The sequence below is a fragment of the Trichocoleus sp. AS-A1 genome (assembly GCF_039962015.1).
Lineage (GTDB): Bacteria > Cyanobacteriota > Cyanobacteriia > Cyanobacteriales > FACHB-T130 > FACHB-T130.
Genome location: NZ_JAMPKG010000009.1, coordinates 115343 through 173013, shown reverse-complemented (window position 1 = coordinate 173013; position 57671 = coordinate 115343). Strand labels below are relative to the sequence as shown.

Here is a 57671-nt window from a genome sequence, read left to right as displayed (position 1 = left end):
AGAACTTGAGTCCAAATCCCTGCAACAACTTCCTCAATGGCGGTGCGGGGGGCGATATAGGCGCTTTCTAACTCTGGTCTAGCGGTGTCGGGTTCTGGCAATGCGCGACGGTCAATTTTTCCGTTGGGTGTTAGAGGAATTGCCTCTAGCAGTACAAAGCTAGAAGGCACCATGTAATTAGGTAGCTTCTCCTTAAGGAAGGAACGCAGTTGTACGGGTGTCGTTGCAGCTTCTTGCTTCGGTACGACATAAGCAACCAAATACTTGTCGTTAGAATTATCCTCTCTGGCAATCACTACGGCTTGCTGCACGCCTGGATGTTGGTTCAGTACCGCTTCAATTTCGCCCAACTCAATCCGGAAGCCACGCACTTTAACTTGGTGGTCGATGCGTCCCAGATATTCCAATTCACCATTCGGCAGATATCTGGCTAAATCTCCAGTTTTGTACAATAATTCCGACGTTTCTGACTTCTCTAAAAATGGATTGGGAATGAACTTCTCGGCTGTCAGTTCAGGTCGATTTAGGTAGCCTCTGGATAAACCTTTCCCGCTGATATACAGTTCACCCGTAACACCCACTGGGACCGGCTGTAGATGGGTATCGAGTATGTAAACTTGCGTGTTGGCAATGGGACGCCCGATGGAAACGCAAGCGTCGCTATTTTCAACTGGATGAATAGTAGACCAAATCGTGGTTTCGGTAGGGCCGTACAAGTTCCACAAGCGATCACCTCGTACGAGCAATTGAGCGGCGAGTTGTCGCGGTAAGGCTTCGCCACCACAGAGGATTTTCAAGCCCTTACTACCCTGCCATCCCCCTGCCAAAAGCAGTCGCCAAGTAGCAGGCGTTGCTTGCATGATGGTCGCCCCAGAATCGGTCAATGTTGTTAACAACTGTGCGCCGTCAGAGGCGATTTCACGGGTGGCTACAACAACGCGAGAGCCTACAGTTATGGGGAGGAATATTTCCAGCGCCGCAATATCAAAAGATAAGGAGGTGACAGCCAATAAAATATCTGGCTGGGTTATTCCTAGTGGCTGGCGCATGGAAATTAGAAAGTTGACTACACAGGCGTGGGAAATTTGTACGCCTTTGGGTCGTCCGGTTGAGCCGGAAGTGTAGATAACGTAAGCTAAGTTGGAGGAATTTTTAACTGAATTTGGACTGCCGATTTGTAGGCTTTCCCAATCGTCCAAGCATACAATCTCGGCATTATGCGAGGGTAGGGTATTTAACAGCCGCTTTTGGGTTAATAACACCGAAACTTGAGCATCTTCTAACATGAAAGCAAGACGCTCTGGGGGATAGGCTGGATCTAGGGGTAGGTAGGCTCCACCTGCTTTGAGAATGCCCAGCAATCCCACGACCATTTCTAGGGAACGTTCTACACAAATTCCCACTAAAACTTCTGGCTTCACGCCGAGTTTTTGTAGATGATGCGCTAGTTGATTTGCCTTGGCATTGAGTTCGGCATAGGTGAGTTGCTGGTTTTCAAAAATAATGGCGATCGCGTCTGGTGTTCGTTCCACTTGTTCTTCAAACAACTGGTGCAGACAGCGATCCGTCGAGTCGTTCGTGTGAGTATTGTTCCACTCCACTAACAACTGATGCCGTTCGGGTTGCGTTAAAAATGGCAAAGTGGAGATAGAGCGATCGCTATTGGCAACAATACTTTCTAACAACGTTTGAAAATGTCCTGCCATCCGCTGTACGGTGCTGGCATTAAACAATTCTTTGTTGTATTCAAATACTCCTGTAAGACCTCCTGCTTCCTGAGATAAGTTGAGTACCAAATCAAATCTTGCCGTTTGACTCTCCATCTCTTCAAGACTGAGAGAAATTCCCGGCAATTCTAAATTTTGTGTCGGCACATTACGGAGAGCAAATAACACTTGAAACAGCGGATTACGGCTCAAATCCCGATCCGGCTGCAACACTTCTACCAGTTTCTCGAAGGGCAAATCCTGGTGGCTGTATGCTCCCAACGCCACCTCGCGCACCCGTCCTAACAACTCCTTAAAAGTAGGATTATTCGATAAATCAGTCCGCAGAACTAAAGTATTCGCAAAAAAGCCAATAATTCCTTCTAGTTCGGCACGGTTGCGGTTGGCAATTGGCGAACCAACTAAAATATCCTCCTGTCCGGTATAACGATAAAGCAACGTTTTGAACACCGCCAGCAAAACAATGAATAAAGTCGCTCCTTGCTGCTGACCTAGTTTAGTCAGTGCCTCAGTCAGCGCCTTGGACAAAACAAATTTTTCCTCTGCACCTTGGAAGGTTTGCACCGCAGGTCGCGGTCTGTTTGTCGGCAAATCTAGTACGGGAAGATTGCCTCCTAATTGCTTTTTCCAATAAGCAATCTGGGTTTCTAAAACTTCTCCTTGTAGCCACTGTCGCTGCCAAACTGCAAAGTCTGCATATTGAATACTTAATTCAGGAAGGGGTGAAAATTTGCTACTAGAGAAAGCTTTATAAAAGGTGACTAACTCTTGAATAAATATCCCCATTGACCACCCATCTGAAACAATGTGGTGCATCGTAAATAACACCACATACTCGAATTCGCTCAGATGCAGCAGGCTAACTCGCAGCAAAGGTGCCTGTGTGAGGTCAAAGGGTTTTTGCGCTTCTGCGGTGGCTAATTGCCGTACTGCTTGCTCTCGTTCGGTGTTGGGAAGTTCCCGCAAATCGACGAATGGAAGCGTTAATTTCAACTGTGGGGTAATGACTTGAACGGGGTGTCCATCAACTGTCGTGAAGACAGTTCGCAAGGCTTCGTGACGCTCGATAATTGCGTTGAGGCTGTGTTCGAGAGCGATCGCATCCAACGTTCCCTTAAACCGCACAGCCACAGGGATGTTATAGCTGGTATTTCCCGGCTCTAATTGGTCAAAAAACCACAACCGCTGTTGGGCAAATGACAAGGGAAACGAGTTAGATTCCCGGTTTTGGCGTGGTATTTGGGTTGGTGCAATCGGCTCTTTTTTCTGATTAAGCCGTTTTAGCAGCAAATCGCGTTTTTCTGGGGAAAGTCCGGCGATGCGAACGACGAAGTCGTCGCGCTTCGCTTCGCTTAAATTACTCATTTGCCTACTCCTTCCTTAGCCAAAAATTCTCGGACTTCTTCCTCCGATATTTCATCAAGCTCTGCTAACATCTGAGCCATCATTTCCTCATCGGTTTGTTCAGCTAGTTTTTGAGCGATCGCGACTGCTAAATCCGCGACAGTGGGAGAGTCGAAAAACTGCCGCAAGGGAAACTCCACATTAAAGGCGTCACGTAATCGGGAGATTACCTGAGTTGCTAGCAGCGAATGTCCTCCTAGCTCGAAAAAATTGTCGTAAATACCCACTTGTTCAATCCCAATTGCTTCAGCCCAAATTCCAGCTATTACCTCCTCAACATTGGTGCGGGGAGCAACAAACGTTCCTGCTAACTCTGGGCGAATTTGCTCAGGTGCTGGCAGTTTTTTTCGATCCACTTTCCCGTTAGCCGTTAAAGGCAGAGTCTTTAAAATCACAAAAGCTGAAGGCATCATGTATTCCGGCAACTTCGCTTTTACAAAAGAACGTAAGTCACCCATTAGATTTGATTGAGTGGATTCTTCTCTACTCGCTTGATGCTGACTCAAAACCGAATAAGCAACTAGACGCTTGTCCCCAGGCACATCCTCGCGAACTACAACCACAGCCTGTTCTACGGCGGGATGCTGCTTTAGCACCGCCTCAATTTCCCCTAGTTCGATGCGGAAGCCCCGGATTTTTACCTGATAGTCAATTCGTCCTAGAAACTCAATGTTTCCATCCGGTAGAAAACGCGCCAAGTCTCCGGTTTTGTAGATTTTTGATTTTTGATTTTTGATTTTTGATTTAGGCGGAATATCGTTTAACCCAGTCTCATCCTTCTCTATAAAGGGGTTGGAAATAAATTTTTTGGTGGTTAGTTCCGGCTGATTTAAATAACCTCGCGCTAAACTCTCTCCGCCAATATAAATTTCACCAGATACACCAATCGGTACAGGCTGGAGATGATTATCCAGTATATAAATCTGGGTATTTGCTAGGGGACGACCCAGCGGAACTATCTTTGAAACATGAGCTATATTCCCACTTTCTACCTGATAGGTAAGTACGCCGACCGTTGTTTCTGTTGGTCCGTAGTGATTGAGAATGCTGCATGATGGAGCTAAGTTCTGGATTTTTTCAATCAAACCCCAATTAGATGCTTCTCCACCCAAAATTAATCGCTGACGAGGCAAAATAAATTCTGGTTGAGAAGATGATAGTAAAGCCGATAAATGAGAAGGAACAATTTTGAGGAAATCAACTGGATGCTGTTGAAAATATTGCGATAGTGCTTCAGCATCGGCGGCGCGATCTTGGGAGATGATGTGCAGACATCCTCCCGTACACAAAGAGGGGAATAAGACTGTATTTCCCAAGTCGGCAGCAAAGGTAGAAACCATTGCAAAACTGGCACCATCGGGAAGATTCAATCTTTCACAAATGCCATTGAGATAGTTGAGAATTTGTCGATGTTCTACCGCAACGCCTTTGGGTGTTCCGGTAGAGCCGGAGGTGTAAATTATATAGGCAAGATTTTCGACTGTGGCAACTGATTCTAAGTTGCGATCCGAAGGCTGCGCGGTAGCGCAATCGCTCTCTTGTTGCATTTCAGACTCGGAATCTAAGCAGAAAATGCTAGCTATCGAGTCGGGAAGATTTTTGACTAACTGTTGTTGCGTTAACAACACCTTTGCCTGCGTATCTTGCAGGATGAACGCTAGACGATCCGATGGCAAGGTGGGTTCAAGGGGGACATAAGCTCCCCCAGCTTTCAGCACTCCCAACAGTCCCACAACCATCTCTAGGGAGCGTTCTAGATAAAGACCGACTAAAACTTCTGGTACGACACCCAGCTTTCGCAAGGAATGAGCGAGTTGGTTAGCGCGTTGATTTAACTGCTGATAAGTGAGATGTTCGTCTTCATAGACAAGCGCGATCGCTTCCGGCGTTTTTTCAACTTGTTGCTCAAATCGTTGATGTATTCCCTGAAGTTGAGGAAAATCAATCTTTGTATTGTTGAACTCAATCAAAAGTTGCTGGCGTTCTACCTTGCTGAGAATTTCCAACTCGCTAATCGCAACATCTGGAGTTTCGAGGATACTATCAACCAAAGTAAGAAAATGTCCGGCTAAACGCTGAATATCCGTTTCAGCGAATAAGTTCGCGTCGTAGTGGAACTCGATACTCAAAGAGTCATCCCGCTCAACGCCAGCCAGTTTGATTTTGAAGCGGTCAATACAGGTGGAAAGCCGTTCAATTGAAAAGGTAACACCAGCAGCAGAACACTTAGCAAGTGACTGATTAAATTCAAAACAAACTGGAAAAAAGGATGAATCAGCCGAGGCATTCAAATCCCAGCTAAAGTATTCTTGCCATTGGTAAAATTCTTGCTGCGCCTGATGAACTTTTTGCAGTAAGTCAACAAATGAAAGCTTTGGTTCTAAATGGCTTTGAATCGGTAAATATTTGGCAAACAATCCCAGCACTGATTCCAATTCCTCGTATTTTCGACCATCGAAAGCTGTCCCAATTACCAAACAGCCAGATTTGGTGAGCCGCCAAAGCAAAATTGTCCAGCAAGTCAGAAGGAATGACGACACAGTTCCATTCTTACTCACGAATGCTGTTATTTCGGCTACTCGGTCGGGATTGATTGTCTTTGTAATAAATCGCGGTTGAAAATTTGCTGGTTCTGAAACTAATTTTTCCAGCGGTAGGGCGATATTTAACAGTGCAGAAAAATCTTGCTTTTGCCAATAGTTTCGTCCGACTTCCGTATTTTCTCTTTCTAGTAATTCATTCTGCCATTCAGAGATATCGGCATACTGCATTATCTCATCGTCGAGTTCCGTACCGAGACAACAAGCAGCGTATGTACAACTAATTTCTTCTGCTAAATGCTGTAAAGTTGCAGCATCGGCACAAAGAGCCGGTAAATTAATCAGCAAAATATGCTTCTGCTCTGACAGAGTAATGAAGGATAGATGTAATAGCGAATCTCGCTCAAAATTGCAGTGTTCATTACTTATTTTGTTAAAGAGCGCTTCCAGTCGATTTTTTTGCTCTTGGATATTGCTAGAACTCAAATCAATAGATTGCCAGTTAATAGTGCTGCTATCTGAAATAACTTGTAGGGGAATCGTCATTCCCGGTAGACAGCGAAAATGGGTACGAAGAATTTCATATCGATTAACAATTTTTTGTAGGGAGGCCTTCAAAATCTCTACATTAAGAACGCCTTCAATTGAAAGAAAGCACTTCACTTGATAAGCTTGAAGTGAATCAAGCTGCTGCAAACCCCACAGGCGCTTTTGTTGAGGAGAGATTTGGAAGCCTTGAATGATTCCGTTTTGCATTTCTAGAACTTTATTATCCATTTTTAAAACTCATTTATTCTGGATTAAATATGTTTACTGCTAAAAGGTTCAGCCATACCTACAACAACTTTGCGCGAACCAATGAAGGGTGTTCTTCCATGAGCCGTTAACATATTGTCAAGCATCAGAATATCTCCTGCTTGCCAAGGAAACATCACCGTTTCTTGGCGATAAGCAGAGCGAATTTCCTCCAAAGCTTCCGGTTCAATCGGGGAACTATCTCCGTAATAAGTGTTGTAGGGAAGCTCAATTTCCGAAAACGCTAACAATGCTTGACGAACTTTTGGTTCTAGAGTTGATACGTGAAAGAAAGCTGCATGATTAAACCAAACTGTTTCGCCAGTTTTCGGGTGGTTAACTACCGCCGGACGAATTTGGCGAGTTCGCAGCTTGTCGCCTTCTTTCCACTCCATCTCAATACCGTTCTCATGACAGTATGCTTCGACAACGGTTTTATCTGAAGTTTGAAACGCTTTTTGCCAGGGAAGTCCGAGTCCACCGCCAAAGTTGCGAACGTACATTACTTGTTTTTGGAGAAAGCGATCGCGTATTTGGACAGGAATGCGATCGCAGACTTTCCGAATATCCGCTATTGGCGTTTCTCCACCTTGTTCCGCAGGCTTTACGCAGTGAAAGTAAACTTTTAAAGGCCAGGTATTAGCGTAGGAAAGTTCGCTGTGAAGAAAGATAGTTTGGTCGGCTGGATAGTCGGTGGAAGTATAAACATTGTCCTTCACCAGAGTCCGCGGCGACGAACCATCTTGATACGGTAAAAGTTTACCATCAGAAGTGGCTTTGACGAACTGCTCAAATACTTCAATCCCCTGAATTTTGAAGTTGCGGAAGAGTATTCCTCCGTACTTGGAAAGTTGATTTTCAATGAATGAACGATTGTTTTGCGCCCAAGTAATTAAGTCCAATCCGTCTACCATTGGTTCAATAACGAGCGGTAAAGGTTGGTTAGGTTGTAGAGGTGCTACTTTAATCAATTCACCTTCAGAGACAGTAATTGATTTTCTTTGGGCAGTTCCTACTTTTTTAAGGCTGAGTTTGGGCGATTCTGGGGGTTTCATTAGATTTCTTACAAAAGTGTGCTTTCGTAATACCGCCAGGAATTTAAAATCCTGGCTCATAGCCAAAGTCGGTTGAAACCGACTAAATCTTGAATGTATTAGTCCGTTAAAACGGACTTCTGCTATTAGCCCTGAAATTGATGTCTGGGCGTTTCTATCCATGCATAGCTTTGCGTTTGACTCGCTTTAACTTTTGCAAGCTAGTTTGTGCGAGTTCTTTTTCTTGGGCGATTTGCTGTTGTTGTTCGGCTTGCGCGATCGCACTTGCAAGTTGTTCTAATCGAATCTCTGGTTGTGCCACGGCTTGCCGCAGAATAGCTTCTAAATTTCCGACGATTCGAGCAATGTTTGCGGCATCAAATAACTCGGTTTTGTACTCTAATGAGCCTCTTAAACCTGCGGCTGTCTCCGTTAACCCCAGCCTTAAGTCGTATCGTGCGATACCGCTGTAAAATTCAACTGAACTAAGCGTTAATTTCGGCAGTTTCACATCTGGAATTGGGGCATTTTCCAGCGCAAACCATACCTTAAACAAGGGAAATTCACTTTTTTTGCGGTTAGGTTGTAGCGCTTCTACTAACTTCTCAAATGGCAAATCTTGGTGAGCATAAGCGCCTAAAGTGACTTCGCGCACTCGTGCTAATAATTCTCGAAAACTGGGATTTCCAGATAAATCAGTGCGAAGAACTAAAGTGTTGACAAAGAATCCAATTAGTAGCTCTAGTTCAACGCGATCGCGATTGGCAATCGGGGAGCCGATGAGGATATCTTGCTGTCCCGTGTAGGCATAGAGCAAGGTTTTAAACGCCGCCGAAAGCGTCATAAATAAGGTAGCTCCTTCCCGCTGACTGAAAGCTTGAATTGCATCGCTCAAATCTTTGGGGAAAGCCAAATAATGGATGGCACCTCGATTTGACTGAACGGCGGATCTAGAGCGATCGCTCGGTAATTCTAAAACTGGTAAGTTTCCGCCTAACTGTTGTTTCCAATAACTTAAATGTTTTTCCAGTACCTCTCCCTGGAGATATTGCCGCTGCCAAACCGCAAAATCGGCGTATTGAATCGGTAATTCAGGCAGCACAGAAATTTCCCCAGTTGTAAACGCTTTGTAGAGTTCAGTCACTTCTTGCAGCAGCACCCCAATTGACCACAAATCGAAGATGATATGGTGCAGAACTAAAACTAAAATATGTTCTTCCTCACCGAGTTGCAGCAGTTGAATCCGAAACAGCGGTGCTTGAGTTAAATCGAAGGGTTGTAATGCTTCTTGGGCAATTAGTTGTTGAATTTTTACTTCTCGATCCGCCTCTGGAAAAGCTTGCAAGTCGATAATAGGAAATGTCACTTTCATAGCAGGAGCAATTTCTTGAATCGGTTGCCCTTCCATCACAAAACGGGTGCGTAATATTTCGTGTCGCCGCACAATTTCGTTAAAGCTTTGCTCTAGCGCCGCAATGTCTAATTGCCCTACCAGGCGAACTGGTGCAGGAATATTATAGTCAGGCGAACCGGGTTCTAGGTTATCAAGAAACCACAGTCTTTGTTGAGCAAAAGATAGCGGTAGTGGCTGATTCCGGGAAACACGCGGAATGGAACTAGAATCTAAACTTTGTTTTGCTTGCTGAGTTGAGGAAATTACTTCAGCTAATTCCGCAACAGTTGGTGACTCAAATAAAGTCCGTAGCGGTAATTCGACTTGGAAAGTTTCCCGCAGCCGGGAAGTTACTTGCGTAGCGAGTAGCGAGTGACCACCTAATTCAAAGAAGTTATCAGAGGCACCTACCTGCTGTAGATTTAGAATTTGGGCATAAATATTGGCAACTGTTTGCTCAATTGGTGTACGTGGTGCAACAAAGGTTTTTTCCAATTCTGGGCGGACTTGGCTGAGAGTAATGAGCGATCGCCTATCGATTTTACCATTCGGAGTTAGAGGAAATTCTTCCAGCAGGATAAAGTTAGAAGGCACCATATATTCCGGCAGCTTTTCCTGCAAATAATCGCGCAATTGAGGAACCAATTCACGAGTTACTTTTCCTTGCAGCGGATTATTCGCATAGTTTCTCCAAGGTTTTACTTTGACACTTGTTTCCAAGAATGCTGGTAATTTCTCTGGAGATGCCAAGGTTTTATGCACAAATACTGCATCGTAATGATTGCCAGAATAATTAAGGTGAATGCAGTAAGATAAGTCTTGACCTAGAGCTAGAATCTCTTCAGATTCAATCCCATCTTCCGTATTGCTTTCTTGCAGTGATTTTCGCAAATCGGCAACAGTTTCTCCTCCATCATTTTCAGCTAGCAATTCTAAAGTTTTCATCTCAGATAGCAGACGCGCATTAGGAATTCCCGTGATTCCCAAAATCTCTGGGTTGGTTTCTTCCAGTAACTGACGAATACCAAGAGTCGGATTTTGCTTCTGCCAATTTAGCCAAGGGAAATCTTGCAAACAATCGACTTCAGCACCGACTCGAAGAATCACATCGTAGCGAAACTTGGTCAATTCATTCTGGTATTTACCTGGTTTGGGTTGAATTTGGACGTGACTAATTTTGGAAAATTCATGCTTCAGTGCCCTGAAAAATTCCGGATCGATAATTAGTTCCTGCTCTTGTTGTAAGCGTTTTTGGATGCGCTGCCGTAATTCAGTTATAGAAAGGTTAGAGGGAGCTTGATGCAGTTGTACAGAAGTATGGAAAGCTTCTAATAGCGGCAAACTACGCACATCCCCAATGAAGATAGAACCACCTGGTTTCACAGCATTTACAGCGCCTTCCAAGACGCGCAACAGATAGTCAGTGCTGGGGAAATACTGAATCACGGAGTTAATAATCACCACGTCGAAGGCACCCGCTTCTATTCCCTCAAAGTTATCTGCCAGTCGTCTATCTAGCGTTACTTGGGGCAGGTTTTGCGTTGTTAATTGCTGCTGAATATAGTCAAGTGCAGATTGAGAGAAGTCGGTGCCCAAGTAATGGGAACAATGAGGCGCAATGGGGAACAAAAGTAGACCAGAACCACAACCAATTTCAAGAATGCGAGAGGGTTTTAAGGCGAGAATTTGCTCAACAGTGCTGTCAACCCACATCCGCATTTCTTCGGCTGGAATTGGTAAGCCTGTATAGCTACTATTCCAACCACTAATATTTAAGGTATCTTCCTGAATATTGGAATTTTGGTGGTAAGTCTTTTCAAAGACTGTTTTCCATTCCGATACATGCTCAGAATGCCATTGTATTTCTGGCAATTTATCTAAATCTTGAGGAAGTTGTTTGGTTGTCAAATAAGCAACGAGGCGGTGAGTATTCAGGTCGTCCTCTTGAGCTAAGACAACGGTTTGCTCAATGGCTGGATGTTTAGCCAATACAGCCTCAATTTCCCCTAATTCGATGCGGAAGCCGCGAATTTTCACTTGATGGTCAATTCGACCTAAAAACTCTAGGTTGCCGTCAGGAAGATAACGAACTAAATCTCCTGTTTTGTAGAGGCGCAACCTCTCCCCCAATCCATCCCCTAGTAGGGCAGGGGCGTCAGGCTCCCCCTTCCCTCGTAGGGAAGGGGGTTGGGGAGTTAGGTTTTGATTAAATGGGTTGGCAATAAACTTTTCGGCTGTCAGTTCTGGACGATTGAGATAACCTCGCGCCAGTCCTGCACCGCCAAGATAGAGTTCGCCAGCAACGCCGATGGGGACAGGTTGTAGAGAGTTATCCAATACATAGACTTGTGTATTGGCAATCGGGCGACCAATAGGCGGAGTGCCTTGGCTACCGCGTTCGATTAAGGCGTATGTTGAATAGGTAGTATCTTCCGAAGGCCCGTAGAGATTAAATACCTGCTGGATGTGGTTTAGCTGATAGAGTTGCTGCACCAGGTTATTTGGCAGGGGTTCGCCAGCAAGATTCACGGTGCGGACTGTTGCGGGGATAGCGTTATCTCGGAGTAAGGACGCGATCGCACTGGGCACGGTATTAATTAACGTCACTCGCTCCGCCGCTGGTAAAATCGGCAAATACAAGGCGTTTTCAGCCAGAATAACCGTACCACCACAGCTTAAGGGAACAAAGAGTTCAAAAATTGACAAATCGAAGCAGATAGAAGTAGAAGCTAAAACGCCTGCCATATCCGCTGGTGTAAACACTGTTTTCGCCCAATCAATCAGCGCCACAGTGTTGTGATGCGCGATCGCAACCCCTTTCGGTTTGCCAGTAGAACCAGAAGTATAAATGATGTAGGCGAGGTTATCTGCGGTTGTCGTTTCTTGAGCCTGATTTTCCGAGTTTTGTTGTGCAACCAGTTGCCAATCGGTATCCAGGCAGACAACCTTAGCATTATGGTTTGGAAGACTCTCAATGAGTTGCTGTTGCGTCAACAAGACGGATGCTTGCGTATCCTCTAACATGAACGCTAAGCGTTCTTGGGGATACTTGGGATCTAGCGGCACATAAGCACCACCCGCTTTGAGAATACCCAAAAGTCCAATCACCATTTCCAAAGAGCGTTCCATGCAAATGCCAACGAGAACTTCGGGTTTCACTCCGAGTTTTTGCAGGTGATGCGCTAATTGATTCGCTCGACTATTGAGTTCGGTATAAGTTAGCTGTTGGTTATCAAAAATTACCGCAATCGCATCCGGTGTTTGTTCTACCTGTTTTTCAAACAACTGATGAATGCACTGCCCCATCTGGGATTTAGTCGGGTAGCAATACTCTTGGGTTAACCTCTCCCCCTGCCCCTCTCCTTGCAGAAGAGGGGCGTCATGCACCCCCTTCCCTCGCAGGGAAGGGGGTTGGGGGGTTAGGTCTGTCGAATAATATTGAGTTTGATTAAACTCCACCAACAACTGATACCGTTCTGCGGCGGTCAAAATTGGTAAGTCGCCAAGACGCTGATTAGGATTAGCGGCAATACTTTCCAACAATGTTTGGAAATGTCCCAACATCCGGCTAATTGTGGCGGTATCAAAACGGGAGCGATCGCATAGAATCCTGATCGACAATTCCGCTCCCGTTCCTGCCATGATGGTTAGGGGATAGTTTGTCTTCTCAAAAATCCGCAAATTGTCTATCTTCAGGTTCCGATTCTCTTCCCATTGCTCAGGCTCGACGGGATAGTTTTCTAAGGTGACAGTGCTCTCAAACAAAGGTACGTTAGCAGGAAGTTCACTCCATCCCTGAATTTTGACGAGAGGGCTATACTCGTACTGACGCATTTCTGCTTGTTGAGCCTGAAAACGATTTAACCAAGGCAAAAGTTCGGCTTCGGGATTGACATCTACCCGCATCGGCAAGGTGTTGACAAACATCCCGACAATCGATTCCACCCCCACTAAATCGGTTGGACGCCCAGAAGAAATCGCCCCAAAAATTACATCCTGTTCGCCACTGTAGCGACTCAGCAGAATCGCCCAAGCTCCTTGCACTAAGGTGTTAATCGTTAAGCGATGCTGCCGTGCTAAGGCTTCCAGAGCAGCGCTGACAGCCTGCGATAGCTTGATTTGCTGCTCGTTGTCCTTGTTTTCTAGACTCGCCTGATTGTGCATCCGGTCTAGTCCTAGAGGAGTCGGTGCGGTAAAGCCTTGCAGTGTCTTTCTCCAAAATGCTTCCGCTTTCGACAAATCTTGCTGCTGTAGCCAGGTAATGTATTCCCGGAAGGGACGGGGGCGTTCCAGGTGTAATTCTTGCCCTTGGCAGAAGGCTTGATAAAAGGCGTAAACTTCCTGAAATACCAGGGGACCCGACCAACCATCTAAAAGGATGTGGTGATGGCTCCAAACCACTTGATAGGTATCATTTGCTAACCGAATCAAGGCGAGACGCATCAAGGGGGCTTGGGAAAGGTCGAAATCGCGATCGCGATCTGCCTGCAAAAACATTTCTAAGCGTTCTGCTTGCAACTCCTGCGAATGCCGCCAATCTTGTTCCTCCCAAATCAGTTCAGCTTGGCGGTACACCACTTGATAAGGCTTTTCCAAATCTTGCCAAAAGAAGGCAGTCCGCAAAATCGGATGTCTGTCGATTACCTGTTGCCAAGCTTGCTTGAACGCGAGGGCATTAAAATCTCCTTGCACCGTCCAGCTATACTGCTCGAAATACATTGCCGATTTTGGGGCATACAGCGTATGAAACAGCAACCCCTGCTGCATCGGTGAAAGTTCGTAAATGTCTTCTAGATTTTCAACTTTCATGGCGGCTGCCTTTGGTAGATTGACTGATTTGGGCTAGCAACTTGTCAAAGTCGCTGGTACTGGCTTTGGCGGCGATAAAGTCTGAAGGAGTGTAGCCGCCTGCTTCTGGAGATTGACAGTGGGCAATAAGCGATCGCAGCGCCTCTATATATCCCTCAGCTAGTCGCTGCACCGTTTCCCGGCGATGTACCGATTCGCTAAAACTCCATTCCAGGCGCAGTTGACCGACTGCAACTAATCCATTAATTTCTAATAGATAGGCTCGGCTTCCTCTTGGGCTGTAAAGGTTTCCAGTAGATTCAGAGGCGATTTTAAATAGCGAGGATGACGGTAAAGTTTGGTCGAATTGACCAAGATAGTTGAAAGTTACCTCCGCTTGAGGCAATGCTTTTAGTGCCAAGGCGACTTCTTCACTGCTGAGGTAGCGCAATGCACCATAGCCAAAGCCACGATTGGGAATCCGGCGGAGTTGTTCTTTAACTGCTTTTAAAGCTTCTCCGGGTTTGCTATTTTTCCCCACATTCAGCAGCACAGGAAAGACTGAAGTAAACCAGCCTACAGTGCGGGATAAATCGATTGATTCTGAGAACGTCTCTCGTCCGTGTCCCTCTAGATCCACGAGAACCGAATCCATCCCTGTCCATTGCGAAAAAGCTTGTCCCAAAGCGGTTAGTAACACATCGTTTATTTGGGTGTTATAAACCTTGGAAACTTCTTGTAATAGAGCTTGAGTTTCTTCTTGGCTCAAGCTAACGGATACGATTTGAACCGTAGCCATTGTATTGATTCCATTAGCATCTACGGGTAAGCAATAAGTCGGTTTTTGCAATTCTGTCAGCCAATGATTTAGTTCTTGCTTTAATGCATCTGAATTTGCATACTCTCGTAGTTGTTCAGACCACTGTTTAAACGAAGTTGTTTTAGCTGGAAGTTGAATGAATTTGCCTTGACTGATTTGTTCGTAACTTGTCTGTAAATCTTCAAGTAGAACTCGCCAGGAAACACCATCAACTGCTAAGTGATGGATGACAATCAACAAACGGTTCGGCTGATTGTCGCCAAGCTGGAATAAAACAACTCGAATCAGTGACCCTTCAGATAAATTTAAGCTAGCTTGAAGTTCATTAGCCGTGTCTTCAATCGCTTGCTTTTGCTGATTTTCTGGCAGGTTAGAAAAATCAAGTTTGATGAGTGGTATTACTTCATCAACATCAGCGTAAAACTGTTGCCAACCGGATGCATCCTTGACAAAATGTAATCGAAGGGAATCGTGATGCTTCAGTAATGCCTGTACCACCTTTTTTAACTGATTGACATCCAGGCGTTGCCGGGTTTCCAGCAAAACTGCCTGATTCCAGTGGTGAACATCGAGTAAATTTTGTTCAAAGAACCATTGCTGAATTGGTGTCAGAAGTACCGCTCCAGTGACGATACCTTGTTCGGCTTCAATCGTCGTCTGCGTCGTCCCTGCTACCGCCGCTAACTCTGCGATTGTTTGATATTGAAAAATTTGTTTTGGACTTATCTGAAGTCCTGCATCACGCGCTTTAGAAATTATCTGAAGACTCAGGATAGAATCTCCACCTAACTCAAAGAAGTTATCGTAAATGCCAATTTTATCAACTCCCAGAACCTGCGACCAAACTCTTGCGAGAAATTCCTCGGTGATGGTTTGAGGTGCGGTATAAGCTGCTTCGACTTGGGAACGGGTGGGATCGGGAACTGGAAGCGATCGCCTATCTAATTTGCCATTAGGTGTTAGTGGTAAAGTCTCCAACACCACAAAAGCCGATGGCACCATATAATGCGGTAGCTTTTCCTTAAAAAAACCACGCAATTCTTTAATTAATTCTGAATCTTGTAGGGACGTGCAGCCGTGCGTTTGCCCTAATTTAACATCATTAGGATTGCTCACTATATAAGCAATCAAGCGCTGGTTTCCTGGTTCATTCTCGCCAGCTAAAACCACAGCCTCACGCACCGCAGGATGTTGACTTAACACCCCCTCAATTTCTCCTAGCTCAATCCGGTAGCCGCGAATTTTTACTTGATAGTCAATTCTGCCAATAAACTCAATATTGCCATCAGGTAGAAACCGCGCAAAATCTCCAGTTTTATAGAGACGCGAATCTGGCTGATTACATATTTCTTGTTCCCCCTCTCTGCTTGCGGAGAGCGGGCTAGGGGGTGAGGTTCCTACTTTAAAAGGCTTAGAAATAAACTTCTCTTGTGTCAACTCAGGACGGTTGAGATAACCCCGCGCCAAGCCAGCACCCCCAACATAAAGTTCGCCAGGAATGCCGACAGGTAATGGCTGTAAATGGGAGTCTAAGATGTAAAGCTGAGTGTTGGTAAAGGGACGCCCAATTGGTACTAACTGCTCGCTAGATAAATTAGCCGTCCCTTCAAAATAAGAACTATCAATCGTGGCTTCTGTCAAGCCAAAAGAGTTAATCAGTCGCGTCTGACTTCCACAAAATTGGCGATTTTTTTCATACTCTCGTACATACCAACTATCAGAGCCGCAAATTAGCAGCCGCATAAAATCGAGACGTTTTTTGTTATCCTCTACATATTGAACTAAACCCCTTAAAACAGCCGGAACAAATTCCGCACAATTCACTTTTTCCTGGAGCATCAACTCATAAAGCTTTGGCAGATCTAGTAGGAATTCGCGGGGACACAGAACCAACTTTCCACCAGAACATAAGGCACGAACGAAGTCTCCTGTAAATACATCAAAGGAGAAATTCGCCATCTGAAGGTGACAACTTGATGCAGCGCGAAGTTGATAAGTTTCTTCCCAAGCTAGATAGATACTAACCAGGCTGCTATGCTGAATCATCACTCCTTTAGCTTTGCCAGTAGAACCGGAAGTATAGATAATATATGCCAGGTTCTCGGCAGTTATTTTGGTAAGTGGATTCTTGGTACTATTTTGTGAAATTACCTCCCAATCTGCATCCAGACACATAATTTTTGTTTCGTGTTGAGGCAGACTCTTTAACAACCGATTTTGAGTCAGCAACACAGGCACTTGGGTATCTGACAACATGAAAGCCAAGCGCTCTGAAGGATAGGCAGGGTCTAGCGGTACATAAGCGCCCCCCGCTTTGAGAATCCCCAAAATTCCGACAATCATCTCTAGGGAGCGTTCTACACAGATGCCAACCAAAACTTCTGGTTTTACCCCTAATTTTTGCAAGTGATGCGCTAGTTGATTCGCCTTTGCATTGAGTTCTGCATAAGTTAGTTGTTGGTTCTCAAATACAACGGCAACTGCATCTGGTGTCTTCTCTACCTGCGCTTCAAATAGCTGATGAATACAGAGATTTTGAGAGTAATTCGCTTGGGTGTCATTCCAGTCAACTAGCAACTGATGCTGTTCGGCTTCTGTCAGTAATGGCAAATGTGATAGGGGGCGATCGCAATCAGCAACAATGCCTTCCAGCAAGGTTTGGAAATGCCCCACCATGCGAGTAATCGTGGTCGCGTCGAACAAATCGGTATTGTACTCAAACGAGCCAATCAGTTCTTCTCCCCGTTCGACCATATCCAGGCTCAAATCGAACTGTGCAGTGCCGCTGTCCACTTCCAAGGGAGTTAGGGTTAGTCCCGACGCTAGCTGCATCGCTGGCATAGGAGCGTTGTTAAGAGCAAACCACACCTGAAATAGAGGATTTTGGCTCAAATCCCGCTCTGGTTGGAGTTCTTCTACTAGCTTTTCAAAGGGCAAATCCTGGTGAGCATAAGCACCTAACGTTACTTCCCGAACTCGATTTAGTAACTCTTTGAAAGTGGGATTGCCACTTAAATCTGTTCGCAGCACCAAGGTATTGACAAACAACCCGATGAGTCCCTCAACTTCTGCTCGGTTGCGATTTGCGATCGCGCTCCCCACAATCAGGTCATCTTGGTTTGTGTAGCGGTGTGCTAGCGTCTTGAATGCCGCCAGCATTGTCATAAACAAAGTCACACCTGTTTGCTGACTTAGAGATTTGAGCGCTGCTGTCAAGGTTTTGGATAGGACAAAAAATTGCTTTTTCCCCGTGTAAGACTGAATAGCAGGTCGAGGGCGATCGCTTGGCAGTTGCAGCACTGGCAAAGAACCACTCAATTGTTGTTTCCAGTAATTGAGCTGAGTTTCCAAAACTTTCCCCTGAAGCCAGTCACGCTGCCAAACAGCAAAGTCTGCATACTGAATTGGAAGTTCCGGAAGCGGTGAGGGGTTGCGATTAGAAAAGGCTTCGTAAAGTGCTGCCATTTCTCGCAGAAATACCCCCAAAGACCAACCATCAGAGATGATATGGTGCATGGTCAGTAGCAACACATGATCTGCTTCATCTAGTCGTAACAGCGTGACTCGCCACAGAAGAACTTTAGTTAAATCAAAAGGTTGTTGGATTTCCTCATTTGCTCTTGCATAAATCTCAGCTTCTCGCTCACTTGCAGGTAGCGCTGTTAAATCTACAATCGGCAAGTTTAGAGTCAAGCTGGCTCGGATAACTTGCACTGGCTGACCATCTTCAACCGCAAACGTCGTCCGCAAAGCTTCATGGCGTTGCACCATTTCATTGAGACTTTGCTCCAAAGCAGCAATGTTCAGCTTCCCTGTAAGGCGGACAGCGGCAGGAATGTTGTAGAAAGGACTGCCTGGTTCAAATTGATCCAGAAACCACAATCTTGCTTGTGCAAAAGAAGTCGGAAGAACGAAAATATCGTCTTCTTGAATGTCTGTTGTAGCATCCCAGGAAGAATGCAATGTCATCGTTTACTCTCCCTTTTTTGATTGATTATGGGAACCGCGTCGAGCCGTTCTGAAAATTGGCTGAATCGCCGCTTCCTGAGCATCAGCGTTACTCTCTTTGGTTTGTGAAATGCTTTCAGCAAGTCCAGCAATTGTTGGCAACTCAAATAGATTTCGCAAAGGAATTTCTACTTGAAATGTGCGACGCACCTTAGAAATCAGTTGAGTTGCGACTAAAGAGTTACCGCCTAACTCAAAGAAGTTGTCGTGAATGCCTACCCGCTCAAGGTCGAGAACTTCAGCCCAAAGTTGCGCTAGTTTTTCTTCAAACGGATTCCGGGGAGGTATATAAGCAACTGTTGATAAAGATAGATTTTTCGGTGCAGGTAATGCTCGACGTTCGATTTTGCCATTTGCAGTTAAAGGTAACGCCTCTAAAAACATAAACGCAGATGGCACCATATAACTCGGCAGTTTCTGCTTCAAGAAGTCCCGTAGATCGTGAATGTCGGGTGCTTGTTCTTTCGGCACAATGTAAGCGACTAAACGCTTGTCACCTGGGTTATCCTCCCGCAACAAAACTACTGTTTCTCGTATAGCTGGGTGCTGCATTAGCGCTGCTTCAATTTCTCCCAGTTCGATGCGGAAACCCCGCAGTTTTACCTGATTGTCAATCCTGCCAAGAAACTCAATGTTGCCATCAGGTAGATAACGCGCCAAATCTCCAGTTTTGTATAAGCGACTCTCCCCCAAAGAGTCCCCTGCTAAGGAATCGGGCTGAATCGTTAGGTTTTTAAACGGATTAGGAATAAACTTCTGTTGTGTCAAATCAGGACGATTGAGATAGCCTCGCGCTAAGCCAACGCCGCCGATGTGGAGTTCACCAGCCACACCGACTGGGACAGGTTGCAGGTGCCTATCGAGGATATAAAGTTGAGTATTCGCGATCGCGCGACCAATCGGAACGATAGGGAGTTCGCTTTCCCGTTGACAAGCCCAATACGTGACATCAATGGCTGCTTCCGTTGGACCATAAAGATTGTGTAATTGGGCGTCCAACCGCGCAAAGAACCGTTGTTGAAGTTCGTAGGATAAAGCCTCACCACTGCAAATCACTCGTTTGAGACATTGACATTTTTGCACTTCCAACTCTTCTAGGAAAATCTGAAGCATTGGCGGCACAAAATGAATCGTAGTGATTTCTTCCTGGGCAATCAGCTCCACTAAATAAGCGCTATCTTGATGTCCTCCTGGTTTAGCGACAACCAGACGAGAACCCGTTATCAAAGGCCAAAAGAATTCCCATACAGAAACATCAAAGCTGAAGGGGGTTTTCTGTAAAACTCGGTCAGTTTGTGTTAGTTGATAAGTATCTTGCATCCACAATAAGCGATTGCAGATACCGCGATGGGTATTCATCCCCCCTTTGGGAGTTCCTGTGGAGCCAGAGGTATAAATAACGTAAGCTAAATTTTCTGCCGTCACCCTGCTAGAAGGATTTTCTAAGCTCTCTTGGGCAATGATTTCCCAATCTGTATCGAGACATAAAACTTGAGCATTGTGTTTGGGAAGATTTTCAACTAAATGCTGTTGAGTTAACAGCACGGGAACCCCAGCATCTTCTAGCATAAAAGCTAGGCGTTCTGGAGGATAGAATGGATCTAGCGGAACATAAGCTGCACCTGCTTTCAGAATGCCAAGTAGTCCCACCACCATTTCTAGGGAGCGTTCCATACAAATACCAACCAAAACTTCTGTTTTTACGCCTAGCTTTTGCAAGCGATGCGCTACTTGGTTAGCTTGTTGATTTAATTCCCGATACGTTAATTGTTTTCCTTCAAAAACAACAGCAATATTATCTGGTGTTTTTTCTACCTGAGCAGCAAATAATTGATGGAGACACGCATCTTTCGGGTAGTCAACTTGAGTGTCGTTCCATTCTACGAGTAACTGATGTTGTTCTTGCTCAGAAAGCAGAGTGGATAACTCATAACGTGCCGAAGGTTGGCTTACCATGACTTCAAGAGTCTTAGCGTAATATCCCCTAATCGCCTCTCTTTCCTCTTGAGAAAATGAGGCTTGATATTCCAGCTTTACTTGAACGCGATCGCTTACCGGATTCAAGACAAAATTAGCAATTAAAGCAAAATTTGTTTCCTCAAAAAATGCTGCATCTACTATCTCAATCTTTTCCAAACCTAAAAAACTTTCATAAACATGAAAATGCGTAAAGTTAAAAGCTGTTTCAAAAAGCAACTGCCGATTCAAGACTTTCTGCAATTCTGGTAGAGGATAACGGCGAAAAGGAAGCAATTCCCGCTCAGAAGCAAAGGTTTGTTTTACCAAGTCTATCCAGGTTCCTCCTGGCAATTCTTGACAAAAGGGTAGGGTGTTTAAGAAAAGTCCGATAACCTTTTCACCATCTTCTTTTTCTAGTCTGCCATTAGAGACTAACCCAGTTAAAACGGCTGATTGACCGCTCAATAAACTTAATACTCGCAGATGTGCTGCAAGCAGAACACTTTTTAGGGGAACGCCTGCGGATTCAGCGAGTTGCTTTAAACCTGAGGAAGTCTCAGAAGAGAGGAAAATTTCCTCCGCGCAGGATTTCTTTTGATGCGTTTCTTCAGTGGGAGGAAACCAGCGAGGCAGTTTAGTAATCGTGCTGTCTTTTAACTTTTCGCTCCAAAAGTGGCGGCATTCCTCGGAAGCGATCGCTTCCCGTTCTAAAGATACAAAGTCTCGGAAATGACTAACGGGTGATGGCAAAACTTCCAGCGTTTCTTCGCCTTCTAGCAAGGCAGAATACTGTTGAAACAACTCGGAGAATAAAGAAGCGACACTCCAACCGTCGAGAATCGCATGGTGGAAGCTGAGAGTAAGTTGAAAGGTTGCCTCACTGCGGCGATGTACGTGAAATTTCAGAAGCGGGGGACAAGTCCAATCAAAGTTTCGGCTTTTTTCAATTTCCAACCAATTCGTGAGTGCTTCTGCTTGTTTGGTGTCACAAAGATGACGCCAATCTTCTACTTGCAGAGGAATTTTAACTGTGTGATGAATGAGTTGCAGGGGTTCCTTGAAGCTAGTTAAATCGAAGCTGGTGCGTAACACTGCATGACGACTGATTAAATGGTGAATCGTTGTTTGCAGTGCTTCGAGGTCAAAAGTTGCTTGCACCTGGAAGCTTACAATGTCGTGATAAACTGCTCTTTCTGGGCTGTATTCGCTATGGAATAGCATCCCTGCTTGCAATTTGGTGAGGGGATAAGCTTCCTCGATTCCATTGGGTAATTTTTGACGATCTGCTTCAGAAATCAGGCTAAAAGGTGCAATGGGAGCAGTCTTTTCAATTTCACTCGCTTCTAGATGTGGTGCGAGTTCAGAAATCGTCTGATATTGGAAGAGCTGTTGTAGCGAGAAGTTTAAGCCGCGATTTTGCACAAGCGATCGCACTTGTATACTCCGAATCGAATCACCACCCAAAGCAAAGAAGTTGTCGTAGATGCCAACTTGATCCAGGTTGAGAACTTCGCGCCAAATTTCCGCTAATACCTGCTCTGCGGGCGTTCTAGGTGCCACAAACGCATCGTCTAAGTTGGGTCTGTCTACCCCCGGAGATGGCAATCCTTGACGATCTATCTTGCCGTTGGGAGTTAGCGGTAAAGACTCCAAAGTCACAAAGGCAGATGGGATCGAATACTCTGGCAGTTTCTGTTGTAAGTAAGAGCGCAATTCGCTAACTGTGGGGACTGCTGCTGATTTAGGAACAACATAAGCCACCAATTTAGGTCCCGATTCATCTTCCCGAATTAGCACCACTACGTCTCGAATTTGGGGGTGCTGTGCTAACACCGACTCGATTTCTTCCAGTTCAATCCGAAAGCCTCTGAGCTTGATTTGGCGATCGCATCTTCCCAGATACTCAATCGTGCCATCAGCTCGGTAACGCGCCAAATCCCCGGTTTTATACATCCGTGCATTTGGTTCATCGCGAAACGGATTCGGAATAAACTTCTCTGCCGTCAGTTCTGGACGATTGAGATAACCCCGCGCCACTCCTGCACCGCCGATATGTAGCTCACCAATTACGCCAATCGGGACAGGTTGCAGATTCCGATCCAAAATATAAAGTTGCGTATTCGCAATCGGATGACCAATCGGAATCGAGCCTGATTGATGCTTGCCTAAAGGAACTTGATAAATGCAGCATCCCACAACAGTTTCTGTAGGCCCATATTCATTTACCAATACAGTATCCGGAGCAAATTTTTGCCAAAATGCAGTGCTTTGAGCTAAAAGATTTTCGCCGCCAATAATAAAGGCTTTAGTTCGACCCGCCACTTCTTCAGGTGCTAACTGATGACGCAGCAAATCCAACTGAGCCGGGGTAATTTTGACTAAACTAAAGTCCTCACCCTGACGCAGCGCAATACTCAAAGCTTCGATACCCTGCGCTTCCGACAGCAAGATTACCCGATTTCCCACTAATAAAGGTGAAAATAACCCGGTAATCGTCATATCGAAGCTCAGGGAAGAGTGAACCGGAGCGCCTTTTCCAGCTTCGACCGCGTAAGCTTGCGAACACCAACTTAAGTAATTAACCAGTCCTCGATGGGGAATTAATGTTCCTTTTGGCTTACCCGTGGAACCGGAAGTATAGATGACATAAGCGAGGTTATCAGCGTTAACTTCACTGGCTGGACTGGCTATACTTTCTTGAGCAATGCAATCCCACTCTGCATCTAAACAAATAACTTTAGCGGTGTGGTGAGGTAGCTTTTCGATTAAATGCTGTTGAGTTAACAACACGGGCATCTGAGCGTCAGACAGCATGAAAGATAGGCGCTCTTGGGGATAGGAGGGGTCTAACGGCACATAAGCTCCCCCTGCCTTGAGAATGCCGATGAGTCCGACCATCATCTCCAAAGAGCGTTCTACACAGATGCCAACCAGAGATTCCGTTGTTATCCCCTGTTTTTGCAGATAATTCGCCAGTTGGTTCGCACGTTCATTTAATTGTTTGTAGGTGAGATGTTGCTCTTCAAATGTGAGCGCGTTCGCGGAGCGTGCGGTTAGCGCAATCGCATCTGGTGTTTTCTCGACCTGCTGTTCAAACAACTGATGAAAGCAGCTATCGGCGGGGTAATCAGTCTGAGTCTGATTCCACTCCACCAACAATTGATATCTTTCCGCCTCCGTCAATAACGGCAAATCCGACAAACGGCGATCGGGATTCGCCACAATGCCTTCCAGCAGCGTTTGAAAATGCCCCAACATCCGAGTAATTGTGCCTTCATCGAACAAGTCAGTGTTGTACTCTAATGACCCTGTTAGTCCTTGCTCGGTATCCGTTATCTCTATCGTCAAATCAAACTTGGCGGTGCCAGTTTCCACCTCCAAAAGGCTCAAACTCAGACCTGGTAACTGCAACGCTGTTTTGGGGGCAGTGTGGAGGGCAAACATCACCTGGAACAGGGGTGTATAACTGCGATCGCGGCTTGGCTGTAGTTCCTCTACCAGCTTTTCAAAGGGCAGATCCTGGTGAGCATAGGCTTGTAGCGCCACTTCGCGCACCCTCGCCAGCAATTCTCGAAAACTCATGTTTTCAGACAGCAGTGTGCGTAAAACCAGCGTGTTGACAAAGAACCCAATCAGAGGCTCGATTTCCTTTTGGGTGCGATTGGTCATGGGAGTGCCAATCGAGATATCTTGCTGCCCCGTATAGCGGTAAAGCAGCGTGTTAAAAGCCGCTAATAGCGTCATAAATAGCGTGCTTTCTGACTGCTGACTCAACGTTCTCAGCGATAAGGCAAGCGGTTGGGAAATGGTGAAAAATTGCCTAGCGCCCCTAAAAGTATTAACAGTTGGTCGCGGTCTATTTGTAGGGAGTTCCAGAATTGGGGAAGCACCCGTTAATTGCTGCTTCCAGTAGTTAAGCTGAGTTTCTAGAACTTCTCCCACAAGCTGCTGTCGTTGCCATGCAGCAAAGTCGGCATACTGAATCGGAAGCTCAGGCAAAGGTGACGGCTTGCCTTGACAAAAAGCTTCATACAATGCTGCCAATTCTTGAATAATCACACCACGAGACCAACCATCAGAAACAATGTGGTGCATCGTGAACAGCATCAGGTGTTCTGTCTCACTCAGATGCAACAGCTTCACTCGCAGCAGTGGTTCCTGTGAGAGGTCAAAAGGACGTTGCGCTTCCTCTTTTTTCGCATCTTCTAATAACTGCTGCCGTTCGTTTTCAGGCAAATCCCGCAAATCAATTACGGTCAGATTTAACACCAAATCTGAAAATTTTTCCTGCACGGGTTGTCCCCCCACCGCCATAAAACGGGTTTGCAGAACTTCGTGCCGTTGTCGAATTTTATTTAGACTTTTTTTTAGTGCTTTTACATTCAAAAATCCTGTCAATCGTATAGCGATGGGGACGTTGTAAATAGGGCTATCTGGCTCTAGCTGATGAAGAACCCACAGCCGTTGTTGATGAAAAGATAAAGGCAACGAGTTGGAATCTTTCCGTTGAGAAATTGCTTGAGTTTTAACAGGACTCAAACCCTTTTGTTTAAGTCGTAGTTCTAGTAGCGCCCGTTGTTCCGGAGATAAAGCAGCAATTCTTTGAGAAATATTATTCATAATTAATCACCTATAAAAACTTAGTGCTTGAAAAAGAAGTGAGAGTATATAGCATTTCCATTTGATTCGTGAGATTTTTTTAACGAACCGCAGAGGACGCCGAGGGCGCAGAGGAAAGAGAAGATGAGTTCGCGAATCAAATAGGATTGCTATATAGCACCATAAACAATTTTTAAGATTTTCCATTTCTCTTCCTCTCTTCCTTGGCGCTCTTTGCGTCTTGGCGGTTCGTTAACAGAGATAATGTTCGCAAATCAGATAGGACTGCTCTAATCTTTCTGCTTGCTAACGAAAGCTTGCTTGTGTTTCTTTAGCAACCAGTGCTTGTATTTCATCCAAGGAGAGATTTTCTACCTCCGCTAACATCTGCTCTATCTCGGCAATTTGTTCTGGATCAGGCTGTTTTTCGGCAATGACAGTAGCAAGTTCAGCGACTGTAGAAGCTTCAAAAAGGAGAGTACGCAACGGTAATTCCACTTGGAAAGTTTCACGCAGTCGGGAAATCGTTTGTACAGCGAGTAAAGAGTGTCCGCCCAACTCAAAGAAGTTGTCGTAAATTCCTACTTTTTCAATTCCTATCAATTCTTGCCAGATATTAGCGATACCTTGCTCAATCTCATTGCGAGGAGCAACATAGGCATTTACTTGCAGGGGTCGGGGATGTCTAGTTGCCGATAATTGACTAGACTCATCTGATGTTTGAGCGTGATAACTCGATAAAGAAAAGTTAGAACCTTGCTCAATGACATCGGATAAATCTTGCGTTGAAATGACCACTTGAGAAAGTGAATTCTCCAAAATTCGGCTCAAGGCATCCACAGCTTCTGCGGGTAAAATCCCACTTTTTAGACTTTCTTTACGCCACTTTTTGAACTTTTCAGGAACGGCAGTATTCACAGCCATGCCGACTTCTTGCCACGCATCCCAGTTAATTGAGATTGTGCGAGCATTAAAAGGATTGCAGTGAGCAAAGGCATCTAAAAAGGCATTAGCAGCACTATAGTCTACCTGTCCAAATCCGCCTTGAATTGAGCTAAGGGATGAACAGAGAACTACGAAGTCTAGATTGACATCTTTGAGAACCTCATTTAAGACAAAAGTTCCCATCACTTTAGGAGCAAAAACGCTTTCTACAACTTCTGGTGTTTTGAGTTGAATCATGCCACCACCCGCAACTCCAGCGGCGTGGATAACCCCGTGAATCTCACCAAAACGTTCTAGGGATTGCGCGATCGCATTCTGCATTTGTTCATCATTCGCAACATCGGCAGCGACTACCAGAACATCAGCGCCTAATGCTTCCAATTCCTGCAATTTCTGAATCTTACGGCTGGTAGGATCGAGCGCATCATGGGTTGCTAGCCATTGCTGCCACTGCTCTTTTGCAGGCAGTGCAGAACGTCCGATTAGAATTAACTTGGCTTGTACTGTCTTGGCAAGGTATTCGGCGAAGACTAAGCCCATCCCTCCCATGCCGCCTGTGATCAGGTAGACTCCCTCTTGTCGTAACCGGGTTTGGCTGGCTTTTTCTAGCGGGACTGGCTCAAATGTCTGAACCCAGCGATGATTGCCACGGTAGGCAATCATCGAGTCTTTTGAATCTGCCCCTAGTTCTGCTAACAGTTGCTCTACTAAGCTGTTGGTTCCTGATTCCGAGATCGCCACATCAACTTGACGACAATTGATGTGAGGATACTCTTGAGGAATGACTTTGCATGAACCAATGATGGTTGCTTTTTCAGGACACAATAGCTCGTCGCCAATAATGTCATAAAGATTGTTACTGGCAACTAGAAGTTGAATGGAATTGCTAACGGGTTGTTGTCCTAGCGCTGGCGCTAAGTAAATCAAACTGTAGAAACCGAGATTTTGGCTGGTTTCTAAGGACTGAGGCGGTGATTGGGTGATACTCCAGAGATGCGCGATCGCATTCGGGGCTTTCCCTTGTTCCCGCACGGCTTGAATCAAGGCGTAATAATCATCCTGGCAAGCGGGATTAATCGTGTAAGCGTTGCTATCAAGTTGCTTAAATTGCTCTCCAACCCGGACAGAAATCGCATCTTGTCCAGCTTGTTGCAATCGTTGGACGATTTGAGAACCGATCCCACACTCATCAACAAAAACCAGGTAGCAAGCAGATGAAATCTCTCCCGTTTTGACCAGGGGGATTTTCTTCCAAGAAGGAACATAAAACCAGTCAGTAATATCCGATTTCCCTAGCTTGCTTTCACCTGGACTAATTGCTGGGACTTCGGTTTGGGGTTCAATCCAGTAACGCTGACGCTCAAACGGATAAGTCGGTAAAGGTACGCGGTGACGTTGTTCACCAGCATAAAAAGCAGACCAATTCACCGAAACTCCTGCTAGCCAAAGCCGCCCTAAGATATTGAGTAAAAAGGCAATATCTGAGTTTTGCTCCTGGGGATGGCGTAGCGAAGGTAACACCACTTGCCCAATTGCTTCATGGGAATGCTGTTTGGTAAAGGTACATAAACTACGCCCCGCACCAACTTCTAAGAGGATGCGATTTGGCTGTTGCAGTAATGTAGAAATTCCCTCAGAAAAACGTACTGTCTGCCGTAGATGCGTCGCCCAGTAATTAGGATCTGTGGCTTCTGCTGCTGTAATCCAAGTTCCCGTAACGTTGGAGATAAAGGGAATTTGAGGAGGATTCAGTTTAATTTTTTTCACTTCCGCAATGAATGGCTCCAATATAGAATCCATCATCTGGGAATGAAAGGCATGAGAAGTATGCAAACGCCGACACTCGACCCCTTTAGCCGTGAGTTGCGCTTCAATTGCGTCTACAGCGTCAAGGGTTCCCGAAACGACGCACAAAGAAGGTGCGTTAGTGGCGGCTAAAGATAACTTCTCATTCAGTAGGCTGTTAATTTCCGCTTCTGGCAAGGAAACGGCAAGCATCGCCCCGGCTGGCATTTGCTGCATCAGTCGCCCACGAATCGCCACCAAAGCTAAAGCGTCTTCAACAGACATGACACCTGCAAGGCAAGCCGCTACATATTCGCCAATACTGTGACCCAGCATCGCTTGGGGAGAAATGCCCCAAGACATCCACAACTGAGCTAAGGCATACTCAATCACAAATAACGCAGGTTGGGCAAAGCAAGTTTGTTTGAGTTTTTCTGCGGCTGCTTCCGGATTCGGCTGGTTGGGATAAAGTAGCGATCGCAAATCCATCCCGATATGAGGTTGAAGAAGGACAGCGCAACGGTCTACTTGCTCTCGAAATATCGGCTCACTCTGGTACAGTTCCCTCCCCATATCCACATACTGCGCTCCCTGTCCGGGAAACATGAAGGCGATGGAGCGTTCAGTAGGCTCTTGGAAGTGAGTTAAAACACTTTGAGGATGAGGGGTTTCCAATTGGTTTACTAACTCCTCAACCGTCTGGCAAACCAAGATCCGGCGATGTTCAAAAGCCCGACGACCTACTTGCAGGGTGTAAGCAACATCCGCCAAATTGAGATCGGGGTGCTGCTTGAGGTGAGCCACCAAATTTGCCGTAGCCGTCTCCAGTGCCGATTCCGTTTTGGCGGAAAGTACCAATAATTGCCACGGACGAGAAGAACCCGATGCTTTTACCGTTGGCGCTTCTTCGAGAACCACATGGGCGTTGGTGCCACCAATCCCCAAAGAACTGACTCCGGCGCGGCGCGGGGTCGAATTTGCCTTCCATTCTGTCAGCTGGGTATTGACGTAAAAGGGACTATTGGCAAAATCAATCTCAGGATTTGGCTGTTTAAAATTTAAGCTGGGTGGAATCAACTTGTGTTTTAGTGCCAAAACCGTCTTCATGAGTCCCGTGACACCCGCTGCTGCATCCAGATGACCGATATTGGTTTTGACGGAACCGATGGCGCAGAAATTCTTTTTCTCGGTATTGGCACCAAAAACATTAGAAAGCGCAGTAATTTCAATCGGATCGCCTAAGACGGTTCCAGTCCCGTGAGTTTCGATATAGGTGACAGTTTCCGGATCGACTCCCGCGAGGGCAAGTGCTTCTGCGATCGCGTCTGCTTGTCCGTTGACGCTGGGTGCTGTATACCCGACTTTCTCAGAACCATCGTTATTGATGGCAGAACCTTTGATTACCGCCTGAATGCGATCGCCATCTGCGATCGCATCCTCTAATCTTTTTAAAACGACCACTCCCACACCATTCCCAATAATGGTTCCCTGTGCATCAGCATCAAAGGCGCGGCAATGACCATCCGGAGATAAAATTCCCCCTTCTTGATATAAATACCCTGTCTTTTGCGGCACCCGAATCGAAACTCCACCCGCCAACGCCATATCGCATTGGTAATTTAATAAACTTTGACAAGCCAGAGTTGTCGCCACTAATGAAGTAGAACAAGCTGTTTGAATTGTAAGGCTTGGCCCTTTGAGATTTAATTTGTAAGAAACGCGAGTCGTGAGGAAATCTTTATCGTTGCTAATCAACTTTTGGAAACTGTCCGCCGACCCAATTTGGTCGCGATTGAAATTAAAAGATAAATAATTATTCAGGCTGGCACCTGCATAAACGCCAATTCGACTTTCACATCTTTGAGTGTCGTAACCAGCATTTTCCAGCGCTTCCCAAGCACATTCTAAAAATATCCGGTGTTGCGGGTCGGTCATTTCCGCTTCTTTGGGGTTAAAACCAAAGAAAGAAGCATCAAAAAATTCAACATCTTCTAATACGGCACCAGCTTTTACATGATTGGGATTATCGAGTAAACCTGGAGCGATTCCAGCATCTATTAATTCTTCATTGGTGAAGACCGAAATTGATTCGACTCCATCGCGTAAATTTTGCCAAAATTCTTCGACATTCTTCGCACCGGGAAAGCGCCCACTCATGCCGATAATGGCAATGCCTTCCAGAGAATCGTAATTTGTAGCGCTATCCATGAGTCTTTCTACCTTGCTTGCTCAATAATTCTTTTTGGCGATTGATAGCCTCTATTTGCTTTCGAGCGCGCTGGACACTATCGCGTCCAGCTTCGCGATCGCGCATCTCTTCAAAAGAAGGCTGTTGTTGGCTTAAATATTGCGCCAGCGAATAAATGGTTGGGTTTTGAAACAAAGTAACGACTGATATCTCTCGGTTAAAAACTGTCCGCAGTTTGTGATTCACCTGAAGCATCAGTAATGAATGTCCCCCGATATCAAAGAAATTATCGTGAATCCCGACTTTCTCTAAGTTCAGTACCGTTTGCCAAACAGTCGCAATCGTTTTTTCAATCTCCGATTGAGGAGGTTGATAAACTGCTAACGCTAAACGCTGATTTTCCGGAACAGGTAAGGCGCGACGATTGACTTTTCCATTGGGTGTCAGCGGCAAAGTGTCTAGGAATACGAAAGCCGAAGGCACCATGTATTCAGGAAACGTTTGTTTTAAGCGATCGCGCAATTCATTAATCGAAAGTTCAGTATCATGATTTGGAACTACATAAGCAACTAAGCGGCGATCGTTGGGCATATCTTCTCTGGCAATCACCACCGTTTCTCGCACCTGGGGATGTTGTAACAACACTGCTTCAATTTCTCCCAATTCGATACGGAAACCTCGAATTTTTACTTGGTGGTCAATTCTCCCCAAAAATTCAATGTTTCCATCTGGCAAATAGCGGGCTAAATCTCCGGTTTTGTATAGTCGGCTCTCCGCTAACCCTTCTCTACCTCTCCCTAACCCTCCCCTACAAGGGGAGGGAAAAGGAATAAATTCTTTTTGCGAGAGAGGGACTTCCGGCTCCCCCTGCCCTTCTAGGGAAGGGGGCTGGGGGGTTAGGTCTTTCAACGGATTCGCAATAAACTTTTCTCGCGTTAACTCTGGTCGATTCAGATAACCTCTAGCCAAACCAAAACCGCCAATATGCAACTCTCCCGGAACGCCAATCGGAACAGGTTGTAAATGCGAATCTAAGAGATATATCTGTGTATTGGCAATCGGACGACCGATGGGAACAATTCGCCGTTGGCTGTTACGCTGACAGGCCCAAAAAGTAACATCAATTGCCGCTTCTGTCGGCCCGTAAAGATTATGTAATTCTACTGCACCTAAACGGATAAAAAAGCGCTTTTGTAAATCAAAAGGCAGAGCTTCACCGCTACAAAATACCCGCTTAAGGCTGTTACATTTTACTACACTCAACTCCTCTAAAAATACTTGCAGCATGGAGGGGACGAAGTGCAGTGTCGTGATTTTTTGCTTGGCAATCAGTTGGACTAAATAACCGCTATCTTGATGACCACCTGGTTTAGCTAAAACGAGGCTAGCACCCGTTAACAAAGGCAAGAAAAATTCCCAAACTGACACATCAAAGCCGAATGGAGTCTTTTGTAAAACTCGGTCGGTTGTTGTTAATTGGTAAGTGTATTGCATCCACAGCAAGCGATTGTTTAACCCCAGGTGGGTATTCATCGCTCCCTTGGGCTTTCCTGTGGAACCAGAGGTATAAATTACATAAGCCAGGTTCTCTGGTGTAGCAGATGAAATAGGATTTTCTGTACCCTCTTGGGTAATCGTTTCCCATTCGGGATCTAAACAGATAATTGCTTGATGTTGCGGTAATTGATTAACCAAATATTGTTGAGTTAGCAGCAGTGACACTTGGGCATCTGCCAACATGAACGCTAAGCGATCTTTCGGATACGTGGGGTCTAAAGGTACGTAAGCGCCACCTGCTTTTAAAATGCCTAAAAGAGCGACTACCATTTCCAGCGATCGCTCCATGCAGATGCCAACCAAAACATCTGGCTGTACGCCCATCTGTTGCAGGTGGTGCGCTAACTGGTTCGCTCGGTTGTTTAACTCGCGGTAAGTTAGAGACTCGATGAATCCCGTCTCTACATTGTCGAAGATTAATGCGATCGCATCTGGTGTCTTTTCTACTTGCTGCTCAAATAATTGATGGATACACTGTTGGGGGTAATCAACTTGAGTGTCATTCCATTCCACCAGCAAAGTATGACGCTCAGATGCAGTTAATAGCGGCAAATCTGATAAACACTGCTCTGGATCGGCAACAATTCCTTCCAGTAAGGTTTGGAAATGCCCTAACATTCGGGTGATGGTGTCCGCGTTGAACAAATCGGTGTTGTATTCCAGCGTCCCGCTCAATCCCTGTTCCGTATCTATCATTGATAGGAATAAATCGAACTTTGCGGTTCCACTCTCAACTTCCGAAGTTTTGAAAGTTAACTCTGGTAACGAAACCGTCGAAAAGGCGGGATTCTGGAGGACGAACATTACCTGAAATATCGGGTTATAGCTCAGATCTCGACTCGACTGTAATTCCACCAGCTTCTCGAAAGGCAAATCTTGGTGAACGTAAGCATCAATTGCCACCTTTCGCACCCGTCCCAGCAATTCTTTAAAGCTGGGATTTCCTGCCAGATCGGTACGCAACACCAAAGTATTGACAAAGCACCCAATCAAGGATTCCAGTTCAGCGCGATCGCGGTTGGCAATCGGCGAACCAACTAAAATGTCCTCCTGTCCTGAATAACGGTAAAGCAACGTCTGAAACGCCGCCAGCAAGGTCATAAATAAGGTGACACCCTCCTGCTGACCTAGCATTTTGATTGCCTTAGTCAATGCTTTAGGCAGCACTAACGTTTGCTGCGCCCCCCGAAAAGTCTGAATTGGCGATCGCGCCCGGTCAGTCGGCAACTCCAATACGGGAACTCCCCATAACTGCTGCTTCCAATAATTCAGATGAGTTTCTAGCCTCTCCTTGGAGAACCATCGTTGTTGCCAATCGACATAATCAACATATTGGATCGGAAGTTCAGCCAGTGGCGAAGGCTTTCCGGTCGAGAAAGCTTCGTAAAGTGCTGTCAATTCTCGGACGAAAACTTTAACCGACCAACCATCGGCAACAATGTGGTGTAGCGTGAGCAGCAACATCGACTCTTCTGCGGTTAGATGCAGCAGTTTTGCCCGTAATAACGGCGGTTGTGCCAAGTCGAAGGGCATTTGAGCCTCTGCGATCGCGAATTGTTGCGCTTGCGCTTGTCTCTCAGCATCGGGCAATTGCCGCAGATCCACCTCTGGTAAATTTAAGGTGACGCAGCTTTCCCCAGAAATTGCTTGCACGGGTTCGCCCTCCACTACGGCAAAGCTTGTCCGCAAGATTTCGTGTCGCCGGATAATTTCGTGAATACTGCGAACCAGCACTGGCACAGCCAGCCGTCCCGTCAGGCGAACCGCGATGGGAATGTTGTAAGCCGGAGTTCCTGGTTGCAGTTGATTGACAAACCACAATCTAGCTTGAGAAAAAGATAGTGGATGCTCGTCAGTAGTTTTCTCAACTCTGCACAAAGGTATCGATGCAGACGGAACCGCTTGAGTCAGTTGGTCGAGTATCTGCGTTGCCAGTTGGGTAATGCTAACTCCCTCGAACAAATCCGCAATGGATACAGCCACCCCCAAATCAACCTCGATCCGATTCTTCAACTCGAAAACCATCAACGAGTCGAGACCAAAACGGCTCAAAGGCTGCTCAACACTAATATTTCCTCTGTGATTCTTCCTCTGCGTTCTCTGCGTCCTCTGCGGTTCGTTCAAAAAATCTATTTGTTTAACACGTAAATCTTCTAATTCAAACGACGCAACACCCAGCACCCGCGCCACTTGCCTTTGCAGATAAGCCTCTAATCGCTGCTGACGTTCTTCCGACTCAACAGCCAGTAACTCTTCGCGGGTGAGATTATCTTCGTTTTCAACAGGATAAGAATTCTCTAAAATACTGCTGCCAATAACATCCAATTCGCCTGCGAGAAATTCAGCACGAGTCGCGCGGCGTTGAATCTTCCCGCTGGAAGTCTTGGGAATACTGCCACCTTTAATCAGAACTACCGCATAAACTTGTATCTCATGTTCTTCTGCAACTGCCTGACGAATGGCGGCGGTGACTTCCTCAACATTTGGTTTCGAGCGAAATTCTACCTCTTGCACTACGACAAGCCGTTCTTCATTGCCGACTTCTACCGCAAAAGCTGCACCACTGCCTGAACGTAATCCTGGATGGCTGCATTCTGCCGTTCGTTCAATGTCTTGGGGATAAAGGTTGCGACCCCGGATGATAATTAAATCTTTGGCTCGACCTGTGATGAACAGTTCCCCATTGTGCAAAAAGCCCAAGTCGCCTGTTCTTAAAAAAGGCTTTCCGCCCGTATCTGCCAGGGAGGCGCGGAAGGTTTGCACCGTCTCCTCTGGTCGATTCCAATAGCCGTGACCGACACTAGGACCTGAAACCCAAATTTCACCAATTTCATCTGGCGCACATCGGGTTAAAGTTTCAGGATTAGCAATAACAATCTCCTGTTCTGGTAAGGCGTTCCCGCAACCGACCAGAGGCTGGGAATTGTCGTCATCATTAGCATCAATGACTTGATTGCGTTCTAATGCCGTTTTTTGAACGGTTTTCGTAACCGGAACCGCTGCCTTGATACCACCAGAAACGATCAGGCTTGCCTCCGCCATCCCATAACAGGGATAAAAAGCTGTTTTTAAAAAGCCGCAGGAAGCAAAGGCATCTGCAAACCGCGCTAAAGTATCTTGGCGAATCGGTTCTGCACCGTTAAAAGCGACACTCCATCTGCTTAAATCAAGGGTTTCTTTTTGCTCAGGTGTAATTTTCTGAACGCACAGTTCATAAGCGAAATTCGGGCCACCGCTGGTCGTTCCTTGGTAATCAGAAATCGCTTTCAGCCAGCGATACGGACTCAGCAGAAAAGACGCGGGTGACATTAAGTAGCAAGGGAACCCGCCATACAAGGGTTGCAGGACACCGCCGATAAGTCCCATGTCATGATATATCGGCAGCCAGGAGACAAATTTGCTACTGGGCGAATGTTCCATGAGTCGGTAAGTCATGGCGGCATTGTGCAGTAGATTGCCATGACTGAGCATGACTCCTTTCGGTATCCCTGTAGAACCGGAGGTGTATTGCAGAAAAGCTAATGTGTCTTGATGAATGCTTGGCGGTTCCCAATTCTCTTCGATGCCATTGGCTAAGTTGTCCGTAGTTAGCCACTGGATGTCATTTGGGTCAGTTTTTTGCGCGAGAAGCGATCGCACTTTCGCAAAAATCGCCGTTGTGGTGAGCGCGATTTTCGCCTGTGCATCTTGCAAAATTGCTTGAATTCTCGGCGTGTTGCGTTGGTTTCGAGGCGGATAAGCGGGAACTGCGATCGCGCCTGCGTACAAACAACCGAAAAATGCCGCTAGATAATCCAAACCCGGTGGATAAAGCAATAAGGCACGTTCGCCACTTAAACCCATTGCTTGCAGCTGGGATGCGATCGCTCTACTGCGCCGATCCAACTCTCGATAAGTCAGGTTCTCGGCTGGTGTTTCCCCATCCTGCAAGAAGGTAAACGCCAGTTTTTCTGGTTCGTTTACAGCTCTGTAGCGCAGAATGTCTGCTAAGGTAGCAATTTTCTTGGGCGGGTTTTCTGGAAAATCTTGGCAAAAATCGACCATGTTACTTTTTCTGCTTTTTCAACCCTGAACTGTTGAATCCGACCACAAAGTTCAAACTCTCTAGTTCAAACTCTCTCGTCAAAGATTCGCGTTGCCGAACGGAAACCGCGCATCTGTAGTTCCAAACCAGATGGTCAGATTAAAACTGAGCGCTTCATTTGTATTTGCTGTTAAATCGGCGTTTTTGGGAGTTTTAGGAACCCTCGGCAGGGCAAAAAACTTCACAAATCCTGGTGTTGGCGTTACGGTCAACGCTCCTCTTCAAGAGGGTTTTTAGCGGTAACTTTTCACTGCTATTGACATTCATTTTTAATAAGCTTGGATAACCTTAGTACAAAGCTTGCAAGTTTGGCAAGTAGCAATCGCAAAATTTTTTCAGAAATAAAATTCCGGCTTTTGCTCTTCTAGGGTTGGGGGAAGCATGACTTAAACTAGCCGGAAAGCTTCCCCCGACGCTTGTGCAGTAGAGTCTGACATAACCCCAGCCCTTCTCCTACAAGGAACGAGACTTGCTCCGCTTCCCTATCACGGAATGCGGCTGGGGGTTAGGCTTTGTATATGAGCGAACGGAAAACCGCTATAGTTTCATGCTCTCCCAGTCAAGGCGTGCAAATTTTTCTGGACGCTAAATCGCGTATTTTCAGAAAAAACTGACATGAGTTCTCAATAGACTAATTTTTTTTATACCCTTGACATTGGCAGATAAGACGTTATATGTTGCTGACCTAGTGATAATAACTTTCAATAACCAACTAGGTCGTAGTGAGCGCATTGATTGGGCGTGAGGATGGGCGTGAGGAAATTTGAAGCAAACAAATTGTTACACCGCAAGTAATCAAGCGATGAATGGATTCTTTTGCGCCGAAGAGTCACGCCAAGCTGGAGAACAGATTATCGGGTGTGCAACGAATCACAAAATCTATGTACTGATTGAGTGTCCACCGCCTTGGACACCCGATCCCCTTGATTCAAAATTCCTCCCGGCTAATTTAAAAGCCTTGAAGGAGGAAATTGATACAGAGGAACTTTCTGTTCGGGTTGTATTGATTCATAGCGACCAAACTAAGCGCGATCGCAACAAGCGACTGATAATTTTCCGAGCAAACACCGGACTTTCAGTAGGTTACACCAAGCAAGAATTTCTGATTTCAGATATCAATGATGTAGCTTCTTTACTGAAAGACTGTTTAACAGGAAACACTCCAGAACAGGAGGCGATAGATATTCAAACCAGAGATATTTTAGTATGCACTCACGGTAGCCATGATAAATGTTGCGCTAAGTATGGAAATCCTTTTTACAAAGCTGCTTTAGCTGCTGTCTCTAACTTATCACTCGATCGAGTCCGCGTTTGGCAAGCCAGTCACATTGGCGGTCATCGCTTTGCCCCTACTGCGATTGATTTTCCAGAGGGAAGATACTATGGCAGACTCAATCAAGAATCATTTGCCGCCATTCTGACCCGAACGGGTGACATTCAGTGCTTGAACAATGTCTATCGTGGTTGGGGACTTTTACCTTGGGCAGCTCAAATCTTAGAAAAAGAACTCATCCTCAAATATGGCTGGGATTGGTTTAACTATCAGGTTGCCTATCAAATAATTGAGCAGAGCGAGGATGAAAGTTTTAATCAAGTTGAAATAACTTTTAAAACTCCGAATGGAGTTCTGAGTGTCTATAGAGCCGACATTATTGAAGATAAACATAAAACTCTTCATTTAAAAGGAGAATGTGACAGCAAAGAATTGTATGAATTTAACCAATATATTACGAAAAACCTGGTAAGCGTTTCGTATTAATAGATAAATTGCTAAAAATATTCTTTTAAGACATAGAGGTTATATTTCGATTGTCAAATCATCTTTTTCTTGATTTGTGTTCTTAACGTCTTGGTGGTCAAATATTTTTTAAAATTAATATGTTTTCAATCAAACAAATAGCCCATTTTTTAAACAAAGTCGCTATTTATTTTCAGTATTTTATTTTCCGCTGTTATACAATTTGGAATTCAAATACTAACTATAGTCAGCGTAATATCCGACTGTTGTTAATAACACTTTTAACAATTTGTATCGTTTCTGCCTGTGGGACTAATGCCAAAAAGAATGGGGCAAATAACAGTATTAATGTTTCTCTAAACTTGCCTTCTCAAGCTGTACGAGTAGTCAAGCACGCAATGGGAGAAACAAAGGTTCCCGTTAATCCGCAGCGGGTAATTGTGCTGGGAAACTTGGAGAACGTCTTAGCTTTAGGTATCAAGCCTGTAGGTGCCACAACCTTAGGAGATGGGGAGTTTCTCTCCTATCTCCGAAATCAAACCGAAGGAATTACAAAACTTGGCATAAATGGGCAACCAAGCCTGGAGAAAATTTTGTTCTTGAAGCCAGACTTGATTTTGGGTTGGTCTTGGGATGAAGAAATCTATGAGAAGCTATCACAAATTGCCCCGACAGTTTTTGTTGAAGGGAGTATTACCTGGAAAGAGTGGCTGAGAACATTTGCCGAAGCGCTGGGTAAGACGCCAGAAGCCGAAAAGCTTTTAAGGAATTATAATCAGCGCGTCGAAACGTTTAAAGAGCAAATGGGCGATCGCTTCTCGCAAATCCAGGTATCTGTGGTTAATTTTTGGGCAGATCAAGTCCGCATTTACATGAAGCGCTCCTTCAGTGGACTCATTCTCAATGATATCGGTATGCTTCGTCCATCAGCGCAGAATAAAGATAAAAACTCGGAAAATCTCTCATTAGAGCTAATTCCCAAAATGGAAGGTGATGCGATTTTCTTAGTACTCGGAGAAGGTAAGGAATCTAAGTTAAACCAATTTACAAATCATCCTCTTTGGTTCCAATTGAATGCGGTTAAACAAGGTAAGGTATACCAAGTCAATAGCGATGCCTGGATTAGCAGTTGGGGCATTATCGGAGCCAATCGAGTTCTCGATGACTTGTTTAAATATTTGGTAACAGAGAAATCAAGCAAGGGCAAGGAATTCCCTAAAGTTGCAGCTTTGACTCAATAGTTTAATCCCTAATCAAGATTCATCCAAAACCGCCCACAATCGATAAAACACTACATTCACCAATGGGAGGGATATTCTACTCGGATGGAAACCGCCTTAACAAAACTAATATGCGAACCTTCTTCATCATTTGGATCGGTCAGCTAGTCTCAACGATCGGTAGCTATATGACCAGTTTTGCCATCCAAATCTGGATGTGGGAACTGACTGGTCAGGCGACGGCACTTGCTTTAGTGGGTTTCTTTACCCTGGTGCCGAGTATCTTAATTACACCCATTGCTGGGCTAATTGTAGACCGCTGGAACCGCAAATTCCTGATGATGATTGGCGACACAGTGACAGCTTTGTGTACCCTGGTAATTCTTTGGCTGTACCTGACCAACCATTTGCAAATCTGGCATCTTTATGTGAGTGGCGCGGTTAGCGGTGCTTTTAGCGAAATTCAAGCGCTGGCGTATTCAGTATCGATTGCAATGCTGGTCCCTAAACAACATTACACCCGTGCTACCAGTCTGGATTCTGCGATTCATTACAGTTCGATTATTATTGCTCCCGCGCTGGCGGGTGTACTTTACTACACGATTGGATTTGCTGGGATCTCGCTCATCGATATCGTCACATTTGCGATCGCGATCGGCACCGTTCTCAAGATACATATCCCCCAACCCACAAGTAGCGAGACATCCTCTCACGATAAAGGGATCTTCCAGCCGATTATCTTCGGCTTCCAGTATATTCTGGTGCGTCCCGGTCTGCTCGCCATTGTAGTCGCGGCGTCCTTGTTCTGGTTTGCCCACGATCTGGGCGCTGCCTTGTATGCACCGATGATTTTGGCACGCACGGGAAATGATGCCAGGGTCTTAGGCAGCATCGGTTCAGCAGCCGGATTCGGTGGGGTAACGGGAGCGTTTCTTTTGAGTGCCTGGGGCGGTTCTAAGCGGCGCATCCACGGCTTTTTACTGGCAATGGTGGGGGCGGGTCTGAGTAAAACCGTCTTTGGGTTGGGTCAGATGCCAATGATTTGGCTTCCTGCTCAGTTCTGCTCATCGCTGAATTTTCCCTTATTGAGCAGTTCCAACACAGCAATCTTGCTCAGCAAGGTAAGACCGGATGTGCAAGGACGGGTTTTCGCTGCCCGATCGGCAATTAAGCAAGTTGTTAGCGCGATCGCTCTATTAATCGCTGGGCCACTTGCCGACCACGTTTTTGAACCAGCGATGATGCCAGGAGGTGTTCTTGCACCCATCCTCGGCAGGCTATTCGGCACGGGATCGGGTGCAGGGATGGCGCTTTTGTATGTCATCACTTCCATCAGCTTATTGCTGATTGGTTTGGGTGGGTATGGCTTCCGCGTGTTGCGCGACGTGGAAATCAGCTTACCTGACCATGATGTTGAGCCAGAAGTTGAGGACTCCAGATGCGGAGGCTGAGGGTGAGGTTTTTTAGGTGCAAGCCAGGTAAGCGGAAGCGGTTAATGAACGCTTCCGCTCTCAGTATTGCTGCATTATTAGAACTTGTGGCGCTAGTCGCTAGCTGTTTACCTCAGCGCTACCCAGCGATCGGCGCTACTGGTCGCTCTTCCGGTTCTATCGAATTCAGCAACGTCTTCTTAGCTAAATATTTTTTACTTTCTTCAGGATCGAAAAACCACGGAGACAGATTGGGTGGATTGTTGATGCCATTCAAGTAATCCCTGGCAACTTCTGGATTTTGAGCCATTGCGATCGCAATCTCTTGCAGATGAGCTGGAGGCGTCAACAAGCAATCCGTTAAGGCGTGCCCATGCTGACAATATTGCCAGAATTCATCGAAGACTTCCTGCATCCATGACTCATCAAAGCGTTGGTTGCCATGTTCGACAATCCGTTGCGCGACCAGATGTGCCATCTTCGTCGCGTTATTCGCTCCCTGCGCTCCAACGGGATCGTGCAAAATCACTGTATCGCCAATCCCCATCACCGTTGCACCTGATGGCAAACGACCAATCGGCTTACGCACAGTCGGTGTAATTGCCCCACGAACCCATGCTTGCTCGTCGATCAATTCCATATCCTTGACTGTTTCGTAGTTCCACGGGGTCAATTCTTGGATGACTTGTTTGCTGAGTTCCACTAATTCTTGACCGGATTGCACCTGGCAAAACCGATCCATTGCTCCACCAGGGTAGGCTTCAAAGGCAACAGTGTAAGCGGAATCTTTGCTGTTGGTATAAAACGGAAACTGGAGCATCTCTCCAGCGCCGGGTATATTACTGACCTGAAAGGTGCGTCCCTTCATCGGATCTCCCTTCAGTCCGGTGTAAATTCCGCCAGCTAAATGGCGCTTTGGCTGGTCGTATTGGGATTTTTGCTCGTCCCGCTCAAACAAGGTCGAGAAGGAGCCACGACCAGCAGATACCACGACCAGATCGTAGTTTTGAGCAGACTCCTCTAAGTCCTGTAACGTCATTGCCTGAACAACTAATTCGCCGCCTCTGCGGACAAACTCCTGCATCCAAACGGATATTTTGAGGCGTTGATCCACACCTCGCCAGGGCTTTTCTAGAGTGGAGGAGACAACTAAGGCAACATTGCCCTGTGGGTCGCACAGGTTGTTATGAAATTGGTCGCAACCCAGAAACTGCTCATCCCAGAAATTGAGTCCCAGGTCACGCTCAAGTTGTAGCGCATCTGGAAACAACAATGGCATTGCCATGATTTTGCCATTGAGGATAGCTTCTGGCGTGCGATCGCTAAATAGAGTCACTGCATAGCCTGCATCCACCAGACTAATGCCTAAGTAAAGACCCGCTTGGCCAGCACCAATAATCGCAATTCGTTTCATGGGAGATCCTCCGAAGTTGAGTAGTTCTAGGTTTAAATGGCGATCGCTTTCAAAGAGAACTCAGCAAGTTACTTTAATAAATTAGCCGATACGAATCTATCTAATATCGGGACGCAGGCTTCCAAAACGAAGCGTGGCAAACGCTTCCACTTCCTACGCAACTAATCGGTTTCCACCAAAACGGTAACAGCCGCAACCGCGATGAGCATTTCGTCATTCTTATCATTGAGTGAGGCAATTGCTCGACCTTGAACGACCATTCCGCCAGACTCAACAGTGAGAGTTTTGCGCCCAAAAGGTAATACAGCTAACACCTCCGCTTCTCGTACTTGCTCTGGGTAAGGCACTGCCACCTGTACTTCAACAATCATTTGGTCGGGGTCGCTTAAACCTGCAACTTCCCAGACACCCGGTAGAGCATTGTGGGCGATCGCATTCCTGACAGCTCTGGCTGCGGCGACAGTCGGTTCCTGTCCGTGCTGATCGATTCCCATCCCCATCTCGATAATTAAGCGTTTACGAGCCACCGTTACTCCTCTGACAACACTTTATGTTTTCAACTGACCTGCAATATATTCTCTGACTTCTTTGGCTGAATCTAGCTGCAAGACAGCAGATGCGATCGCTTCCGCTTCATCCATCCTCAACTTTGAAATTGCTGCTTTTACTGTAGAAATGGCTGGGGAGTTCATACTGAATTCATCAACGCCCAATCCGACTAAAATAGGTGTCGCTAACTCTGATGAAGCTAATTCGCCGCACACTCCCACCCAAATCCCAGCATGATGAGCAGCGGTAACAGTTTGCTGAATCATTCGCAGCACTGCTGGTTCAAAAGCATCAGCCAGAGTAGCCACTTTGGGATTTGTGCGATCGCTTGCCATGACATACTGACTTAAATCATTGGTGCCAATACTAAAAAAATCTACCTCTGCGGCTAGTTTGTCAGCCATTGTCACCGCTGCTGGCACTTCCACCATGATTCCGACTTCCATTGCTTCATCAAAACTCATCCCCAAAGAGCGCAATTCTGTCTTAGCGGCGGCTAAAATCTCTTCGGCGGCGCGGATTTCTCTCACGGATGCCACCATCGGAAACATGACCTTAATAGGGTGTTTGTGACTGGCGCGTAAAATTGCCCGTAGCTGAGTTTTCAGTAAATCTGGGGAATCCAGTAAATAGCGAATTCCCCGCCATCCTAGGAAGGGATTGGCTTCTGGTGGCAAGTTTAGGTAGGGGAGGGGTTTGTCCCCGCCAATATCGAGAGTGCGAATAATCAGGGGATGGGGGGATAGGATGGATGCGATCGCTTCATACGCTTCTCGTTGTTCTTCCTCAGTCGGGATGCTGACTCGATCGAAATACAAAAATTCACTCCGCAGCAATCCCACCCCTTCTGCACCCGTATTTACAGCAATTTTGGCCTCTTGTATTGTCAAAATATTTGCCATCACCTTAATTTGATGTCCATCGTGGGTGATAGCGGGTTGCTGTGCAGCAGCTTGTAAGGCTTGTTGTTGCGCCTGCTGGCGATTGCGTTTTGCTTGTAATTCTTGCAACTGCGTGTCGTCTGGTTGCACCCACACCTCGCCAGTTTCCCCATCCAAGGCGATGAGAGTGCCATTCTGCAAGCGCAGCAACTCAGCACCCACGCCTACAACCGCCGGAATGCCGAGCGATCGCGCTAAAATTCCACTGTGAGAAGTCGCACCGCCAGCAACCGTACAAATTCCCAAAACTTTGCCGGGATCTAATTGTGCCGTTTCCGAAGGAGTCAAGTCAGTTGCAACCAAAATCCCTGGTTCTGGCAAATTTATAGAAGCGGGTGCTGTACCTGTAAGCGATCGCATCACTCGCTGTCCCACGTCAAAGACATCAGCGGCGCGTGCTTGTAAGTACGAGTCTGGCAACGTTTCGTAAGCTGCAACTGTCTCATCGATGACAGTCTTCCAAGCTGCGGCGGCACTAAAATTCCGATCGAAAATCAGCTGGCGCGTGCGATCGATTACAAAGGGATCTTCTAAGCAAAGCAAATGAGCATCAAAAATCGCCGCTTGTGCTTCTCCCGCCGAAGCAGATATTTGGTGGCGGAGGGTTTGAATCTGATGACGAGTTTGCTCGATTGCTGTCTGTAACTGTTGCCATTCCGCTTCGGGATTGTCTGCTTGCTGTTGTACGTTGAGAACGGTGGGTTGATAGATCGCAATATTGCCGATGGCAATACCCGCAGAGGCAGGAATCCCAGAAAACTGAGAATTGGAAATAGGGAATTGGGGTTGCTCCGGAAGCGGGGTTTCCCCACCCCGAACCTCCGCGACTGATTCCCCGAAGTTGGCTTCTACTAACTGTTGCAAGGCTGCTAAGGCGGCTTGGGCATCCGCTCCAGAGGCTGCGATCGCTATCTCATTCCCTTGGCGGATGACCAGCGTAACGACTTGATTGATGCTTTTAGCATTGACCGATCCGCTGCTAGATGTGATGTTTTGTAACGTAATCTCAGATTGAAACTGGGAAGCGGTAGCAACAAATTTGGCAGCCGGACGGGCGTGCAAACCCATCTGATTTCGGACGGTGAGATGGATTACCTGACTTTGGGCACTTATTGGGGCACTGACCAATGCCCCGGCGGACTCCGAAGGATTAATACCGGATAACTGGGAGGCTTTCGCTGCTAATGCTCCTCGTGCTTCGCGGATGACTTGCTCAATATTTGCACCGGATGCTGCTGTTACCGCTGCGGCGATCGCTCCCTCTACCAGCGGTGCCTCACAGAGTCTCACCGGATGCCGCCGTTCTTCTGGCAGAAACTCCAATGCCATTTCCGCACTCAGTACAGCACTCCCCAAATCCATCAAGATGAGGACGCCATCCTCACTGTAAACCGACTCAATCGCTTGATAAACCTGCATTACATCCGTACCAAAGGGATTTTCCGGATCGTCAATTCCTGCGGCTAGAGCCAGCGACACGGCACCTTGAACCATTTGCTGCACTAACGCTTGCACTCCCTCTGCCAGCTTTTGACTATGCGATACGATGACAATTCCTACCATCTCTCCACCACTTCCTGAGATAACTCGCTCAATTATGTTAAGATTTATTAAAGAGCTTAGGATTTTATGACTCATCCCAGCTTAGAAAATATTGGTGCCCAGCTAGAAAGTCCGAATTCACGCGATCGCATGTTGGCGCTTGCCTCTTTGCGTGAAGTATCGGCAGATGACGCTGTACCCCTGATCAAAAAGGTTTTAGACGACGAAAACCTGCAAATTCGCTCAATGGCGGTGTTTGCACTGGGTCTTAAACCGACCGAAGAATGCTTTCCGATTCTCGTGAAATTGCTAGAAACTGACCCCGACTACGGGATTCGCGCCGACGCCGCTGGTGCCTTAGGTTACCTGTGCGATATCAGAGGATTTGAACCCTTGGTGCGGGCGTTCTACGAAGATACCGATTGGCTGGTGCGTTTCAGCGCCGCCGTTAGTTTGGGCAATTTAAAAGATCCCCGCGCTTTCGACGTACTGGTTCGGGCATTAGATAGCGAAGAAGTCGTGTTGCAACAGGCAGCGATCGCGGCACTCGGTGAAATTAAAGCAGTAGGAGCCGTCGATCAAATTCTCCGCTTTGCCCAAGCTGAGGATTGGCTTGTCCGTCAGCGGCTTGCCGAAGCCCTAGGACACTTGCCCAGCGCCAAGAGTATCTCCGCGCTCAATTACCTGGAAAAAGACCGTCATCCCCACGTTGCTACCGCTGCCACCATCTCCCTGAAGCGGCTATCTGAAAACAATTAAAAATTAGAAATTAAAAATGGGGGATTCTCCATTTTTAATTTTTAATGGGAACATTTTTAATTGCTTACAGCCAGTGAGCGACGGAAAACAAGCCATCTTCTACCTGAATATGCTCCACACCGCGCATCTTGACGATGGGCTGACCCTGATAAGATACGCAAAGCCAACCACCGATGACGAAATCAACCGTAATCTCATTCGAGAAGATTTCGTCTAATCGCAGGATATCAATTCCCGACTCATCCTCAATGGTGTCAAAACCATCGCCGGGAGCGTAAATATAGACATCATTGCCGGGACCGCCATCTAAGCGATCGTCCCCTTCGCCGCCAACCAAGACATCGTCGCCGTTGCCTCCGAATAAGCGATCGCGCTCCGAACCCCCCAGTAAAAAGTCATCCCCACCTTCGCCATACAGGGAATCCTCGTCCTCTCCCCCTTGAATCAGGTCATTTCCTTGCCCACCGTGGATGATATCGTTGCCTGACTTGCCAACCAGGGTATCGTCGCCAGCATACCCAAAAATAACATCGTCGCACTGGGTAGCTTCAATGTAGTCATCGCTGGGAGTGCCATGAATTCTAGACATGATGCAGGTTTACTCATCCGAAAACTCTTTAACCTTTTATAAAGTAGAGGTCAGCGGTTATCACTCTCTCTAGCGACTGGTCAATCTAAGATATTGAAAGTGATGTTAAAAATTATTAGTCCAGAAGAGTTTGATTCATGGATATTCAAGAGTTTTTCCAGCTGAGTGCAGGCAAATGGTTTTCCCAGCGGACTAGTCACCATCTGGCTTTCAAGCAAGCAGAAAGTGGCAAGTCAGACATCAAGATCGAGATGCTCTCGGCAGAAGATCCGGAAGTGATCAAGCTCTGCGAACAGTACGAAGTTGACCCAGGCTTAGCTTGGGGAGGCGCTCGCGTTAGCTGGGATGGCACGATGGAGTGGGATCAAGAAAAGCACGCGGGTTCTAGCGTTCTCGTTCCGATTCCCGATCCAGAGAAGCCGAATGAAGGTCAGTTGCTGCGCGACATGGGCTATGCCGAAAAAGCATCGGTCGCCGGTCGCTATGTCATCGGTAGCGATAATTCATTCACGCTGATTACCGAGTATGAAACGATGTACTCGGAAGAACGCATCTGGTTTGCTAGCGAAAACTTGCGGCTACGAGCCAGCATTTTAAAGCGATTTGGCGGCTTCTCAATGGCTTCTTTTTGCTCGGAAATTCGCATGGGCGTCGCAAAGCCACAAGAAAAAGCTGCTGACACCGTCGCCAACACTTAAAAATTAAAAATGAGGATTGTTCATTTTTAATTTTCCGTTTTCAAGGGCTTAAGTCTCTTCATCACTCTGGGCAACGGCTTTGAGTTTTTGGTAAAACTCAGAATCATCTGCCGTTGGGATGAATTGGTGTATTGGTCGCTTGCTGACATCCCAGCGCGACCAATTTGCTTGATAATTTTTGTGGTTAGAACGCAGCGCAAGGCTGGCGTTGGCGTCTTCTGAATTGGCAACGTCCCTAGGGTTGTCCGTGTTTGTCGGTTCTGACAGGACGGAAGCAGCAGCCTCCTCTGGGGACGGCGTCTGGGCGATCGCAATTGAGTGGGCGATCGCGATCGCCTCGTCACTGACGCCCACAGATGCTTCCGTTGAGGATGCATAAACTGGATTTATCGCGTCTTTCGCCTTGACTCGTTCTAAACTTGGCTCAGGGTTAGACGCTAAGGTTGCTGGTAGCGGATCGGCTGCTTCCGTCAAATTTTGGGGAAAATTGCGGCAAACTAAGCGCTCAAAATCATAGTTAAAGTGATACAGGGCTTGACCGCGCCGAGACCAGAAATTTAAGATTTGCTCGACAGAAATCGCTTTGTAACGTCCCTGATAAAGCGCCTCAATCACGGCTAGAGGCACCCAGTCGGCACCAAAGTCGCGAACCCAATGGGCTACCAATTCCTCAGCCGTGTAACCCCTAATCAGTTCAAAACAATAGTAAAGAAGCAGCGTTGTTGCGTAGGCAGTAGCTGAGTCTTGTGTTGACTCTGTCATCAGAAGTTAACTTGGCAGACCAGAAATAATATTAATCGCAGATTAGCGTTTAGCTGTCATCGGTCATTAGTCAGTGGTGATATTTATATCTTGCACTCTCAGCACTCGTTCAGGAGAAGTATTGGACAAAAAGGGCATTTGCCTACGGGCGATATATTTATTGCGATCGCCCAAGATTTTTTGTCCGAAGGCGAAAGCCCCTAGGAAGCAGGCAATCGCCCAGCGGCAACTAATGCCTGATAAACCATAGCAGCTGCCTCGGCTCGTGTGGCTTCTCGATTTGGGTTGAGTTGTGCGGGTGCCGGGTGGTTCACAATGATACCTCTTTGTGTAGCAGCAGCAACAGCAGGGCGGGCATAGGCGGGAATCGCTGCGCGATCTTCGTACTTGTCTAAGAGTTTTTCATCCCCAGAGGCAAAGCCCAATCCACTCACCAGAGAGACAATCAGCTGGACTCTCAGAACCGGCTGCTGAGGGCGGAAGGTTTGGTCGGGAAATCCGGTAATGAAGCCACCGCTATAAGCTTGTTGAATCACCGCCTGCGCCCAGAAAGTCGGGGGGATATCGGTAAACTGAATGGCTGGGCGTTTGGAAGTGGGGTTAAAGGCTTTAACTAATAAAGCCGCGAATCCCGCCCGATTGAGTCGATCGTCTGGCTTGAAAGTGCCATCGGCAAAGCCACCCAGCAGGTTTTGATTTGCCAATCCTCGAATAGAATTCTCTGCCCAGTGTCCCTGAATGTCGCTGAAGCTGGGAAGGGAGGAGTCGGGATTCACTTCCGGATTGACAATATAGGGAGAAGCGATCGCCTTGACTTCCCCAGTGGTGACTAATGCCTGATAGATGAGTGCGGCAACTTCGGCGCGGGTAATGTCTCGCATCGGTTCGAGTTGTTGAACTTGGGGATAATTCACCACCATGCGCCTCGTGGTGGCAACAGCGACGGCATCTGTGGCGTAGCTGGGAATTTGAGCGCGATCGCCATAAACTCCCAAGACGCTAGAATTGCCCCCCGTAAGTGCCAAACCACTGACTAAAGATGCGATCGCCTGTACCCGCGTTAGATTTTGCCCCGGTCGAAATGTGTTATCTGGAAACCCAGAGATAAAACCCATCGATGCCGCCTTCGCGATCGCCCCCGCCGCCCAAAAATCTGCTGGAATATCCTTGAAACTGCTCTGATTTCCCGGTCGTGGCGGCAAGTTAAAGGTTTTCGCGATCGCTGCGGCATATTGGGCGCGAGTCATTGCCGCTTCTGGCTGAAACGTCCCATCCGGAAAGCCACTCATCAGATTTTTCGCCACTAGCGCCTGAATAAACGCTTCCGCCCAATAACCGGCAACATCGCTAAACTGGGCGGGTCCCATTGTAAAAGTAGCGGCAACCGTCGCCGCCACAAATTCCACCGTTCCCTGCACCCGCACTGGATTCAGCTGATTTCCCGCTGAGACGACCGCGAATCGCGTCAGATTTTGCAGATCGACTTCCCCGTTATCCCGCAAAATATTACCCGCTGGCTCTTGACGGCTCCCTAGCTGTGGTTTTGCCCCATCATTGATAATTAGCCCCGCTTGTGTATTTTTCTCAATGAAATTGCGACGCAGCACTGGGGTCGCGTCACGAGACAGAAAAATCCCCGCCCGATTCGCAAAAATCTTATTATCGGTAATTAGGGGAGCCGCTTGATCTCCAATCAAAATTCCGTAACCCGTTCTCTCTGCCACATTCCGACGCACTTCCCCCTTGGCATTGCGGACGAGAGAAAGACCTGTGGAGGCATTTTGGGTAAATACATTATCTAAAATTGCCGGTTTCGCAGTACCCGTGACAAAGACGCCATCGCGACTGCAACTGGTAAAGGTATTATTCGCCAGCCTTGGCGATGTTGATTCTATCCAAACCCCTGTCCCCTTTGCCCCCCGATTCGTCACTGAGACTCCCCGCAGTTGGGCATCCGTTTCCAGCCGCAGGGTAATATTTTGGGAGCCAAAGCTTGGGCTAATATATTCCCCACTGCCTTCGATTTGAATTCCCTTGCCTTTGCTGGATTCATTCCCTACCACCGTTACCCCAGCCGGGATTACCAGAGGAAATACTTCTCCCCCTGCCGCATTGTAAATCCCAGATGCCAACTGAATCGAAGTTCCGGCTTGAGCCTGCTTCAGGGCACGAGTCAGCGTCTTCAGTGGGGCAGATGAGTTCCCGACACTGTTATCTTTGCCAGTTGCTGGGTTGACATAAAGCATTGGTTGACCCATAAAGTAAAGAGTTTTGAATTTAGTCCTTTGTCATTTGTCCTTAGTTGTTTGCTTTTGACCAATGACCAATAACCAATGACCAATGACCGATGACCCATAATGATCGAAGTTGAAAATTTAAGCAAAATCTATGGCGCGACCCCAGCCATTCAGGATGTCACCTTTAATGTGGAACCTGGGGAAATTTTGGGCTTTTTGGGGCCGAATGGTGCCGGAAAAACGACAACCATGCGGATTTTGGCGGGATATCTACCCGCTTCCAGCGGGACTGCCCGGATTGCTGGGTACGATGTGCATGAAGATTTAATGGCGGTACGGCGGCGGATTGGATATTTACCGGAGACGCCACCTTTGTATCCTGACATGAGCGTGGAGGGATTTTTGCATTTTGTGGCGCGGCTGAAGGGGGTTCCCGGACGCGATCGCAAATCCCAAGTAAATTCAGCAATGGAACGCTGCAACCTCACCGAAAAGCGCAAGGTACTCATCCACAAGCTTTCAAAAGGCTTTCGCCAACGGGTTGGCATTGCCCAAGCGATCGTCCACGACCCACCTGCGATTATCTTAGATGAACCCACGGTTGGTCTCGACCCTCGGCAAATTATCGAGGTTCGCAACTTAATTAAAAGCCTTGCCGGTAGCCACACAATCATTCTCTCTACCCATATTTTGCCGGAAGTTAGTATGACTTGCAGCCGAGTAGCAATTATCAATCGCGGTCGGCTTGTGGCAACGAATAGCCCGGAAAATCTAGTCGCACAGCTAGCGGGCGGATCGGGCTATGAGTTGGAAATCGACGGGGATGTAGAAGCTGTGCAACATATGCTCTTAGTTTTGCCCGGAGTTCGTTTTGTCGAATCCATCCCCAGCCAGGAATTACCGCGCAATCGCACTCTTATCCGTGTAGTATCAGAACCGGGTACAGAACCGGCGCGTGATATTGCTGCGGTTTTAATTGGGGCGGGGGTGGCATTGTATGAAATGCGACGCACTCGCGCTAGTCTTGAGGACGTGTTTATCGAACTGACAACCCAAGAAAAGGTCGTCGATATGGATACGGATGAAACCGATGGCAATGGGACATCCCCTCCCTCGCCAGCAGAAGCTACTGCCATCGTTGCCACAGATGAGCAATCTGGAGGAGTTGAATAAATGGGCGTAATTATTAGTAATATTTTGGCGATTTATCGCAAGGAATTGCAGGGCTATTTTGCTTCGCCGCTAGCATATATCGTCGCGGGTGCTTTCTGGTTTTTAGCGGGATTATTCTTCCTCACTGCATTGCAAAGTGAGAGCGATCGCGCTTTGGATATTTATTTTCAAGGGCAGCAAATCGGCGCACCCGTTCCCCCCATCGATGTCGCCTATAACACCCTCCAAAGCTTTCTTGGGGCAATGTTCTTTTTATCGTTATTTATTCTGCCCATTCTCTCAATGGGGCTGTATTCCGAGGAACGCAAGCGAGGGACTTTAGAGCTATTAGCCACTTCGCCAGTCACCAACTGGGCGGTGGCGGTGGGTAAATTGTTGGGGGTAGTGACATTTTTTATCACAATGGTGCTGCCGTTACTGGCATACGAAGCGATCGCTTTTAATGCATCAAGCCCACCCCTACCCCCGGCGGTGCCGCTATTGGGTCATGCAGCATTAATCTTGGTTGCCGCCGCGATTCTTAGCTTGGGAATGTTTATTTCTTCCCTCACCGAAAGCACAATTTTGGCAGCAATTCTTACCTTTGTGCTAATTTTATGCTTCTCGCTGATCGAGCTTTTAGCGAAACTGACCGGCGGCGTGTTAGGAGAGGCATGGAATCATTTATCTTTAGTCAAACATTACAACACCCTAGTACAAGGTGTGGTTGATACCAGCAGTTTGATTATGTTTGCAAGCTACATTCTCTTAGGCGTGTTTCTGACTGCTCAATCTATCGATGCCTTGCGCTATCAGCGTTCTTAAATTTACGAATGGCGAATCGCGAATGGAGTGGTTGCGATGAGAAGACCGAATGCGTGAGATGCAAGTAGCCCACACCTAAAAGGGTGGGGCTTGCGCCTACAAAGACCGCCTTCGAGGTTTCCTGCATCTCGATTGAACAGATCGACACCCGCAAACCTATCATTGATGAACTGTTACCTAAGCTAAACACTTACCTAAAATCTATTGGCAGCAATTACCAATTACCAATTACTGATTAGCCAACATGAAAACCATTAATTGGAAGTATTTAAAATATCTCTTTTTGCTTGGCCCAGTTCTAACAATTACGGGTCTAGTCGCTGGATTGGTATCCAGTAGCTGGGGTTCTGTGCCCGTAGGTTTAATCGTTGCTGGAATTGTAATTATTGGGTTATGGCTGCTATCTTTGGGCGGTTCGCCAAATGGCTTTTGGGGACGCCGGTCAACTCAGGCGGGAACCAATGCTCTAGCAGCAACGCTGGCGGTTTTGGTGATTTTGGGGCTGATTAATTTTCTGGGTGTTCGCCGTGTTGTGCGAGTGGATTTAACGGAAAATCAGCTATTTACCCTTGCCCCCCAGTCGCAGCAATTAGTGCAAAATTTATCGCAGCCAGTCAAGTTGTGGGTATTTGAAGAAAATCCGAATCCTCAAGACCAACAATTGCTGGAAAATTACCGACGATATGGCTCTCAATTTAGTTTTGAATTTGTCGATCCGCAACTGCGACCCGGACTGGCTCAAAGGTTTAACCTAAAATCTCTAGGGGAAGTTTATCTGGAATCGGAGGGACGACGAAAGCTCATCCAGACAGTGAATCCGCAGCGCGGGGAGAGCCTTTCAGAAACAGTGGTGACGAATGCGATCGCCCAAATTACGAGCGATCGCGTTGGCAAGGTTTACTTCCTCCAAGGTCACGGCGAACGGCCCTTACAAGCGGCGCAAGGAAGCATCTCTCAGGCGGTGACTAGCCTGGGAGAGAAAAGCTACACCACTCAACCCCTAGATTTGGCGAAAACTCCAGGAATCCCCCAAGATGCTGACCTCATCGTCATTGCTGGCCCCAAACGGGCGCTGTTTGCGGCTGAAATCACCGCTTTGAGCGATTACCTGAAGCGCGGCGGTAGGCTACTGGTGATGGTAGACCGGAATACCAATCCCGGTCTGGATAACTTGCTCAAAGATTGGGGCGTGAGGCTGGATAATCGTCTTGCCATTGACTTGTCCGGCGGTCAGGCGGGACTGAGTCCAGCGGTGATTATGGTTACGCGCTACGGTCAACATCCGATTACGAAAGATTTTCAGGATGGTCGTTCTTTCTACCCGTTTGCACGACCGATTGAAGTCACTCCCATCGCCGGTATCCAGGCGACGCCTTTGCTGGTGACAAATGACCAGAGTTGGGCTGAAAGCAATCCCGAAAGCGATCGCTTGCAGTTTGATCCCGAAAGCGATCGCCAAGGGCCTTTAATTCTCGGCGTCGCCCTAAGTCGCGTCTATCCTCCCCAAAGTGTGTCTGCACCATCCCCAACTCCAACAGCAACTCCAGGGGCGACTCCAGGAGCAACCGCTAGCCCCACCCCCAGTGCGTCCCCAAGCCCAACAGCGACGACATCAGCTTCTCCCAGCCCAACCGCAACTGCTAGCCCCAGCCCGTCCCCAACTCCAACGGCGACGACATCAGCTTCTCCCAGCCCAACCGCAACTGCTAGCCCTAGCGCGTCCCCAACTCCAACGGCGACGACATCAGCTTCTCCCAGCCCAACCGCAACTGCTAGCCCTAGCGCGTCCCCAAGCCCAACCAACTCACCGGCAAAGACGGCAAATGCTGACCAAAAACCAGCAGAATCCCGTCTAGTTGTCCTCGGTAATTCTGATTTTGCTAGCGATGGTTTATTTGAGCAGCAACTAAATGGAGATGTCTTTCTCAACTCCGTCAGCTGGTTAAGCAAACAGGATGAGCAACTTTTATCCATCCGTCCCAAAGAAGTAAAAGACCGTCGCATCAACTTGTCCCAAGACCAAGCCAATCTAGTGGGTTGGATAGCTGTGTTGATTATGCCCTTAATCGGGTTCCTTACAGCCGGACTGGTTTGGTGGTTCAGACGTTAGTAATTTCAGATTTTGGATTTAATCTAAAATCAACTCGCGTGTTGATTATGAAGCTAAAACGAACAACTTGGATTCTGATACTATTGGCGCTGAGTTTGGGGGGATTCGTTTATTTTTATGAAATTAAAGGTGCCCCCCAGCGAGAAGCAGCACAGGCAAAACAAAAGGAAATCTTTTCTTTTGAAAAAGACCAGATACAGGCTTTGACAGTTAAAAGTCAGGAACAAACGTTGAAGTTTGAGCGAGTCACGCAGGAAGCTGTGGACAAGACGAGTATTTCTCAATGGCAGATGAAATCGCCCAGCGACGTCCCAGCCAGCGATCCATCTGTTTCATACCTGCTAAATTTACTGGTAGATGGCAAGAGCGATCGCACCCTCTCCATCTTCCCTAACCAGCTACAAGAATATGGACTCGACAAACCCCAAGCGACGGTAGAAGTAAGGCTAAATAATCAGCAAACTCATCAGATAATTTTGGGTAAGCCTAACTTCAATAGTAGTTTCTTGTATGCTCAAGTTGACCCCCCTGCACAGACCCCTCAGCAGCTAGAGGTGCTTTTAGTCCCGATAGACTTTGAGTATGGTGTAAAACGTCCTCTGTCAGAATGGAAAGCCAAGGAAGCGGTTCAAAAAAATAGTCCGGATAAAACCTCTGACAAAGCAACACCCTCTCAGTCACCTCAGCCGAGTCCGTCTTCTTCTCCAGCAAGTAAAAAAGATACTTCCGGCAAAAATTCAGACAAAGCAACACCCTCTCAGTCACCTCAGCCGAGTCCTTCTCCTTCCCCGGAAATTAAGAAAGATACTTCCGGCAAAAATTCAGACAAAGCAACACCCTCTCAGTCAAATAAACCTAGTCCCTCCCCCTCTCCAAAAACTACTAAAAACCAGCCTGCTGAAAAAGCAACACCGTCTAAGTCAGATAAGCCGAGTCCTTCTCCTTCCCCAGCAAGTCAGAAAGATACTTTAGACAAAAAACCAGACAAAGCAATACCCGCTAAGTCACCTCAGCCCAGCCCCTCTCCTTCACCAAAAAATAGTAAAACTGAGACTTTAAAAACCGAAAAGTCACCTCAGCCTAGCCCCTCTCCCTCACCATGAACAGCCCCACCGCAACGCTGCTAGTTTCCTGCCCCGATCGACGAGGATTGGTGGCAAAAATTGCTAATTTTATCTACGCTAATGGCGGTAATATTATTCATGCCGATCAGCACACCGATTTTGCGGCTGGGTTATTTCTCACCCGAATTGAGTGGCAGTTAGAAGATTTTAATCTACCGCGTGAGTTGATTGGCCCAGCATTTAACGCGATCGCGCAACCTTTACAAGCCAACTGGCAGCTGCACTTTTCCGACACAGTACCCCGTATTGCCATCTGGGTAAGCAAACAAGATCATTGTCTCTTTGACCTAATTTGGCGTCATAGAGCAAAAGAATTCTCCGCCGAAATTCCACTAATTATCAGCAACCATCCCGATTTACAAGATGTAGCCGCTCAATTTGACATCGACTATCATCACATTCCGATTACCAAAGAAACAAAATCACAGCAGGAAGCCAAACAATTAGAATTACTGCGGCAATACAACATTGATTTACTTGTGCTGGCAAAATATATGCAAATCGTCAGCCCTGATTTTATTAGTCAATTTCCGCAAATTATTAATATTCATCACTCATTCTTACCTGCATTTGTAGGAGCTAATCCCTATCACAAAGCCTACGAACGCGGCGTCAAAATTATCGGTGCAACGGCTCACTATGTCACCGCCGACTTGGATGCAGGCCCCATTATTGAGCAAGATGTAGTGCGAGTCAGCCACCGAGATGAGGTTGACGATTTGATTCGCAAAGGCAAAGATTTAGAGCGAGTGGTATTAGCGAGAGCGGTGCGATCGCATTTGCGAAATCGCGTGCTGGTATACGGGAATCGCACAGTAGTCTTTGAGTAAGCAATATCTTACTCAAACACCATAATTTTGCTGTTTATTCCCAGATTGAGGCTTTTCAGGAAGACCGAATCTTGACTTCCGTTCTACATCTCCGATTCCTGTAGGATCGAAGCCAATCGGTACTTGATTCAATTCTGCTAATTTTTGGTCAACATAAAGAATAAACCGACTGGTTTCTGGGCGACTAAACTCATTCGGCTTTTCCGGTTCTGCACCAACTGTTGCACCAGTTGCTAAATAGCTGAGTACCTTATTTCTTAGAGAGACGTGTGCGATATATAAATCCCGGCTTGTCGTACTATTTTCATTTTGCCTAAAAATTCCCGGTAAATCGCCAAAAAATATTACAGAACCAGAGGCGACAATAAAGACGTTAATCACAGCATTATTGACTCTATCCCAGCCCTTTTTACTAATAAAGAACAAACAAATTCCTGCAACTAAAGCTGAAGCCGATGTCAAGGAAATTGAGACGTAGTATTGCTGGTAGAAAAAAGTCATAATAGTCGCGTATCGATGACTTCGTGCCTGAATTTCTTCAAATTGCTGCTTTAGCCTCGTTTTTTCATCTTCTGAAGCATTTTTTATTCCTTCACTAAGTGGAGTAAAATTCTGTGTAGCTCCCAGCCATTCATTTGCCTTTTTACTCGCAGACCATTGGATTGAAAAGTAACCAATGCCAATTAGCATTAGCAAGCTACTTGTGAGCAAGAGATGTCCCAAGAGAGTTGGTTGTTGATTTGCACCAGTTTCAAAATTTTTTAAAAAGAATTGCCAGAAACGGTTTCCTTTCTGCGTTGAAATTTTTTCTTCGTTTTGTTTGATGGAAGTTGCTTCTAGCTGTTGATTGTCTAACTTATTAGTTTGTGTCATTTTTAAAACCTCTGTAAAAGTATAAGGTATTATGTTTAAGCTACCTGTTTGAACTTGTAAATTTTGTGTTGGAGGCGATTGCATTTTTCTCGCTCTTATACTGTACAAAAGATACGATCGCGTTCCTACAAGTGGTTTCCTGGCGACCTTTTGTGCCTGAAACTGTTACGCTGGTCGTTGCTTGACAACAGTTTTAACCTGGTTTAGGTAAGAAGTCTACTGATAAAAGTAAAGAATAAGCTTGCAGAAAGTTAGCTATCCACATACAGGCAAGACCGATTGTGGTTGAATAAACAACCAGAAAGAGTAGGTAAGAAGTCTACTACCAAAGGTAAAGAATAAGCTCGCAGCAAGTTAGCTATACAGCTAGCCAGTGGCAGTGATGACTGCACTGTAAAGTTATGGGATGTCAGTACGGGGCGCTGTGTCAGAACTTTGCAAGGGCACGCGAGTCAGGTTTGGGCACTTGCCTTTAGTCCCGATGGTCGCACCTTGGCGAGTGGCAGTGACGACCGAACGATAAAGCTATGGGATGTCCACACGGGTCAAGCTTTGAGAACTTTGTGGGGGTATACAAATCGAGTGCGGTCTGTTGCCTATTGACCTGGGAGTAAGATTCTAGCGAGTGGCAGTGGGGATTATACCGTGAGATTGTGGGATGTTTCGGACGGTAATTGCCTGAAAATATGCCGATACCAACTGGGTGTTGTCGGTTGCCTATAGTCCTGGGGGTAAGATTCTAGCAAGTGCTAGCTGCGATCGCACTGTGCGGTTGTGGGATGTTAGTAGCGGTGAATGTCTCCAAACCTTACAGGGATCTCCCAATTGGGTACTGTTCAGTCGCGTTTAGTCCAGATAATCAAATTTTGGCGAGTAGTAGCGATCGCACTGTCAGGTTGTGGGATGTCAGTAGCGGTGAATGTCTCCAAACCTTACAGGTGTCTACCAACTGGGTTTGGTCAGTTGCTTTTAATCCGGAAGCAAAGACTTTGGCGACTGGCAGTGGCGATCGCACTGTGCAGTTGTGGGATGTTAGTAGCGGTGAATGCCTGAAAGCTTTCCAGGGACATACCAATGGAGTTTGGTCAGTTGTCTTCAGTCCAGATGGACAAATACTCGCGAGTGCTGGGCAAGATGAAATGATTAAGCTTTGGGATGTAGCGACAGGCGAGTGCGTGAACACCTTGAGAAGTGAAAGACCCTACGAAGGTATGAATATTACTGGCGTTACAGGTTTAACAGACGCGCAGAA

The 57671-nt window shown here is 46.6% G+C and carries 28 protein-coding genes (2 of these 28 running past the window's edge); 13 read left to right on the top strand and 15 right to left on the bottom strand.

Going from position 1 to position 57671, the window contains the following annotated elements:
* The 8 genes from NC994_RS09485 to NC994_RS09450 form a co-directional block, all read right to left on the bottom strand.
* A protein-coding gene (locus NC994_RS09485; protein ID WP_190432131.1) for a non-ribosomal peptide synthetase crosses the window boundary here: on the bottom strand, window positions 1-3092 show its 5' portion. Its footprint begins 2620 nt before the window's first position; the window shows 3092 of its 5712 coding nt (coding positions 1-3092); it begins with the start codon at window positions 3090-3092; its stop codon lies off the left edge, out of view.
* Window positions 3089-6448, bottom strand: coding sequence for an amino acid adenylation domain-containing protein (locus NC994_RS09480; RefSeq protein ID WP_242032491.1), 3360 nt, complete (start codon window positions 6446-6448; stop codon window positions 3089-3091). The genes NC994_RS09485 and NC994_RS09480 overlap by 4 nt, the downstream gene beginning before the upstream one ends.
* A gap of 23 nt (window positions 6449-6471) precedes the next feature.
* Entirely contained in the window at window positions 6472-7521 is a 1050-nt protein-coding gene (locus NC994_RS09475; protein WP_190432130.1) for a TauD/TfdA family dioxygenase, read from the bottom strand.
* A gap of 154 nt (window positions 7522-7675) precedes the next feature.
* Window positions 7676-13702: a non-ribosomal peptide synthetase gene (locus NC994_RS09470; protein WP_199299417.1), complete on the bottom strand. Its 6027-nt coding sequence runs from the start codon at window positions 13700-13702 to the stop codon at window positions 7676-7678.
* Window positions 13692-18470: a non-ribosomal peptide synthetase gene (locus tag NC994_RS09465; protein ID WP_190432125.1), complete on the bottom strand. Its 4779-nt coding sequence runs from the start codon at window positions 18468-18470 to the stop codon at window positions 13692-13694. The genes NC994_RS09470 and NC994_RS09465 overlap by 11 nt, the downstream gene beginning before the upstream one ends.
* Before the next feature lie 3 nt (window positions 18471-18473).
* Window positions 18474-25088, bottom strand: coding sequence for a non-ribosomal peptide synthetase (locus NC994_RS09460; RefSeq protein WP_190432118.1), 6615 nt, complete (start codon window positions 25086-25088; stop codon window positions 18474-18476).
* A 285-nt stretch (window positions 25089-25373) separates the two neighbouring features.
* A complete protein-coding gene (locus tag NC994_RS09455; protein WP_190432110.1) occupies window positions 25374-30005 on the bottom strand; it encodes a type I polyketide synthase in 4632 nt (1543 codons plus the stop codon).
* Entirely contained in the window at window positions 29998-35586 is a 5589-nt protein-coding gene (locus NC994_RS09450) for a non-ribosomal peptide synthetase (protein WP_190432103.1), read from the bottom strand. Before NC994_RS09450 ends, NC994_RS09455 begins: the two co-directional genes overlap by 8 nt.
* 842 nt (window positions 35587-36428) lie before the next feature.
* On the opposite strand from NC994_RS09450, the gene NC994_RS09445 reads away from it, so the two are divergent.
* The 3 genes from NC994_RS09445 (at window position 36429) to NC994_RS09435 (ending at window position 40035) form a co-directional block, all read left to right on the top strand.
* Window positions 36429-37385, top strand: coding sequence for a sucrase ferredoxin (locus tag NC994_RS09445; RefSeq protein ID WP_190432089.1), 957 nt, complete (start codon window positions 36429-36431; stop codon window positions 37383-37385).
* Between the two features lie 377 nt (window positions 37386-37762).
* Window positions 37763-38605, top strand: a complete 843-nt coding sequence (locus NC994_RS09440; RefSeq protein ID WP_199299416.1) for an iron-siderophore ABC transporter substrate-binding protein — start codon at window positions 37763-37765, stop codon at window positions 38603-38605.
* A 110-nt stretch (window positions 38606-38715) separates the two neighbouring features.
* Complete coding sequence (locus NC994_RS09435; protein WP_190432084.1) at window positions 38716-40035, top strand: MFS transporter; 1320 nt, start codon at window positions 38716-38718, stop codon at window positions 40033-40035.
* Between the two features lie 118 nt (window positions 40036-40153).
* Here the strand turns inward: NC994_RS09435 and NC994_RS09430 are convergent, their stop codons facing one another.
* The 3 genes from NC994_RS09430 to ptsP form a co-directional block, all read right to left on the bottom strand.
* A complete protein-coding gene (locus NC994_RS09430) occupies window positions 40154-41428 on the bottom strand; it encodes a styrene monooxygenase/indole monooxygenase family protein (RefSeq protein ID WP_190432079.1) in 1275 nt (424 codons plus the stop codon).
* Between the two features lie 161 nt (window positions 41429-41589).
* The gene (locus NC994_RS09425) at window positions 41590-41955 is read right to left on the bottom strand and encodes a Lin0512 family protein (RefSeq protein WP_190432074.1); all 366 of its coding nucleotides are present in this window, start codon (window positions 41953-41955) and stop codon (window positions 41590-41592) included.
* A gap of 21 nt (window positions 41956-41976) precedes the next feature.
* Window positions 41977-44481, bottom strand: coding sequence for a phosphoenolpyruvate--protein phosphotransferase (ptsP, locus tag NC994_RS09420; protein WP_190432070.1), 2505 nt, complete (start codon window positions 44479-44481; stop codon window positions 41977-41979).
* 66 nt (window positions 44482-44547) lie between these two features.
* Between ptsP and NC994_RS09415 the strand changes: the two genes are divergently transcribed.
* Window positions 44548-45219 (top strand): HEAT repeat domain-containing protein, encoded by a 672-nt coding sequence (locus NC994_RS09415; protein WP_190415008.1) that lies wholly within the window; start codon window positions 44548-44550, stop codon window positions 45217-45219.
* A gap of 64 nt (window positions 45220-45283) precedes the next feature.
* On the opposite strand, the gene NC994_RS09410 is transcribed toward NC994_RS09415, so the two are convergent.
* Window positions 45284-45808 (bottom strand): hypothetical protein, encoded by a 525-nt coding sequence (locus tag NC994_RS09410; protein WP_190415007.1) that lies wholly within the window; start codon window positions 45806-45808, stop codon window positions 45284-45286.
* Window positions 45809-45945: 137 nt separating this feature from the next.
* Here NC994_RS09410 and NC994_RS09405 point away from each other — a divergent pair, with 137 nt between their 5' ends.
* Entirely contained in the window at window positions 45946-46506 is a 561-nt protein-coding gene (locus NC994_RS09405) for a phycobiliprotein lyase (protein ID WP_190432067.1), read from the top strand.
* A gap of 48 nt (window positions 46507-46554) precedes the next feature.
* On the opposite strand, the gene NC994_RS09400 is transcribed toward NC994_RS09405, so the two are convergent.
* Together NC994_RS09400 and NC994_RS09395 are read right to left on the bottom strand one after the other, a co-directional pair.
* Window positions 46555-47268 (bottom strand): hypothetical protein, encoded by a 714-nt coding sequence (locus NC994_RS09400; RefSeq protein WP_190432064.1) that lies wholly within the window; start codon window positions 47266-47268, stop codon window positions 46555-46557.
* Between the two features lie 200 nt (window positions 47269-47468).
* Window positions 47469-49526 carry an S-layer homology domain-containing protein gene (locus tag NC994_RS09395; protein WP_190432062.1) on the bottom strand — a complete coding sequence of 686 codons (2058 nt, stop codon included), beginning with the start codon at window positions 49524-49526 and terminating at the stop codon, window positions 47469-47471.
* Between the two features lie 99 nt (window positions 49527-49625).
* Between NC994_RS09395 and NC994_RS09390 the strand changes: the two genes are divergently transcribed.
* The 5 genes from NC994_RS09390 (at window position 49626) to purU (ending at window position 55546) form a co-directional block, all read left to right on the top strand.
* Window positions 49626-50678, top strand: coding sequence for an ABC transporter ATP-binding protein (locus NC994_RS09390; protein ID WP_190432061.1), 1053 nt, complete (start codon window positions 49626-49628; stop codon window positions 50676-50678).
* Window positions 50679-51482, top strand: coding sequence for an ABC transporter permease (locus NC994_RS09385; RefSeq protein WP_190432058.1), 804 nt, complete (start codon window positions 50679-50681; stop codon window positions 51480-51482).
* 244 nt (window positions 51483-51726) lie between these two features.
* Window positions 51727-53592: a Gldg family protein gene (locus NC994_RS09380; RefSeq protein ID WP_190432055.1), complete on the top strand. Its 1866-nt coding sequence runs from the start codon at window positions 51727-51729 to the stop codon at window positions 53590-53592.
* On the top strand, window positions 53577-54695 hold the full coding sequence (locus tag NC994_RS09375; protein ID WP_347275928.1) for a DUF4340 domain-containing protein: 1119 nt from the start codon (window positions 53577-53579) through the stop codon (window positions 54693-54695). Before NC994_RS09380 ends, NC994_RS09375 begins: the two co-directional genes overlap by 16 nt.
* Window positions 54692-55546 carry a formyltetrahydrofolate deformylase gene (gene purU, locus NC994_RS09370; RefSeq protein ID WP_190432052.1) on the top strand — a complete coding sequence of 285 codons (855 nt, stop codon included), beginning with the start codon at window positions 54692-54694 and terminating at the stop codon, window positions 55544-55546. Before NC994_RS09375 ends, purU begins: the two co-directional genes overlap by 4 nt.
* 12 nt (window positions 55547-55558) lie before the next feature.
* On the opposite strand, the gene NC994_RS09365 is transcribed toward purU, so the two are convergent.
* Complete coding sequence (locus tag NC994_RS09365) at window positions 55559-56503, bottom strand: hypothetical protein (RefSeq protein ID WP_190432036.1); 945 nt, start codon at window positions 56501-56503, stop codon at window positions 55559-55561.
* A gap of 351 nt (window positions 56504-56854) precedes the next feature.
* Between NC994_RS09365 and NC994_RS09360 the strand changes: the two genes are divergently transcribed.
* The 3 genes from NC994_RS09360 to NC994_RS09350 form a co-directional block, all read left to right on the top strand.
* Window positions 56855-57022 carry a hypothetical protein gene (locus tag NC994_RS09360; protein WP_199299415.1) on the top strand — a complete coding sequence of 56 codons (168 nt, stop codon included), beginning with the start codon at window positions 56855-56857 and terminating at the stop codon, window positions 57020-57022.
* A gap of 100 nt (window positions 57023-57122) precedes the next feature.
* Entirely contained in the window at window positions 57123-57269 is a 147-nt protein-coding gene (locus NC994_RS09355; RefSeq protein ID WP_199299414.1) for a hypothetical protein, read from the top strand.
* Window positions 57199-57671 carry the 5' portion of a WD40 repeat domain-containing protein gene (locus NC994_RS09350; RefSeq protein WP_348225580.1) on the top strand. 40 nt of this gene lie beyond the right edge of the window, so 473 of the gene's 513 nt are visible here — the first part of the coding sequence; the start codon lies at window positions 57199-57201; its stop codon lies beyond the right edge, outside the window. The genes NC994_RS09355 and NC994_RS09350 overlap by 71 nt, the downstream gene beginning before the upstream one ends.

What these genes read in the sequence shown, in the direction of transcription:
- NC994_RS09480 (WP_242032491.1), bottom strand. Translation starts at nt 6,448, where the DNA reads ATGGATAATAAAGTTCTAGAAATGCAAAACGGAATCATTCAAGGCTTC.
- NC994_RS09475 (WP_190432130.1), bottom strand. Translation starts at nt 7,521, where the DNA reads ATGAAACCCCCAGAATCGCCCAAACTCAGCCTTAAAAAAGTAGGAACT.
- NC994_RS09470 (WP_199299417.1), bottom strand. Translation starts at nt 13,702, where the DNA reads ATGAAAGTTGAAAATCTAGAAGACATTTACGAACTTTCACCGATGCAG.
- NC994_RS09465 (WP_190432125.1), bottom strand. Translation starts at nt 18,470, where the DNA reads ATGACATTGCATTCTTCCTGGGATGCTACAACAGACATTCAAGAAGAC.
- NC994_RS09460 (WP_190432118.1), bottom strand. Translation starts at nt 25,088, where the DNA reads ATGAATAATATTTCTCAAAGAATTGCTGCTTTATCTCCGGAACAACGG.
- NC994_RS09455 (WP_190432110.1), bottom strand. Translation starts at nt 30,005, where the DNA reads ATGGATAGCGCTACAAATTACGATTCTCTGGAAGGCATTGCCATTATC.
- NC994_RS09450 (WP_190432103.1), bottom strand. Translation starts at nt 35,586, where the DNA reads ATGGTCGATTTTTGCCAAGATTTTCCAGAAAACCCGCCCAAGAAAATT.
- NC994_RS09445 (WP_190432089.1), top strand. Translation starts at nt 36,429, where the DNA reads ATGAATGGATTCTTTTGCGCCGAAGAGTCACGCCAAGCTGGAGAACAG.
- NC994_RS09440 (WP_199299416.1), top strand. Translation starts at nt 37,763, where the DNA reads ATGGGAGAAACAAAGGTTCCCGTTAATCCGCAGCGGGTAATTGTGCTG.
- NC994_RS09435 (WP_190432084.1), top strand. Translation starts at nt 38,716, where the DNA reads ATGCGAACCTTCTTCATCATTTGGATCGGTCAGCTAGTCTCAACGATC.
- NC994_RS09430 (WP_190432079.1), bottom strand. Translation starts at nt 41,428, where the DNA reads ATGAAACGAATTGCGATTATTGGTGCTGGCCAAGCGGGTCTTTACTTA.
- ptsP (WP_190432070.1), bottom strand. Translation starts at nt 44,481, where the DNA reads ATGGTAGGAATTGTCATCGTATCGCATAGTCAAAAGCTGGCAGAGGGA.
- NC994_RS09415 (WP_190415008.1), top strand. Translation starts at nt 44,548, where the DNA reads ATGACTCATCCCAGCTTAGAAAATATTGGTGCCCAGCTAGAAAGTCCG.
- NC994_RS09410 (WP_190415007.1), bottom strand. Translation starts at nt 45,808, where the DNA reads ATGTCTAGAATTCATGGCACTCCCAGCGATGACTACATTGAAGCTACC.
- NC994_RS09405 (WP_190432067.1), top strand. Translation starts at nt 45,946, where the DNA reads ATGGATATTCAAGAGTTTTTCCAGCTGAGTGCAGGCAAATGGTTTTCC.
- NC994_RS09400 (WP_190432064.1), bottom strand. Translation starts at nt 47,268, where the DNA reads ATGACAGAGTCAACACAAGACTCAGCTACTGCCTACGCAACAACGCTG.
- NC994_RS09395 (WP_190432062.1), bottom strand. Translation starts at nt 49,526, where the DNA reads ATGGGTCAACCAATGCTTTATGTCAACCCAGCAACTGGCAAAGATAAC.
- NC994_RS09390 (WP_190432061.1), top strand. Translation starts at nt 49,626, where the DNA reads ATGATCGAAGTTGAAAATTTAAGCAAAATCTATGGCGCGACCCCAGCC.
- NC994_RS09385 (WP_190432058.1), top strand. Translation starts at nt 50,679, where the DNA reads ATGGGCGTAATTATTAGTAATATTTTGGCGATTTATCGCAAGGAATTG.
- NC994_RS09380 (WP_190432055.1), top strand. Translation starts at nt 51,727, where the DNA reads ATGAAAACCATTAATTGGAAGTATTTAAAATATCTCTTTTTGCTTGGC.
- purU (WP_190432052.1), top strand. Translation starts at nt 54,692, where the DNA reads ATGAACAGCCCCACCGCAACGCTGCTAGTTTCCTGCCCCGATCGACGA.
- NC994_RS09365 (WP_190432036.1), bottom strand. Translation starts at nt 56,503, where the DNA reads ATGCAATCGCCTCCAACACAAAATTTACAAGTTCAAACAGGTAGCTTA.